The sequence below is a fragment of the Sphingomonas sp. ABOLG genome, from assembly GCF_003950435.1.
Taxonomy (GTDB): Bacteria; Pseudomonadota; Alphaproteobacteria; order Sphingomonadales; family Sphingomonadaceae; genus Sphingomonas; species Sphingomonas panaciterrae.
Genome location: NZ_QQWW01000003.1, coordinates 1 through 57,671, shown reverse-complemented (window position 1 = coordinate 57,671; position 57,671 = coordinate 1). Strand labels below are relative to the sequence as shown.

47 protein-coding genes and 2 tRNA genes (1 of these 49 running past the window's edge) are annotated in these 57,671 nt (G+C 63.9%); 24 read left to right on the top strand and 25 right to left on the bottom strand.

Annotated elements, in window-relative coordinates; all coding sequences use genetic code 11:
* The 4 genes from CA236_RS04060 to CA236_RS04045 form a co-directional block, all read right to left on the bottom strand.
* On the bottom strand, positions 1 to 592 hold the 5' portion of the coding sequence (locus CA236_RS04060; protein ID WP_125944645.1) for a hypothetical protein. The gene continues 299 nt to the left of window position 1, outside the view; the window shows 592 of its 891 coding nt (coding positions 1–592); it begins with the start codon at positions 590 to 592; its stop codon lies off the left edge, out of view.
* Positions 589 to 1,950, bottom strand: coding sequence for a GNVR domain-containing protein (locus CA236_RS04055; RefSeq protein ID WP_125944644.1), 1,362 nt, complete (start codon positions 1,948 to 1,950; stop codon positions 589 to 591). Before CA236_RS04055 ends, CA236_RS04060 begins: the two co-directional genes overlap by 4 nt.
* Positions 1,947 to 3,116, bottom strand: coding sequence for an ATP-binding protein (locus tag CA236_RS04050; RefSeq protein WP_164518846.1), 1,170 nt, complete (start codon positions 3,114 to 3,116; stop codon positions 1,947 to 1,949). The genes CA236_RS04055 and CA236_RS04050 overlap by 4 nt, the downstream gene beginning before the upstream one ends.
* Positions 3,117 to 3,376: 260 nt before the next feature.
* Positions 3,377 to 4,540 carry a hypothetical protein gene (locus CA236_RS04045; protein WP_125944642.1) on the bottom strand — a complete coding sequence of 388 codons (1,164 nt, stop codon included), beginning with the start codon at positions 4,538 to 4,540 and terminating at the stop codon, positions 3,377 to 3,379.
* Positions 4,541 to 4,711: 171 nt separating this feature from the next.
* Here CA236_RS04045 and CA236_RS04040 point away from each other — a divergent pair, with 171 nt between their 5' ends.
* From CA236_RS04040 to CA236_RS04015, 6 genes are all read left to right on the top strand, one after another.
* Positions 4,712 to 5,602, top strand: a complete 891-nt coding sequence (locus CA236_RS04040) for a glycosyltransferase family 2 protein (RefSeq protein WP_125944641.1) — start codon at positions 4,712 to 4,714, stop codon at positions 5,600 to 5,602.
* Between the two features lie 91 nt (positions 5,603 to 5,693).
* Complete coding sequence (locus CA236_RS04035; protein WP_125944640.1) at positions 5,694 to 6,872, top strand: outer membrane beta-barrel protein; 1,179 nt, start codon at positions 5,694 to 5,696, stop codon at positions 6,870 to 6,872.
* 18 nt (positions 6,873 to 6,890) lie between these two features.
* Complete coding sequence (locus CA236_RS04030) at positions 6,891 to 7,667, top strand: polysaccharide biosynthesis/export family protein (protein WP_125944639.1); 777 nt, start codon at positions 6,891 to 6,893, stop codon at positions 7,665 to 7,667.
* 133 nt (positions 7,668 to 7,800) lie between these two features.
* Positions 7,801 to 9,279, top strand: a complete 1,479-nt coding sequence (locus tag CA236_RS04025; protein ID WP_164518845.1) for a lipopolysaccharide biosynthesis protein — start codon at positions 7,801 to 7,803, stop codon at positions 9,277 to 9,279.
* Between the two features lie 56 nt (positions 9,280 to 9,335).
* On the top strand, positions 9,336 to 10,415 hold the full coding sequence (locus CA236_RS04020; RefSeq protein ID WP_164518844.1) for a cellulase family glycosylhydrolase: 1,080 nt from the start codon (positions 9,336 to 9,338) through the stop codon (positions 10,413 to 10,415).
* A gap of 14 nt (positions 10,416 to 10,429) precedes the next feature.
* Positions 10,430 to 11,578, top strand: coding sequence for a glycosyltransferase family 4 protein (locus tag CA236_RS04015; protein ID WP_164518843.1), 1,149 nt, complete (start codon positions 10,430 to 10,432; stop codon positions 11,576 to 11,578).
* Positions 11,579 to 12,902: 1,324 nt separating this feature from the next.
* On the opposite strand, the gene CA236_RS04010 is transcribed toward CA236_RS04015, so the two are convergent.
* The 4 genes from CA236_RS04010 to CA236_RS03995 form a co-directional block, all read right to left on the bottom strand.
* A complete protein-coding gene (locus tag CA236_RS04010) occupies positions 12,903 to 13,820 on the bottom strand; it encodes a glycosyltransferase (RefSeq protein ID WP_125944635.1) in 918 nt (305 codons plus the stop codon).
* A gap of 104 nt (positions 13,821 to 13,924) precedes the next feature.
* A complete protein-coding gene (locus tag CA236_RS04005; RefSeq protein ID WP_125944634.1) occupies positions 13,925 to 15,889 on the bottom strand; it encodes a M10 family metallopeptidase in 1,965 nt (654 codons plus the stop codon).
* On the bottom strand, positions 15,886 to 16,320 hold the full coding sequence (locus CA236_RS04000; protein WP_125944633.1) for a hypothetical protein: 435 nt from the start codon (positions 16,318 to 16,320) through the stop codon (positions 15,886 to 15,888). The genes CA236_RS04005 and CA236_RS04000 overlap by 4 nt, the downstream gene beginning before the upstream one ends.
* Positions 16,321 to 16,648: 328 nt before the next feature.
* A complete protein-coding gene (locus tag CA236_RS03995; protein ID WP_125944632.1) occupies positions 16,649 to 16,882 on the bottom strand; it encodes a hypothetical protein in 234 nt (77 codons plus the stop codon).
* Between the two features lie 564 nt (positions 16,883 to 17,446).
* Between CA236_RS03995 and CA236_RS03985 the strand changes: the two genes are divergently transcribed.
* Positions 17,447 to 18,244, top strand: coding sequence for a hypothetical protein (locus CA236_RS03985; protein WP_125944631.1), 798 nt, complete (start codon positions 17,447 to 17,449; stop codon positions 18,242 to 18,244).
* Between the two features lie 591 nt (positions 18,245 to 18,835).
* The gene (locus CA236_RS03975) at positions 18,836 to 19,054 is read left to right on the top strand and encodes a hypothetical protein (protein ID WP_125944629.1); all 219 of its coding nucleotides are present in this window, start codon (positions 18,836 to 18,838) and stop codon (positions 19,052 to 19,054) included.
* 331 nt (positions 19,055 to 19,385) lie between these two features.
* On the opposite strand, the gene CA236_RS03970 is transcribed toward CA236_RS03975, so the two are convergent.
* From CA236_RS03970 to murB, 8 genes are all read right to left on the bottom strand, one after another.
* Positions 19,386 to 21,311: an Ig-like domain-containing protein gene (locus CA236_RS03970; protein ID WP_125944628.1), complete on the bottom strand. Its 1,926-nt coding sequence runs from the start codon at positions 21,309 to 21,311 to the stop codon at positions 19,386 to 19,388.
* A 380-nt stretch (positions 21,312 to 21,691) separates the two neighbouring features.
* Positions 21,692 to 23,230 carry a hypothetical protein gene (locus CA236_RS03965; protein ID WP_164518841.1) on the bottom strand — a complete coding sequence of 513 codons (1,539 nt, stop codon included), beginning with the start codon at positions 23,228 to 23,230 and terminating at the stop codon, positions 21,692 to 21,694.
* Between the two features lie 50 nt (positions 23,231 to 23,280).
* Positions 23,281 to 23,547 (bottom strand): hypothetical protein, encoded by a 267-nt coding sequence (locus tag CA236_RS03960; RefSeq protein WP_125944626.1) that lies wholly within the window; start codon positions 23,545 to 23,547, stop codon positions 23,281 to 23,283.
* Between the two features lie 131 nt (positions 23,548 to 23,678).
* Positions 23,679 to 25,301: a TolC family outer membrane protein gene (locus tag CA236_RS03955; protein ID WP_125944625.1), complete on the bottom strand. Its 1,623-nt coding sequence runs from the start codon at positions 25,299 to 25,301 to the stop codon at positions 23,679 to 23,681.
* An 80-nt stretch (positions 25,302 to 25,381) separates the two neighbouring features.
* A complete protein-coding gene (locus CA236_RS03950) occupies positions 25,382 to 26,755 on the bottom strand; it encodes an HlyD family type I secretion periplasmic adaptor subunit (RefSeq protein ID WP_125944624.1) in 1,374 nt (457 codons plus the stop codon).
* On the bottom strand, positions 26,752 to 28,524 hold the full coding sequence (locus CA236_RS03945; RefSeq protein ID WP_125944623.1) for a type I secretion system permease/ATPase: 1,773 nt from the start codon (positions 28,522 to 28,524) through the stop codon (positions 26,752 to 26,754). Before CA236_RS03945 ends, CA236_RS03950 begins: the two co-directional genes overlap by 4 nt.
* A gap of 27 nt (positions 28,525 to 28,551) precedes the next feature.
* Entirely contained in the window at positions 28,552 to 29,859 is a 1,308-nt protein-coding gene (locus CA236_RS03940) for a UDP-N-acetylglucosamine 1-carboxyvinyltransferase (RefSeq protein ID WP_125944622.1), read from the bottom strand.
* A gap of 1 nt (position 29,860) precedes the next feature.
* Positions 29,861 to 30,790 (bottom strand): UDP-N-acetylmuramate dehydrogenase, encoded by a 930-nt coding sequence (gene murB / locus CA236_RS03935; protein ID WP_206430505.1) that lies wholly within the window; start codon positions 30,788 to 30,790, stop codon positions 29,861 to 29,863.
* A gap of 531 nt (positions 30,791 to 31,321) precedes the next feature.
* On the opposite strand from murB, the gene CA236_RS03930 reads away from it, so the two are divergent.
* The 3 genes from CA236_RS03930 to CA236_RS19245 all read left to right on the top strand — a co-directional run bounded on the left by CA236_RS03930 (position 31,322) and on the right by CA236_RS19245 (position 34,380).
* Entirely contained in the window at positions 31,322 to 32,623 is a 1,302-nt protein-coding gene (locus CA236_RS03930) for a UDP-glucose/GDP-mannose dehydrogenase family protein (RefSeq protein ID WP_125944620.1), read from the top strand.
* On the top strand, positions 32,623 to 33,618 hold the full coding sequence (locus CA236_RS03925; RefSeq protein ID WP_125944619.1) for an NAD-dependent epimerase/dehydratase family protein: 996 nt from the start codon (positions 32,623 to 32,625) through the stop codon (positions 33,616 to 33,618). The genes CA236_RS03930 and CA236_RS03925 overlap by 1 nt, the downstream gene beginning before the upstream one ends.
* Positions 33,619 to 33,741: 123 nt before the next feature.
* Positions 33,742 to 34,380, top strand: coding sequence for an acyltransferase (locus CA236_RS19245; RefSeq protein ID WP_277600060.1), 639 nt, complete (start codon positions 33,742 to 33,744; stop codon positions 34,378 to 34,380).
* 46 nt (positions 34,381 to 34,426) lie between these two features.
* On the opposite strand, the gene galU is transcribed toward CA236_RS19245, so the two are convergent.
* From galU to CA236_RS03905, 3 genes are all read right to left on the bottom strand, one after another.
* Positions 34,427 to 35,287, bottom strand: coding sequence for a UTP--glucose-1-phosphate uridylyltransferase GalU (gene galU / locus CA236_RS03915; protein ID WP_125944617.1), 861 nt, complete (start codon positions 35,285 to 35,287; stop codon positions 34,427 to 34,429).
* Positions 35,288 to 35,348: 61 nt separating this feature from the next.
* Positions 35,349 to 36,746, bottom strand: coding sequence for an exopolysaccharide biosynthesis polyprenyl glycosylphosphotransferase (locus tag CA236_RS03910; RefSeq protein ID WP_125944616.1), 1,398 nt, complete (start codon positions 36,744 to 36,746; stop codon positions 35,349 to 35,351).
* Between the two features lie 556 nt (positions 36,747 to 37,302).
* Positions 37,303 to 37,770 (bottom strand): hypothetical protein, encoded by a 468-nt coding sequence (locus tag CA236_RS03905; protein WP_125944615.1) that lies wholly within the window; start codon positions 37,768 to 37,770, stop codon positions 37,303 to 37,305.
* Positions 37,771 to 38,333: 563 nt separating this feature from the next.
* On the opposite strand from CA236_RS03905, the gene CA236_RS03900 reads away from it, so the two are divergent.
* Positions 38,334 to 42,002, top strand: a complete 3,669-nt coding sequence (locus CA236_RS03900) for a lamin tail domain-containing protein (protein WP_125944614.1) — start codon at positions 38,334 to 38,336, stop codon at positions 42,000 to 42,002.
* Between the two features lie 130 nt (positions 42,003 to 42,132).
* Positions 42,133 to 42,516, top strand: a complete 384-nt coding sequence (locus CA236_RS18935) for a LysR substrate-binding domain-containing protein (RefSeq protein ID WP_206430504.1) — start codon at positions 42,133 to 42,135, stop codon at positions 42,514 to 42,516.
* 559 nt (positions 42,517 to 43,075) lie between these two features.
* Here CA236_RS18935 and CA236_RS03890 read toward each other — a convergent pair.
* The 4 genes from CA236_RS03890 to CA236_RS03875 form a co-directional block, all read right to left on the bottom strand.
* Positions 43,076 to 44,941 (bottom strand): site-specific integrase, encoded by a 1,866-nt coding sequence (locus CA236_RS03890; RefSeq protein ID WP_125944613.1) that lies wholly within the window; start codon positions 44,939 to 44,941, stop codon positions 43,076 to 43,078.
* Positions 44,942 to 45,087: 146 nt separating this feature from the next.
* Positions 45,088 to 45,163: transfer RNA gene (locus CA236_RS03885), tRNA-Glu, on the bottom strand.
* A gap of 71 nt (positions 45,164 to 45,234) precedes the next feature.
* On the bottom strand, positions 45,235 to 46,608 hold the full coding sequence (locus CA236_RS03880; protein ID WP_125944612.1) for a 3-deoxy-7-phosphoheptulonate synthase class II: 1,374 nt from the start codon (positions 46,606 to 46,608) through the stop codon (positions 45,235 to 45,237).
* A 64-nt stretch (positions 46,609 to 46,672) separates the two neighbouring features.
* Positions 46,673 to 47,452: an SDR family oxidoreductase gene (locus CA236_RS03875; RefSeq protein WP_046411884.1), complete on the bottom strand. Its 780-nt coding sequence runs from the start codon at positions 47,450 to 47,452 to the stop codon at positions 46,673 to 46,675.
* Between the two features lie 119 nt (positions 47,453 to 47,571).
* Here CA236_RS03875 and CA236_RS03870 point away from each other — a divergent pair, with 119 nt between their 5' ends.
* The 3 genes from CA236_RS03870 to CA236_RS18690 all read left to right on the top strand — a co-directional run bounded on the left by CA236_RS03870 (position 47,572) and on the right by CA236_RS18690 (position 50,181).
* On the top strand, positions 47,572 to 48,048 hold the full coding sequence (locus CA236_RS03870) for a transcriptional repressor (protein ID WP_046411152.1): 477 nt from the start codon (positions 47,572 to 47,574) through the stop codon (positions 48,046 to 48,048).
* A gap of 61 nt (positions 48,049 to 48,109) precedes the next feature.
* The gene (gene dxs / locus CA236_RS03865) at positions 48,110 to 50,029 is read left to right on the top strand and encodes a 1-deoxy-D-xylulose-5-phosphate synthase (protein WP_125944611.1); all 1,920 of its coding nucleotides are present in this window, start codon (positions 48,110 to 48,112) and stop codon (positions 50,027 to 50,029) included.
* Entirely contained in the window at positions 50,026 to 50,181 is a 156-nt protein-coding gene (locus tag CA236_RS18690) for a hypothetical protein (RefSeq protein ID WP_156167287.1), read from the top strand. The genes dxs and CA236_RS18690 overlap by 4 nt, the downstream gene beginning before the upstream one ends.
* A gap of 33 nt (positions 50,182 to 50,214) precedes the next feature.
* Here the strand turns inward: CA236_RS18690 and CA236_RS03860 are convergent, their stop codons facing one another.
* Entirely contained in the window at positions 50,215 to 50,880 is a 666-nt protein-coding gene (locus CA236_RS03860; RefSeq protein WP_125944610.1) for an alpha/beta hydrolase, read from the bottom strand.
* Positions 50,881 to 51,059: 179 nt separating this feature from the next.
* Here CA236_RS03860 and CA236_RS03855 point away from each other — a divergent pair, with 179 nt between their 5' ends.
* The 5 genes from CA236_RS03855 to proC all read left to right on the top strand — a co-directional run bounded on the left by CA236_RS03855 (position 51,060) and on the right by proC (position 54,085).
* The gene (locus CA236_RS03855) at positions 51,060 to 51,794 is read left to right on the top strand and encodes a TlyA family RNA methyltransferase (RefSeq protein ID WP_125944609.1); all 735 of its coding nucleotides are present in this window, start codon (positions 51,060 to 51,062) and stop codon (positions 51,792 to 51,794) included.
* 119 nt (positions 51,795 to 51,913) lie between these two features.
* A complete protein-coding gene (locus tag CA236_RS03850) occupies positions 51,914 to 52,435 on the top strand; it encodes a TspO/MBR family protein (protein WP_125944861.1) in 522 nt (173 codons plus the stop codon).
* Between the two features lie 24 nt (positions 52,436 to 52,459).
* A complete protein-coding gene (locus tag CA236_RS03845; RefSeq protein WP_125944608.1) occupies positions 52,460 to 52,708 on the top strand; it encodes an accessory factor UbiK family protein in 249 nt (82 codons plus the stop codon).
* A gap of 65 nt (positions 52,709 to 52,773) precedes the next feature.
* Positions 52,774 to 53,280 carry a YbjN domain-containing protein gene (locus CA236_RS03840; RefSeq protein ID WP_186313967.1) on the top strand — a complete coding sequence of 169 codons (507 nt, stop codon included), beginning with the start codon at positions 52,774 to 52,776 and terminating at the stop codon, positions 53,278 to 53,280.
* A gap of 7 nt (positions 53,281 to 53,287) precedes the next feature.
* Positions 53,288 to 54,085 carry a pyrroline-5-carboxylate reductase gene (proC, locus tag CA236_RS03835; protein ID WP_125944607.1) on the top strand — a complete coding sequence of 266 codons (798 nt, stop codon included), beginning with the start codon at positions 53,288 to 53,290 and terminating at the stop codon, positions 54,083 to 54,085.
* A 50-nt stretch (positions 54,086 to 54,135) separates the two neighbouring features.
* On the opposite strand, the gene CA236_RS03830 is transcribed toward proC, so the two are convergent.
* Positions 54,136 to 54,642 (bottom strand): helix-turn-helix domain-containing protein, encoded by a 507-nt coding sequence (locus CA236_RS03830; protein ID WP_046411138.1) that lies wholly within the window; start codon positions 54,640 to 54,642, stop codon positions 54,136 to 54,138.
* A 64-nt stretch (positions 54,643 to 54,706) separates the two neighbouring features.
* Here CA236_RS03830 and CA236_RS03825 point away from each other — a divergent pair, with 64 nt between their 5' ends.
* From CA236_RS03825 to CA236_RS03815, 3 genes are all read left to right on the top strand, one after another.
* Positions 54,707 to 55,798, top strand: coding sequence for a branched-chain amino acid aminotransferase (locus CA236_RS03825; RefSeq protein WP_046411136.1), 1,092 nt, complete (start codon positions 54,707 to 54,709; stop codon positions 55,796 to 55,798).
* A 46-nt stretch (positions 55,799 to 55,844) separates the two neighbouring features.
* A tRNA-Gln gene (locus CA236_RS03820) sits at positions 55,845 to 55,919 on the top strand.
* Between the two features lie 275 nt (positions 55,920 to 56,194).
* Positions 56,195 to 57,577 (top strand): hypothetical protein, encoded by a 1,383-nt coding sequence (locus CA236_RS03815; RefSeq protein WP_164518840.1) that lies wholly within the window; start codon positions 56,195 to 56,197, stop codon positions 57,575 to 57,577.
* Positions 57,578 to 57,671 lie beyond the last annotated feature (94 nt).

Below are 57,671 nucleotides of genomic sequence, written 5' to 3'. Positions count from 1 at the left end.
CGACCACGCAGTTCTCGCGGACCGAGCCGCCGGTGAGCAGCGATGTTGCCCCTTCGTCCGCCGCGACCCCGAATAACGCATCCTGTGCCGGCGCGTCGAAATTGGCATCGACGACGATACCGGGCTTGCCCAGTTGCGCGAACAGCGTCGCCAGGTTCGCTGCGACCCCGGCGGTATCGTCGGTGCCGCAGCCTGCCAGCACCACGACCGACAATGCGTCGCGGTTGAGATCGAGTACGGTCAGCAACGACGATCGCAGCTCGCGCAGCTTGATCGACAGGGGATCGTCGGGCGCATAGGCGGCGACCACTGCCCGGTCGACCCCGGTGGCGTCGGGATCGATCAGCTGGCCTGCTTCGGCATGGCGCATCAACGCTTGTCGCATCGCGTCCGGATCGATCAGCCCGAGGTCGATGGCAGCCGTGTTGAAACTGGCGCCGGTACGGGTCTGATACTGGGCGATCCGGTCGCGATCCTCTTCACTGAGCGCGGTGGCGTCGACCAACGGTGCGTCTGCCCGGTGCGTTTTGCGTGGGATCGATCCATCGCCCGGCGTCGCAGCGGCCGGACCCGAACTTGAACGCAGCCTCATGCCATTGCTCCCGAACCCAGAAGTTTTGGCTCGCGGTTGAGGTCGGCCAGCACCGGCACGCCGGTCAGCGATACCAGCCCGCCGATCGTCCGCACCCTGGGATTGCGCCATTCAAGGAAGAATGCCGCGGCGATGCCGACGAACAGGCCGGCAAGCAGTCCCAGCAGGAACCGCAGCGCGACGTTCGGGCTGGACGGCAAAGTCGGCGCGACCGCACGGTCGAGCAAGCTGACATTGCTCAGCGGCACCTCGCTTTGCAGCCGCACTTCATTCAAACGGGCGGTAACCGCGTCATAGGCGTTGCGTGCGGTATCGACGTCACGCTGGAGCACCGCCATCTGGTCCTGAGCGCCCGACAGCCGCAAAAGACGTTCGCGCTGGGCCTTGACCAGCCCACTGAGTTCACCGGCGCGCGCCTGCGCGGCGGCATTGGCGGTCTGTACGGCGGACACGGCAACACCCACCGCCTGCGCGCGCCTGGCGCGCAGCTCGGCGATCTCGGCATTGGCCGATTCCACCATCGGATGGTTGGGGCCAAGCGACTGGCGCAACTGCTGCAATGCCGCCGACTTGCCGGCGATCTGGCTGTCCAGACCCTGTACGACCGGCGATTGCTGGGCGTCGGATGAACTGCCGATATTGCTTCCTGCCTTGGCGCGCGACTGCGCGGCATCGGCTTGGGCGACGGTCAGCTGCTGGCTGAGCGCACTGAGCTGTGCCTGTTCGATGTCGAAGCGACCGGCGCCGACCAGGCCGCGTTCCTGCTGGAACCGAGTCAGTTGCGCCTGTGCCTGTTCCAGTCGGCCGCGCGCCTCGCGGATCTGGCTTTCGAACCACTGCGAATATACCCGCGCCGGATCAATGCGGAGCTGCAGCTGAACCTGGACATAGGCCTGTGCAAAGGCGGTCGCCAGACGCGCCGCCAGTGCCGGGTCCTCGCTCTTGTAATTGACGGCCAGGACGCTGGTGTTGCGGGTCGGCAGGATCTCAAGCGGCTTGGTGATGCGCCGGCCGATCCATTCCTGGATCGGGAGTGAGCTGTTCGATGCCTGATACTGCCGGACCAGTTCGGGATTGCGGTCCATGCCCAGATTGCGAGCCACGCGCTGTGCGACATAGACGCTGCGGATGATGTCCGCCTGGGTCCCGATCAGCGCCGCCGCCTTGGTCTGACCGCCGCCGGATTTGGACGCGACCGGATCGGCTTGCTGGGTGTCGAACAACAGCGTCGCCGCGGCGGTATAGGTCCGCGGCGACGTCCAGGTCCATATTCCGACAATCGCCAACACGACCAGCGTCGTCAGGGCGATCAGACGCCAGCGGGCCCGCAGCCCCTCGACATAATCCCAGGCGTTCATTGTCCCCCCTCGCTGATGATCCGGGACTGGCCGGTCTTGGTCGCTGAACGTTTCGTGGCGCAGAAGGTCAGCAGGAATTGCGGTGCCAGTACGTCCTCGAATGCCAACCGCATTGTCTTGTCATCAAGCCGACCCAATGCTGGCGACAAAGCCTCGATCAGTTGCGGCATGATCGTCGGGTCAGTGCCCGTCGCTGCCAGCGCGCCGGCCAGATCATCGGGCGTGAATTCCAGTCGCATTGCCGCCGTCTGGGCAAAGGCCTCGATCGCGGAAAGCGGAAAGCGACCGTCGCGAACCAGCGTCGCGAACAGCGCGTCGTCGCGCATGTTGGTCTCGCGCCAGATGGCGCGCGCGCGCGCGACACCGGCCAGCACGGTATCGGTATCGGCGAAACGGCGGTCCTGTTCGATCGCACACAGACAGCTGTGCAGGCTGAGCAGCCGCATGTGATAGGGCGAACCGCACACCAGCCAGCGCAGCAGCGACAGGGCGGCGGCGTCGAACTGCAGGCCGATTGCCTGGCTCGTCGTCTGAATGAAGCGTTCGACATCTGCATCGGCGATCGGGGCAAGCCCCACTGCCAGGATGTGGCGCCGTACCGATGCATGCACGTCGATCAGGTCGCCGACATCGCCCGAAATACCGACGAAGATCAGGCGCGCGCGCGATCGCATGTCCGACAGCAGCTTGATCAGCAGGGCGATCTGCCCCTTGGTTTCCTTGTCCTCAAGCCGGTCGAATTCGTCCAGGATCAGGACGACATCATCCCGTTCGATACGCGCCAGCATCGTGGCGACCGATCGCGGGGTTGGGGCCGCGCGGATTGGCACCATTGCATTGGCGAAGTCGTCGGCACGCATCCCGAATGCCGCCGGCCCGATCTCGTCGAGATAGGGCAGCATCAATTCGCCGAAATCGCCGCCGCCGGCACAGGACAGATAGATCACCGACACCCCACGCGCATCGGCCAGATCGCCGAACACACGAACAAGCGACGTCTTGCCGCTGCCGCGCGGGCCATAGATCACGGCGTGCATGTGGGAATCGATCACCGCCCCGGTCAGGGTATCGAGTTCGCGCTGACGGCCGAACAGGTCGCGCGGATTGTCCACGGGCTGATGCGCGCCGAACAGCCGGATCGCCAGCGTGCGCGTACGGTCCGCCATCCGCACGGCACGCTCCGGTACGATCGGCGCCGGCCCGGCCGGAGCCACCGCCGGGGGGGGACGCTGCGCCGGGGCACGGGCCGCCTGCGACGCACGGCGCAACGGATCGGGCAGAGCAAGCTGGTGTGACCGGCCGGTCAACCAACCTCGCAGGTGGCCGAACCATTCACGCAGCATCATTATCTCCGACAGGCATGGAAACTGGACTGCCTTTCCCTGACGGACAGTGGTGGAACGGCGTGGATAACATGCGATATTGCCTATGGGTTAACCGCTGCACGGACAAGTCCTGCGGATCCTTCGGGCGACCGGGTGTCCGGATATTGCTCCGGATGCAGCAACCGTTCGCCAATTTCTTCCCACCGGGGAAAGGATCGTGGCCGGACCGTACCCGCAGCGGTCAGCGCCGCGGCCACGGCCCGTTCGATCGAGCCGGCGTCACCCGGGCGATAGGGGGTTCGTGACGCGACTTCGCCGACCGCGAAATCGGGGCACACCGCCGGTAGTCCCAGATATTCAAATTGAGCGAGTTTGAGACTGGTTTCCGCCAGATATTCGACGCCGGGCGCATCCAGATAAGGCGCCACCCCGATCGTCGCATGCGCGATATAGGGCAGGGTATCGCGAAAGGGCATTTCGTCGTGCACCACGACGTTGGCAGGTGCCTGAAACCGTCGGCCGCAGCCGATCACATGGAAGACGACGTCAGGAAACGCGGCGGCGGCGTGATGAAAGAAGCTTTCGTCGAACAGCATCGAACCGACCGACACCGCGTTGCGGGTGCCTGGCGCATACGGGTTGCGACCGATATCGGCAAAATCTGCCGGGTCGATGCCGAAACCGATCCGCGTCAGCCGGTTGGGCGCCCATGCGAAATCGGGCGCCATCAACCAGGACCGCATGCTGACATGATGGATCAGGCCGGCATCGGTGGCCAAGCGCTGCTGGACATAGGGATGGGCACCGACCGTCTCGAGCCGGTCGGTTGCATAATAGATGATCCGGGCGCGCGGATTGAGCCGGCGAATACGACGCAGCAGGATCGCAGCGACGCTGGCCTCGACAATGACATGGTCCGCATCGGCCAGCAGCGCATCGACCTCACGGTTGGGCCAGCGCGCATACAGACGAAACAGCGGGCCCATCAACCGGTCGGCCAGCGCGTTGCCGGTTGCGAAGGGATGCAATTGCGTCCGCCACAGATAGCAGCGAATTCCGTCGACCATTTCGGACCGGTTGGCCCGATCCCACAGGTTCAGGCGGGAATCCCCCTTGGACCGGGAAAGCCGGCTGAACCGCGTCGACAGGAAAGAAACGCCATAGCCACTGCGCGCAAGTGCATGGGCGATCTGATGAATGCTTGCCCGCTTTGCGGTACGGTAATCGTGAAAGGCAGAGATAAAGACTACATTGCCCTTGTTCATCTCGCCCCCGGTTCCATAAGGATCGTCGTCGCGGCATGGCCTTCCGGGTCGGTCTGGTCAAGTCGGTTGCAGTGCAGCATAGGGGGCTGAACCCGCTTCGATGGAACCGGCCACATCGGATGATCGATCCAGAACGGGAAGCTCCAAGTGGAAACGGATACAGCCCGAACCATGACTGACACCGCGCCGCTCATCTCCGTTATCGTGCCCACCTATGATGACGGTCCGCGACTGGCGCTGTGCCTGGACCTGCTGCTTGCGCAGTCGATCGGGTCGGACGCCGAAATCATCGTCGTCGACAATGCATCGACACAGGATATGACGGCGCTGAAGTCGTGCTATCCCATGGTCCGCTGGCTGTACGAAGCCACGCCGGGGTCCTACGCGGCACGCAATACCGGCATTGCCGCGGCACGCGGTCGCATCCTTGCCTTTACCGATTCCGACTGCCTGCCCGATGCCGATTGGCTGAAGGAGGGCGTGGCGCCGCTGCTGGGCGACAATCCGCCCAGTTTCGTTGGCGGTGCGATCGATCTGGTCACGACCCGGCCGACGGGGCTCAGTGCCGCCGAACTGTTCGACCTGGCGTCCGGGTTCCCGCAGCATCGCTTTGTCGAGCAGGTCCATTTCGCGATGACGGCCAACATGCTGACGACCGCCGACACGATGCGGGCGGTGGGGCCGTTCGCCACCACGATGAAGTCGGGCGGCGACCGTGAATGGGGCAACCGCGCCTGGGCAAAGATCGGGCCCGGCCGCTATGTCGCATCGGCGCGGGTCGGCCATCCGACCCGCTCCAGCCCGTCCGAAGTGCTCAAGCGGGTGCGCCGGGTCGCGGGCGGCGAGCGGGATCGGAAACCGGGCTGGGCCGACTGCCTGGCCTTTTGCGCTCGCCAGTTGCCGCCGCCGCGTCGCGCATTTCTTGACATCGCGGCCCTTGATCCGGCCACCGCGCCCCTTGCGGCCAAGGCGTCGGCGATGCTGTTCGCCTATCGCACCAGGCTGGCGCTGGTCCGGTACCGGCTCGCGCTGCAATTCGGCGGCGAATCCACCCGGTCATGAAACTTTGACGCTTGCCGTCGTATGAAATAATCAGCGCCGTTCACGTAGTTGCCGTTGGCTGACGGTGCGGCGTATCCGGGGGACCTGTTACATGATTCGCGGCTTGATGGTCGGAGCGGTTGTCGGCCAGGTGGCGATGGTGGGCTCTGCATATGCGCAGGAAAATCGGTTTGAATTGTCTGCGCAGCTGGTCGAAACTTATGACAGCAACATCCTGCGCCTGGGCGAACAACGGATCAGCGGCCCGACCGACAATGTGTCGATGTCGCCGCGCGTCGCGGTCGATTTCGACCGACGTTTTGGCCGCCAGCGCGCCTATGCCACCGGCTATGCCGGCTATAATTTCAACAGCAGGTTCCGTTTTCTCAACCGCGAACAACTGGCTCTCAACAGCGGCCTCGACTTGCGGTTCGGGCCACGGTGTCGCATCAACCCGACTGCATCCCTGGTCCGTTCCCAGTCCGATCTGGAGGATCTGGGCCAGGTCGTGACCAACGCCGCTACGATTCAGGACTATAACATCACGGCCTCGTGCCCCCGTCCTGCCGGTTTTTATCCGACAGTAGGTGCAGGCTACTACAGGGTCGACAATTCCGAAATCCGGCGTGAACGCGATCAGTCCATCGTCGATGCGCGGTTCGGAATTGCCTATGCCCGGCCCAGCATCGGCGATTTCGAACTGTTCGGCCAGATCGCCCGCATCCAGCGCGCGCGCCGCGACCCTACGCCTGCCGGTCTGTTGCAGGACGAAACCGATGTGCGGACGGTCGCGCTGCGTTTCAGCCGCGATGTCGGCACCCGCTTCGAAACCACGCTTCAGGTCGGCTATACCAATGTCGATCCCAGGACGGTGGACGTACCCAGCTTCTCCGGCCTGACCTATCAGGGCAGCCTGACCTATCAGCCAACGCCGCCGATAAACCTGACCCTTGGCTTTGGCCGTCAGGTCAGCGGTCGCGGCAATCTGGGTACCAGCTATTATGTATCGGACAGCGTCGAACTACGCTCGAGCGTGAAATTGAGCGCACGCACATCGGCGAACGCCGGAGTCCAGTTGTCGAAGCGCGACTTCGCCGGCGAAGACCGGGTGTTCCAGTTCGGGCCGCGTGGCCAGGACCAACAGTTGGATGCCCGCGCCGGCATCGGCTATCGCCTGGCCCGACCGATCAACCTCGACCTCTCGGGCCGCTATCGGCGGCGTGACGCAGAGAATGATTTCTATGATTATGACAGCCTCGCGGCCACGCTGACGGCGGCGATGAGCTTCTAGGCGAACGGAGACGGGACGATGAAGGCATTCGCATTGGCAGGGATCGCCCTGCTGTTGGCACCGATGGCCGGCGTACCCGGTGCGGCTGCCCAGTCGAGCTGGCAGGGGTATCAGCTCGGCGCGGAGGACCAGATCGAGGTGCAGATCCACGGGCAGGGCGGCGCAATGGTCAAGACCCGGATCAAGTCCGACGGTTCGATCACGCTGCCGCTGGTCGGCCGCGTGCGTGCCGCGGATCAGACGACACAGGCACTGGCTACCGCGATCGAGGCGCAGCTCAAGCGCGGCGGGCTGATGACCAATCCGATCGTCAACGTCGAGATCCTCGAATATGCGAGCCGCACCGTCACGATGCTGGGTGAATTCGCCAGTCCGGGGCTCGTCCCGCTCGACCGGCCGTTGACCCTGAGCGAAATCGTGGCGCGCGTCGGCGGATTGAAGCAGGGCGCTTCGGATACCGTGGTGCTGCGGCGTGCCGGCGGTACGGTGGAACGCTACAACCTTACCCTGATTGCGCGGAACGAGGCGCGTGACATCGTGTTGTTGCCCGGCGATGCGTTGTTTGCGACGTCCGCGCCGCAATATTACATCTATGGCCAGGTCGGCAACGCCGGGACCTTCGGTATCGTGCCCCAGATGACGATCCGTCAGGCGCTGGCCCGTGCCGGCGGACCAACATTGGCCGGTTCGGAGCGCAAGATCACTTTGTATCGTGCCGGCCAGGAAAGCGATGCCGATCTGTCGGCGCTGGTTCAGCCGAACGACGTATTGTTCGTCCGCGAGCGTATTTTCTGACCTTTCCGCATATCGCTATCCATGCGCGGTTCCGGCCGCGTCCGAGGACTTGTCTCTGCCGACTAGGTTCTTGCGCATGACGGATGAAAATCGCGTCGATAACGAAACCGTGGGTCGTCCTGTCGAAGGTTCGATGAAGCGCAAGCTTGCGGTGGGCGCGGGCTGGATGACGGTCCTGCAACTGTCGTCAAAGGTCGTCGAGGTCGGCTTCATCGCCGTCCTTGCCCGCATCCTGTTCCCCGATGATTTCGGCGTCATCGCCGGTGCCGCGATCTTCATCCAGCTCGCCTCGTTGCTGGTCGAAGTCGGCATCGGCGCGACGATCGTCCAGATACCGAACCTGACGCGCACTGACCTGCGCATCGGCGGGACGATCGTGTTCCTGAACGGCGTCGGCTATTTCCTGCTCGCGCAGCTGCTGGCGCCGTTCGCCGGCGACTTCATGGGCATTGCCGGTGTCGAACCCGTCATCCGGGTGCTGGCGCTGGTGTTCATCATCCAGTCGTTCGGCATCGTGTCGGAAAATGTGCTGGTCCGCGACCTGGAAGTGCGGCGCGTGATGATCGCCCAGTTGATGGCGCGGGTGATCGGCACCGGCGTGATCGGCATCGCACTGGCCTGGGCAGGCTGGGGCTATTGGACGCTGGTCGTGGCGACGCTGGCCGAAACCACGGTCAAGGCGCTGTGGCTGGTCCTGCTGGTGCGGCCACCGATGCGGCCGCTGCTCACGCGCGCCGGCGCGGCCCGGCTGATGCGGCGGGGAGCGGGATTTTCACTGTCGAAGGTCATCAACTTCTTTGCGTTGCGCGCCGACAACGCGATCGTCGGGCGAACCATGGATGCCGCCGCGCTGGGATTATACTCGCGCGCCTACAACCTGATGAACGTGCCCGCCGACCTGTACAGCCGGATCGCCGAGCGGATCGTATTTCCGGCAATGGCCAAGGTACAGGACGATCCGGCCCGGCTGCGGTCGGCATTCCTGCGCGGGCTGGAGCTCACCGCGATTTTCGGACTGCCGATATCGGCGCTCCTCGCCCTGCTGGCGCCCGAAGTGATCCTGCTGATCCTGGGTCCGCGCTGGGTCGCGGTGATCGTCCCGTTCGCGGTGCTGTGCTCGGTCACCTATCTGCGCCTCGGCACCAAGATCAGCGGATCGCTGCAGCGGGCAAAGGCGGCGACCGGGGCAATGATCACCAACCAGATCGTATATGCCGGCATGGTGATCGGCGGCTGCTTGCTCGCCTATCCGTACGGCATCGTCGCGGTGGCGGGGGCGGTCAGCGTGGCGGTCGCTGCCTTCTACCTGATCGTGAACTATAACGCCTGTCGTCTGGCCGGCGTCGGATTTGTCGATTTTGTCCGGGTGCACGCGCATGGCGCGCTACTGGCGCTTGCCTGCACGTTGGTGGCGGCACCGGTCGTCCTTGGAATGCGCGCCGCAGCATTGCCGCCAATCGCGATCCTGGTCGCGGCCGGATCGGCGGTGGCGACACTGGGGGTGATCCTGATCCTGTTGCGGCCGCGCTGGATGCTGGGGGATTTGATGATCGAACTGCTCGGCGATGCCGGGCGGTTGACGAAACGTTTCAGGCGAAAGGCCCCCCGGTGACCCTGTCGTCCGCCACCTCCCACCCGTACGCCGTCCGGAAGCGCGGATCGGGCGTGATGTTGCTGATTGCGGCATTGCTCCTGGTGGCCGCACTGGGAACGACGTGGTTGCTGTTCAACGACACGGAAGGGGAATCGCTCGGTTCGCTGATATTGGGCGATGCCGCCGGGGCGGAAGAAACCTCCCCCGCCGGCAAGGCTGCGGCCCCGCCGCGGTTCGGCGTGAACCTGTCGGGGGGAGAGGCACGCGGCACGGATGCCGTTCGGCCAAAGCTTGCCGACTTGCGGCATTATGTCGAGGAATTGCGGTTCGACCTGATCCGCTATCCTTTCAAGACCGACCGGATGACCCCCGATCGCATCGCCGAACTGCGGACGCTGACCGATTATGCGCGCAGCCGCGACGTGCCGTTCATTCTGGACAATCACAGCTATAGCTGGCGGCCGGTCGACGAACAGATTGCGTTCTGGACCGGCTTTGCCCGTCAATTTCCCGATGACGGTTCGGTCCTGCTCGACCTGAACAACGAACCCAAGGGCGTCGAATGGATGCAATGGGCCAGCGATGCCAAGCAGATTGTCGCCGGCCTGCGCCGCAACGGTATCCGGCATCCGATCCTGCTCGAATGGCCCGGCTATTCGGCGGTGACCCGGTTCGACAAGCATGAGGCCAGGGACAAACCGTGCCAGAGCGCCGGCTGTGCGCTCGACCGGACACCGGGTACGCTCGATCCGCTGGGCCGGACCTATATGAACGGGCACCGCTATTTCGACGCCAATGGGTCGGGTACTGCCGCTGCGTGCCGCCAGCGCAACGGCGCTCCGCGCGAACGCAGCGGTTTCGTCGCCTTCGCCGCGCAACTGCGCAAGCGCGGGCTGCAGGGCTATATCACCGAAGCGGCGTTCGGAAATTACGGCGGCATTCCCGAAAGCTGCAAGGCGGTGGGCAAAGAGGCGATAGCCGCGATCCGCGCCAATGCCGACGTATTGCGGGGTATCACCTGGTGGGGCGGCGGGCGGCTGTGGCCTGATCGTTATCCGTTCAAGATCGAATGCCCCAAGGCGCAGCGCGCGACCTGCCCGCCCTCTGCCTATCAGCAGATGATCAGCCCGCGGTTGCGCATTCGCGCCGATTGACCAAAGGAGGCATCATGCCGGACGCGCGACCGATCTCGGTCACTCACGTCGTACGACAATTCTACCCCGGTATTGGCGGCATGGAAGAATGCGTGCTGCAACTGGCGCGGCATCAGGTTGCCGCCGGCCACCGGGTGCGTGTCGCCACGCTCGATACAATCTTCGACGAGCGCGAAGCGCAGACGCTGCCCGCGGCCGAAACGCATGACGGCATCGAGATACGCCGCGTACCGTGGCGCGGTTCGAAACGCTATCCGCTGGCCCCCAAGGTGCTGGGGGCGCTGGGTTCCCCGGATCTCGTGCATGTCCACGGCGTCGATTTTCTGTCGGACTATCTGGCGCTGACCCGACCCATCCATGGCCGGCCGCTGGTGCTCTCCACCCATGGGGGCTTTTTCCACACCCAGTTCGCCGGCCGAGCGAAATTGCTGTATTTCAAGAGCATTACCCGCACGCTCCTGACCCGCTATACCGCCGTCGCGGCATCCAGCCAGTCCGATCTCGATCGTTTCTCACAGATCCGGCAGCGCGGTCTGGAGCTGATCGAAAATGGCGTCACAGTCGACAAATTCCGCGGGCTGGCAAACCGCGATGCCCGCACGATCCTGTATTTCGGGCGTCTGGCGCCCAACAAGGGGCTGGAGGCGCTGGTCGCGTGGTTCGCCGCGTTGCTGAACGCCGATCCCGACTGGCGATTGATCCTGGCGGGTCGGCCGATGGGTGTGCCCCTGGACGCGCTGCGCACCCAGGCCGCGGCGCTCGGCATCGCCGACCGGGTAGAGGTGATCGACACGCCCAGCGACGCCCGGATCGCCGAGCTGATCGGGCAATCGTCGGTCTATGCCTCTGCATCGACCTATGAAGGGTTCGGCCTGGCCGCGATCGAAGGAGCGTCGGCGCACCTGTATCCGCTGCTCAACGACATTCCGCCGTTTCGCCGGACGGTCGAGGGATTGGGGTTCGGACGGATCGTCGATTTCACCGATGCCGCGACGGCGCGGGATTTCGCGCAGGACTGGCCACAGGTGACCATGCCCGACGCGGCGACGATCGACGCAACCGTCACCGGCCGGTTTGGCTGGCAGGGCCATGTCGATGCATTCGAAGCGTTGTATCGCCGCGTCCTTGCCGGCCAGGACGGCAAGGACCGGCCTACTCGCTAGGCCGTTGCGATCGGGCGTCCGATCCGCCGCACCGTGGCAGCCGGTTCGGCTTCGGGTTGGGGCGAGGCGTTCCGCCCGAACTCGTTCACCCGGACAAACCCGACCAGCAACCACAGCAGCGGCGCGGTCTTCATCGAGAACGAGCCCGTACCCCCGACCAGCAGCCAGATATAGATGTACACGCTCATCGACCACAATGTTCGCCGGCACGTGACTCCATCGGGTCGAATAACCAGGGTCAGATAGATCCAATAGGCCAAAGCACCGAAAATACTCGTCGACACCATGACAAATCCATAGCCGGTATCGCCGCTCCTTGCGATCAGGTCATGGTTGCCGAACAGGATGTCACTGGCCGACAGCCCCGTCAGCGCGCGGTAGGTAGTCGCAATTCGCCCGATCAGATCGTCGCCATAGCGGACCCGCTCGAATTCAAAGACGACAAAGGTCGTTGTCAGCAACACGACGGGAATCAGCGCATTGGAATATCTTGGCAAACGCGGGAACACGAAATACCCAATGATGAATATCGGCGCGACGATCGCCGACATCCGGGCGTTATTGGTCACGACGATCGTGAAGATCGTAACCAGTGCCAGCACCCGCTCGGCCCATGACAACCGGTTCCACATCGAGGTCAGGTAGATCATCAACACGATGGCGAAGATGTTGATGTTGACCTGTTCAAGGAAGATCGAGGACGTCCGCGGTCCATCGAACAGGCCGAAGCTGAACCGCCCTTCATAGGCGATCGTGCCGAGAGCCAGACCCGTTTCCTCGTAGAATTCCTTGATCGCGTATCCGCGCGTCTTGGACAGATAGTCGGCCGGGCGGAACAGCGAAGCATAGGCCTCGGTGCTCGATATCTCGATCAGCAATACGGCCAGCGTGATTGCCGCGCACAAGGTGAAGGCAAGGCGCACCGCCTTTTCATTCGCCCGCGCGCCCAGCATGGTGAAGCTGGTGATAATCAGGACGTTGCGCAGGCCTTCGATAAACGCAAGTTCGGCAACGATCGACATCATGATCGCCAGCCCGACCGACAATCCCAGGTATAACAGCGGCAGCAGGTCGCTCCGACGTATCCCGGAATATACGGACAGGCCGAGTGCGGCAAAGATGATTGCCACTTCGGTAACGACCACGATCGAATTGTTCATCGGCACGCCGTGTGCGGCCATGAACGCGAGAATGGCGTTGTAGGTAACGCCGATGACCGGAATGGTCGAAACCAGCGATTGCGCGACTGCCTTATCCGCCGCGTCAGACATCGTGTCGGAGACGGCACCGGGTCGCATGGCCCGGGTCACGGGACGCGCGGTGTTCACCGGACCGTCCGTCCGCCCAGGCTCAAGCGGACATATTCGCCGATATCGGCCAGGCCAAGCGCCACCAGCACCGCTTCGGCCTTTAATTTGGTAGCGATCGGCGCGTCGTTCGCCAGCAGCACCTTCTTGCCCCGACGACCGGTTTCCAGGCTGTTCTTGGCCAGCGCCCGGATCAGGCGCATGCGCCCCTGCGTCCGGTCCCAATGTCCGCCGGTCAGCCGCCGCCGCTTTTCCAGCAGCGCGGCAAAGGTCGCGCGCGTCGGATGCCGCACGACCATGCCCGGTTCGTACAGCATGGCGCGTCCCGACGACCGGACCTTCATGCCCATGTGATGATCGCCGCCCGACTTTACCGTTTCGTCGAAACCGCCCGCTTCGACGATGGCGGCACGCGGGCTCAACCAGTTTGCGGTGGCACAGGTGCCCAGCGCCGCCTGATGCTGGGGAAAGGCGACCATCGCCTCATAGCATTCGGCCCACCGCCGTGCTTCGCCGCCGCTTTCGTTGAACAGGACGATGCGCCCTGCGACCACGCCCAGATTGGGTTCCGCCACGGCACGGGCCATCGCCGTCGACAGCCATTGCGGATCGGGGATGCAATCGGAATCGGTGAAGGCCAGATAGTCGCTGCTGGTCTGGGCAATGCCCAGATTGCGCGCGGCATAGGAACCCGGCTTGGTCTGCTGAAGCACCCGGACACCGGTCGCCTGCGCACGGGCCATCGTGTCGTCGGTCGATCCGTTGTCGATGACGACGATTTCGAACCGGTCCGCGGGATAGTCCTGCGCCTGAAGCGCTGCGATGCAGCGTTCGAGTTGATCGGGATTGTTCCAGACCGGCACGATGACCGTGACCAGCTTGTGTTCAGGCTGCAATGGTCCGGTGTCCCTCTGGATGATCGATGCACCGGTCATAGCAAACCCCGCCTGATTTGGCGACCATCGACAATGCCTGCCCCGTCACGAAAAAGGGCAGCCGTGGCCGGCTGCCCCTTCGTGTCGGATCTGCCGACCCGGGATCAGAAGTCGATGTCGCCCACACCGACCGCCGACCGGATTGCGCTATAGACATAATAGCGCATGCCGTTCTGTTCGATCATGCCGTCGAATTCGAGCGCGTTGGTGCCCGAAATCGCGACCGTGCCGCCGATGCCCGACAGGTCGAGGATGCCATCGTCGCCGAACCGGATGATGCCGTCGGCATTGTCGTCGGCCAGCGCCGTGGTGGTCACGATCAGGTCGCGGGCCGAGAAGGCAAGGCGGTCGGCACCCATGCCGGCGATCGAATTGGCCGTATCAAAGAAGAATATGTCGGACGCCGTCCGGCTGTTGCCTCCCCCCAGCATGTCGTCACCGAAATCGCTGACACGCACGACCTGTCCCGCCTTTGCGGTGGGGGCGATACGGGCGTCGGCATAATAGAACATGCCGTCGACTTCACCCATCAGGCGCAATCCGGCACTGCCGCTGGCACCGGTCAGGCGCACCGCGTCCCCGTCGCCGACATCGAGGCGCAGCGTCGGACCGGTCCAGGTGATGATGCCGTCGCCATTGCCGTCGCGCAGGCTCTGGTTCACCGCCAGCATGTCGCCGCGCGTCCAGTCGGTGACTTCGTCGACACCGGTCGTCCCGGCATTGCGGAACTCGAAGATGTCGCGGCCGGCGCCACCGGTCAGGCGATTGTCCGCCTGATTGCCGATCAGCCGGTCGTTGCCGCCGCCGCCGATCGCATTCTCGACCACCGTGCCATAGGCGATGGCGATATTGTCCTTGTACAGGCCCGAGCTGATGCCGAGGCCGGCGGCAAGGTTCATATAGGCGTTATAGGTCGCCTCGGTGCGTGGCGCGAGGCCCAGTTCGGCGCGGTTCGCGTTGACTTCCGCCAGCGACAGGAACGTCTCGATCCCGCCACCCGAGGATAATGCGCCTTCGTTCAGGTCGATGAGCGACGGCGTGTTCCAGCCCGAGAAGTCGAGCGTGTCGTTGCCGCCGGCATCATAGATCGCGACGATCGGCGCCTTGTTCTGGGCAAAGTCGAATTCGGCGCGGTTCGCGGTCGAATTGAACCCGTACACGGTATTGCCGGTGCGGGTGGTCGGGTCCGCGCCGTACATCCGCTGGATCGCGGCGATGTCATGGACCAGCGGCGTCGCGGCATAGCCGAAGCGCAGATTTGCCCAATCGATATGCTGCGCGCCGGTTTCATAGGCGTCGAAATAGCTCATGATCGAATATTGCAGGGAATCCTGCGCATACGCCGCATCATTGGCATAGGTGATGGGATCGGGCACGCCGTCGCCGTCGTCGTCGTCCAGCGCGTCGTAATCGCCCGGATGGCTCAATCCCAGCGCATGGCCCAGTTCGTGGACCATCGTGGTCTTGGCATAGAAGCTGTCGTCCAGCGGGGCGAAGTTGGAGCTGACAAAGCCGTCGATCCACACGTCACCGCCCAGGCGGCCGATCTCTTCGAAACCGATGGTCAGGTACGATGCGTCCAGAGTATCGCCAAACGGCAGATAGGCATAGGCCTGTGCCCCGCCGGTATCCGTGTTGCCGACGACGATATCGGCGTTGAACGACTTGGTTTCCTGGAACGAGATGGCGACGAGATCATCCCATAGTCCGATGCTTTCACGCAACAACGTCTGTTGTCCGGCATTCAGGACCGAGAACGCGGCGCTGTCGAATGCTTCGGAAAATGCCGAGGTACTGTCGATATTGACGTAATAACTGTTCGCCAGTTCCTCGTAATTCGCCCAGTAGCCAAAATTCAGGACGCCATCGTCCAGCTCGCCATAGTTGTTCAGGTACCAGCTGTAGCCGCTGCGGTTCAGGTTCGCTGCCACCTGGGCGACGTTCAGGATGATCTTGTCGTTGGCGGTGCCGCCGGCAAACGGATCCAGCGACAGGCTTTCGGGGGTTTCGCCGCCGACACCCGGCCAATCGCGTTCGACGTGCGGCTCGTTGCTATCGTGATCGCTCATCTCAAAACTTCCCCTTTTGGTAACTGCATGACGCGCCCCGGCCCCCGTCGGCTTCGCCACGGCAGGACGGCATCAAGTGCGCGATCGAAAAACTGCGGCACCGCTTCGCCGGCAGCCGCGACGAAGCGTCGCGGCAACCGGGTGCCCTGGGCATCATCCATCGGAACCGGACGATCGGCCGCCAGCGTCAGCGACAATGGCGCATCGGCCGGCCCGAACGCCGCAGTCACCCGCAGCGTGGCGGTGGTCGCCGCTTCCGGGGCGGTAGCGATGTGCACGGGCGCCCCCCGTCGCGCGCGGTCGGCCAGTTGCTCGCAAAGGCCGTTGCGATCACCGTCGCACTGCAATGCGATCGTGGTGACGCCACGCCACAGCGGCGCAGGCACAACCTGAACAGCAGCAATCGCAGAATCAACCAACAGCACAGGCATGCGGCACGGCCCTACAGACACGGTCAGAACATACATGTTAACATTATATTACCAAGCTGAAATATCGTGATGTTCGCCGTGGCTACGTCTTGCGATGGTCCCCGGCTTCCGATCGTTGCGGACCGGCAACGCGATCGGCGCTTGCAACCGGCATGAACGGGCTTGGCGGCAATATGGCGGCGGCGTACATATGCTGCGGGGCGGCATGGAGGTGCGGCGTGACGACAGGTGAGCAGACCAGGGGCAATCCGTCGTACAATGTCACGCCGCTTCAGGCATTGGCATTCGACGCCTTTGGCCGGGCCGGGTCGATCACGTCCTGCGAGCACTATGGATGCTCCACGCCCATGGCGGGCGCCATCGCGCGGTGGCGCTGATCCGTCTGGCGCAACATTTCGATCGCCCGCGCCTTCGCCGCCTGCGAAACTGGGCCGATTGCCGCCTGCGTCGCGATTTTGGCTGTTTCGTTCAATCCGGCGCCCGGATCGGTCCCGGCCTGAAACTTCCGCATCCGGTCGGGGATCGTGATCGGCGCCGGTGCCCGTATCGGCAGCAACTGCACGATATACCAGCAGGTCACAATTGGCGGCGCGCGCCGGGGCGATTACCAGGCCAGTCACTACCCATGCATCGGCGATGACGTCGTCCTTTATGCCGGCGCCAAGCTGATTGGCGACATTCGCATAGGGGATCGCGTCGATGTGGGGGCCAATGCCGTCGTGCGATCCGATATCCCGGATGACAGTATCGCAGTCGGCCTTCCCGCACGGGCGATCCATCGCACTGCGGTCGGACGCGTTAGAATCCTAGCTGAAGCCGTCTGAGGGGACCAGCGATCGGTCGCACTGCGACTCGGCGCGTTTGTGCCTCGGTCACGATCTCTCACTTAACCTGTGACGATATCACCCGGAGAACGCGCAGCTTGCATAAGACCTGCGCGTCAAACAAATATGCCGACTCTACAAACACTTGATGCGTCTGCATTCCTCAAGTCGATGAGGATTTGTTGCGGCACCCCGCCTATCCATTACTTGATTCTTCCCTAATTAAGAGTTAATAATCTATTTGGCGTACCCCGCTGTTTCTTCGGGAAAAGAATAATCATTCTTTGATCAAGGAGACTGACATGCCCTTCCGCGACAATAGCGTTCTGATATCGACTGCATCTGACGTGTTCGTTGAAGCAGACAATGCAGATGGCTCCTATGATGGTGCCGGCGGCGCGGTTGCCTTCGTCGTCGAAAACGGTTTGAGCGGCGACGACACTTTCCTGAACTTCGGAAGCGATGACTCGCTTCTTGTCGGACGCAAGATCTTCGACGGCAACGATGATGGCTTCATTGCCTTTGGCCCCAACGGCGTGCTCGACGTCGACCGGTTCGGCGGCGGGAACAGCCGTGCGGGTTCAGACCAGTTCCAGCTCGTTGGTGAAGGCGGTGACGATCTTACCGTCATCCGCTACCTGGGCGCGAAAGAAAACAGCGATCAGCACGTCTATGCCGACGCCAACACGCTGTTCAACCTGTACACCCAGTTCGGTGCAGCGAACGTTCTCGAAGGCGACGTCAGCGACGACACCATCGACATGAGCGGCGGCGCACGGGTGCTGCTGCACGACAATGGCCTGGGTCTCAACCTGGGCGGCGACACGGTCACCGGCTTCGGCGACGACGATCTGTTCGTCACCACCAGCAAGCTGTGGGACAAGACCGGCAACGGCATCATCACCTTCAGCACCAATGAAGTGCTCGACACATCGGGTGCCACTGGCCCGGATGGCAGCGATCCGTCGACCGGCCCCGGCGGCCAGGTCGATTTCAATGTCGATGCCCTGACCTATCTGGGCATGAACACGGTCAACGGCGTGGACTATTATTATTACGGCACGGCCAACTCGACCGCAGCTCTGCCTCCTCTTTCCTGAGCCTTCCGGGGAAGAACCCTGTCCTGCGACAGGGGCAGGGTTCTTTCGTCCGTTCGGCGAAATAATCCATGCCCGCACATCCCGCTATCGAAGCGATGATCCGCGTTCGCGGCGGCGCAAGCATCCGAGCCGCAACCGTTGTCCGCAAGGGTGGCCCAATCTTGTCTTTTGTTGACCTTCCCATGCAGAACAACGGCATATAGACTAACTATTAAGTATCAGCGCGCTATGCGCTTGGAATGAGGATTGATCCCCAGTGGCACCCCCATGTCGCACCGATATTGTGCGACGAGCGAAGGGCCATTCGGATCTTGGTGGATTGGGACGCGGCGGTCACCTTACCTACGGGTGGCAGGAACCGGTGCTGGGTTCTGGATATCTCCAATCGAGGCTGTCGGATTCGGGCCGAGACGCCCTCGTCCGTTGGCACCTGCGTCAACGTCCTGCTCCCGCGGTTTGACAGCGTGACAGGTTGGGTTGCCTGGCGCGCAGACGGCGAAGCCGGCATTGATTTTGCACATCCGCTGCAACCGAGCGTGCTTGAAGAGATATTACGCCGCAACGGCAGGCGCGACCTCTAGAGCTGCCCCAATGGGCATCGCCGACGCTTGGCTAGAGCGGTCTCAGTTCGATAATGCGACACCGCTCGATTGTAGCCTTCCTCCTGCGCATGCGCTGCAACTCGGGATCGCCGAGCGCCATCAAAATGCAGCTTTCCAGCCTGCGCAAATCCATCGCAGCAGCAAGTCGGGCATTGGTCGAAAGCGAATTGTGCAGATGCTCGTAAAATTGCCGAGCAACGTCGTCTGAAACCTCCAGCATAGGGATCCCCGATCCTATTGACTGTGCACACACAATAAGACGAGTTTCGTAGTGTATAACATATATCCGCGAGAAAGCGAACACAATAACTGCTGAAACAAAGTGTTTCCTGTGGTTGTGGCAGGTCACGGCAGCAAGTCCTGTCGGCGCCGAGCATGCACTGCTGCTTGCCAGAGCCATCTCCTGTCACTTGGTGATAGCTGTTGCTGCTATTCCGGCGCAACGACAACGCCCCACCTTGTTGCCAAGGCGGGGCGCGCCGTACGCCGTACGCCGTACTCGAAGATGCGACTAGCGCATCTTCGGAACTAGAAAATTTTTAGAAGCCAAGATCGCTCACATCGGTCGAGGTCGAACCGACCAGCGAGTAGACATAATAGGTCACGTCGCCGCGGACGGTCGAACCGTCATATTCGATCGTCGACACCGCCGCGCCATTGGTTCCCTTCAGCGCGATGCTGCCCAGCCCGTCGCCGAGGCTGAACAGGCCGTTGTTGCCGACGATCAGTCCGTCGTCATTGCCGTCGGTCAGCTTGGTGGTCGTCGCGATCAGATCGCGCTTGCCGAACAGGTTGATGGTGTCGCTGCCCAGATCGGCGCCCAGGTCGGTGTCGAAGAAGAACACGTTCTTCTTCTTGTCGCCCTTGTCACCGGCAAAGACGTTGTCGGCCAGGGTGCTTTCCTTGGCGCCGCGTGGGCGGACGCTGGCATCGGCATAGACCGAATTGCCCGCATCGTCGGTGCCCAGGAAGCGCAGCGCGCTCACGCCGTCGATCCGCAACATGTCGCCGATCTTGGGCGCATCGATCGACAGCACGTTGCCGCTCAGCGCGATCAGGCCATCCTTGTTGGCGTCGAACAATGCCTTTTCAAGGACGAGCACGTCGTTCTTCTCGAAGTTCACGATGCGGTCGTTGCCGGTCACGCCTTCGTCGAAATAGAAGGTGTTCGCACCCGACTTGCCGCTCAGGACCTCGCTGGCCGAGGACGACCCGTTGATCGTGCCCACGCGGTCCAGCAGGTCGGTGACGACCGGCGGAACCACAACCGGTGGAACCACGACCGGCGGCAGTACGGGCGCTGCTTCGACACTGAGCGTGACCGTCGCCGAGTCCGTCGCCTTGCCGTCCGAGGCGGTATAGGCGAAGCTGTCGGTGCCGCTGAAGCCCTTGTCGGGCGTGTATACGAACCCGCCATCGGCCGAGAAGCTGATCGTGCCGTGCGCCGGACCGGACTTCAGCAATGCGCTCAGCGCGTCGCCATCGGCGTCCTTGTCATTCGCCAGGACGTTGCCCTTGACGCTGCCGTCCTGCTTCAGCTTGAAGCTGTCGTTCACCGCGTCGGGCGCGTCGTTGGTCGGCGGCGGCGGCGGCGACGGCGGGGCAGTCGGGGTGTCGCCTGCGTTCGCATTGATCTGTGCGATCGTCGCCTTCAGATTGTCGGTCACGCCCATGTACATGGTGATCGTGGTCGACTGGCCGGCGCCCAGCGTGCCGATCCCGAAGGTCAGGTTCAGCGTCTGGTCGATCGTCTTCGTATATCCTTCGGCCTGCGGCTTGTCATAGGCTGCGGCGGCATAGGGATCGGAGTTCACGAAGCCATAGAACGACGCCACCGCCCGATCGTCGTCGGAATACAGGAAGAACGGGTTCGTCGAATTGACATACGCCGATACCAGCGCGCCGTTTTTCCCCTGGCTTTCGATGGTGTTCTTGGTGGCGTATTTGTCCGACTGGTCGGGATCGAACGAGCGCATATAGCGCAGATCGGTCATCGCCGCGCCCGACTGGTTGGTCAGCGTGACGTCGATACGGATGTACTTGGCATCGTCGGCCAGCGAGATTTTCTGGGAAATGCCCAGGTTCTCGGTGGTCTTGCCGTTCCAGGTGGCCGACGCGACGGCCTTGTTCGACGTATCGGTCAGCTTGCCGTCGACTTCCGAAAAGCCGGTCAGCAGCATGTTGCTCTGCACATAGGTGCTGCCACCGGTCTTGTAACCGATGTTGAAGCCTTCGATCGCCCGGCCTTGCAGCAGGACGTCGTTCAGGACCATCTTCTTGCCGGTGTCGAACCCGTCAAAATCGGCGATCATGCCGACCCGGTACAACCCGGTATCGACATCACTCGTCAATCCCTTTGGCGCGCCCTTGGTGGTGCCGAGCGTCCCATCGGCGTTGATGCCGATGCCAAGAAACGTGCCCTGGAGAAAAACTTCGTTATTTGCAGTCGCACTTTTGATCGCCATGGTGCCCTCGCCAGATTGTCAGATTCCCACCCGTTGGTTCAGGGCGCAGTCACATCGGATCGATGCAACAGTTCCCCCCGACGACCTGATAGGACCAGCGTCGTTCCGAAAATATCAACTCACACAGTTATTTGGCGATTAAGCCTCTTTTTGTGGAACTGATATCGAAGTGCCCCCGCAAGTTGCTTCCGCCACCTTGCCTTCTGGGGAAACCCCTTCGTTTACCATTCGCGCAAATGCCATATGTCTCGCGATGAAACGGTTCGTTCATGCGGTGGCGGACCATATGAAACAATTTTCAGGCCCTTGCCCCCCGTTGGCGCTGGAACTTTTTGAAATTTCCGGGCGTTACGAATCAGTCAGAAAGTGTCCGATGCGATTCAGTTGCGGCGCTCCCGTGTGCGTTGCGCCGTCGTTCCCGATCCAGATGCCGTCATCGTCGATCCACACGCCTTCGATCGCGTCCGCACCGTCCAGCGTATCGACCGCGACCAGGACCCATCCGCCATAATCGAGCCGGCGATAGCGATGGATGGTCCCCAGCGATGGATGGTCCCCGCCGCACCATTGGCGCCGGCAGTCACCAGCAGTTCGCCGGTCATGATGTCGCCATATCGCCGGTCGGCGATCACACACTGGTCGGCATTGGCGGGAAGGGGCGTTCCGCCGGACCTGATCGTTCCGGACCGGTCATACGCCACCAGTTCGCCGGTATCGTGCACGACCCATAGACAATCGGCGACGGGATCATGGGCGACGCCGTTGGCGGTGCCGGCCAGCGCGATCGGGGGTGCCGATACCGTCTCGCTCACCGGGTCGAACCGGACTAGGTGACTGGCCCCGCCGTCCGGTCCCGACAGCTTGACCAGCATCCACAGATGCCTGTCGCTCCGGTCCAGCGTGATCCCCTGGCATGGCTCGGCCATGTCGGCGGACAGCCCCAGGCGCGTCAGGTCGAACTCGGCTTCTATCATGGTGCGGTCGGGGGACAGCCGGGTGAACAGCAGCGGATGTCGTGTCGTCCGGCCGTTGTCGACATACCATCTGCCCGCCAGATCGCGGGCCAGTCCGGTGACCGCCATGCCGCGTTCGGTGGCGATCGGGGCGGATCCGTCGGGCAACGTCGACCACTCCGTCACCGCGCGCGTGGTCGCGACCACCGCGGGCAGGGGCGCTACGCCCAGTGCGTCCATATAGCGTCGCACCGCCTGATGCAGGACGGCGTGCTGCGCGGCGGTCAGCGTGTCCCCGGCGACAAATGCACAGAATTGCCCGTCGACCGCCACGGCGTTTGCCCGTCCGATCCCGACCTGGACCGACGCGGGGTTCGATGCCGATGCGTTGGTGTTCTCGCCCTTCAACACGCCATCGATGAAATGCCGCAGCGTTCCCGACCCCGGCCGGTCGACGACGACAAGGCCATAGCCGGTGGTGACGGTTCCGCCGGTCACCACCGCACTCCCGTTCAGCCGGCCTGCGCTAACATCGCTGCTGGCGCGCGGGTTCAGCGAGATCGTGGTTCCGGTGATCGTCCCGACCGGGGATGCCGGATTGCGGTCGGACTTGCGGCCCCATATGCCAAGCATCGCCGAGCTGCGCTGGAACTGCACCGCGGCGGCGGGCACGAAGCCGGGATCGATCCAGTCGTCATGGCCGTCCACCCAATAGCCGCGATCGACGATGTGGCGCGGCGCGCCGCCGCCAAATCCGGCATCGCCACCGCCTTTCCAGTCGAGCAGCGCCGCCTGCGGGCTGTGCGCGGCGAACAGCAACAACCGGTCGATCCGGCTCCATATCCCCGCATCGACAGATGCCGCGACCAGCGCGTCGATCACGCTTGCCCGCTGCGGCGGCGCCGGCGGCGTCATCCGCGCCAGCAGGGCGGCGGTCTCGGCCCGGACCGCGGGCGCCGGGGCCACAGCCACCGGCGGCCGGGGCCGCGAAAGGCCCCCCAGTGCGAACCCCAGCATCAGCAAAACGCGACCAGCGCGGATGCGGTCGTACCGGTCAGCCGGACATGGCTGATCCGGACGGGCAGGATGGTCCCTGCGGGCACGTTTGCGAACCGGACATCCGCATCGTCGTCCACCGCCCGCAATACCACGTCGCCGGTATCGCCGACATACAGCGCCTTGGGCGTGCGTGGCAGCGTCTGCTGGTCATGCGGCACGACGGCCATCATCCTGCGGGCAGGCGCTGTCGGGCTGTCGGAATGCTGTGCGAACGGGTCTGACATGGAACCTCCTGAACCATCGTGAATCGATGTTCCCGGTATGTTTCACATCGTTCGCGTGTAGGAAAGTTCCTGCGCGCCAGGCTCCGCCTGCGTCATCCACACCGCCGCCGACCGGCGGTGTGGATACCGAGTCAGTCGGGCGATTGCAGCTGCGACGGCGCCGGCTGCTTCTGATCGGGCAGCGCGGGCCGGGCAGGGGTCACCGGCAGCGCGCGGCCAAGCGGACGGGCCGGTGGCTGCGGCGTCGGCGTACGCAACATGGCGTTCGGGGTTTCGGGCAGGACCGGCGCATCGCGCGGATCGTCCGGCGCCCGCGCCAGGCGATCGATCGGCCCGACAAAGGGCTGGAACGGATCGATCTGCTGCCGCTTGCGCCGCTCCAGATTGGCTTCCATGTCATAGCTTGCCACCGCCGGGCTCAGCGTCGCGGCCTGCAACCGGCCCAGATAGGTCAGCAGATTGGCCTGCGAGGCATAGCGCTGATATTCCGCATTCGCGACGATGACCTGTGCGTTCAACAGGCGCTGTTCGGAATCGATCACCTCGAAATTCGACCGGAACCCTTCCTGGAAACTGCGCCGCACGCCTTCCAGCGCCTGGGCCGCCGTTTCAACGGTTGCTTGTCCGATCGCGACCTGTTCCGCCGACGAGATCGACTGGTTCCACGCATTCTGGACCTGGGACAGGACCCCGCGCCGGCTTGCCTCGACGGTGAATTGCAGCGCCTGCTGCGTCGCCAGCGCCTGGCGGACACGCGAATCGATCACGCCACCGGTCAGCAGCGGGATGGTAAGGGTGGCGCCCGCCGACGCACCGCGGCGCAGGTTGTTGAACCCGATGCCGTTGGGATCGGTGATTCCGATCGACGCATCCGCCGACAGGATCGGGTTGCGTTCGGCGCGTTCGGCGGCGATCTGCGCGCGGCCGGACCGTTCGTTCAGGATCGCCTGCCACAATGTCGGGCTTTCCGCTTCGGCAACTCGAAACGCCATGTCGATCGACCCCGGAATGCCGGGCAGCGGCGGCGGCGGGGTCAGCGCGCCCGGATTACGGCCGACGACTGCGGCGAACCGCGCCCGGCTGCGTTCCAGGTTCGTTTCGGCCTGGGCCAGCTGCGTGCGGATGATGCCGAGTTGTGCTTGGGCCTGGGCAATGTCGATCCGGGTCAGGTCACCGCCGCGCTCGCGCGCCTGCGCCTGATCGACCTGTCGCTGGTACGACTGGATCGACCGCTGCTGGATTTCCACCAGACGCTGGTCGCGCAACACCGAGACATAGGAATCGACAACTTCGAACAGGATGAAGTTCTCGACCTCGCGCAACCGCTCGCGACCCGACAGCACGCCGGCTTCCGCGGCCGAGACCCGTGCGGCGGTACGGCCTCCGTTGAACAGGATCTGCGACGCGGTCAGCGACGCGCCACTGTTGCGCGCGCGGTTGGTGACCAGTTCGTCGAAGAACACGTCGCGCGTGACCTGTTCCTGGTACCGCACGCTGCCGACGACACTGGACTGCAACCGATAGGGGGCGCTGGCCTGGATGACCGTCTCGTCCAGAGAGCGGAGCTGCGCTCGCTGCGCATCCAGCTGCGGGTTGTTGCGATAGGCATCGACCAGCGCCTGGGCAAGCGTATCGGTGACCCCGGTCACCGCCTGTGCGGGACTAGGTGCCGGTGCCACCGGCACAACCGGAACCACCTGCGCGGTGACCGGCGCCGCGACCGCGCCTGCCAGCAGCCAGAAACGCATCATCATGGTTAATTCCCCCCACCGCCCGTGTTCGGGCTGCCCATTCCTACCGTTCTTTCAGTTTGTCCGACAGGCGTATCGCCGGGTCAACGCTCGTGCATCGACCGGCGGAACGTCTCCATCAGCGGATCGAACATATACTGCAGCGCGGTGCGCTGACGAAGCTTCACCAGCACGCTGACCGGTACGCCGGGGCGGATGCCCAGATCGGCCCCGCGAACCTGACGCAGCATGGCGATCTGTCGCTGCGGCACGACAATCTCGGCAGTGAAATAGCGCTGTCCAGATTGCTCGTCGCTCAAGCTGTCGGCCGACACGTTGCGGATCGATCCCAGCAGGATCGGCAGGTCGCGTTCGTGCAGTGACAGGAACTTCACCTCGGCCGTGCGGCCTTCATACACGCCATCGATGTCGCCGGGGGCGAAATTCGCCTTGATGACCAGCGGCGCGGCATCGGGCACGATGTCGAGGATCGGCTGTCCCGCCTGGACCACACCGCCGCGGGAATAGATCTTGAGGTCGACGACCCGCCCCGACACCGGCGCCCGAATGACGGTCCGCTCCAGCTGTTCCTTGGCCGCCAGCCAGCGCGGCATCACCTCGTTCAGCTGGAACTGGGTGTCGCGCAGCGCGGTTGCCGCATCCTCGGTATAGCGGCGGGTGCTCGACACCGCAGATTCGCGGGCCTGTCCCGCCTGTTCGCGCGCCGCGGCGGCACGGGCCGCATAATCGGCATCGGCGCCTTCCAGCTGCTGGATCGACCGTTCGAGCGAACGCACGGTATTGCGCGAGACATAGCCCTCGTCGGCCAGCTTGCGCGTGGCGACCAGCTGTTCCTGCAACGACTGCCGCTGCTGAAGACTGGCACGCGCCTGCGCCGAATAGCCGCCGACCTGTTGCGCGGCTTCCGCCTCCTGCTGGCGGATGACGGCGCGGTTCGATGCCAGTGCGCCCTGCCGTGCGGAACGCTGGGCATTCTGAAGCCGCATCGAGCGTTCGACCAGTTCGCGGTCGGCGCCGGTCGCCGACGCGAAACTGGCCGGCCACTGGATCGCGCCGCCCCGGATTTCCGCTTCCAGGCGAGCACGCTGTGCCTGAAGGTCGATGACGCTGGCGGCAAGGGCGCGTTCGGTCGCCTCGACCTCCGCACCCTCAAGGCGGATGAGCACCTGACCGCCTTTCACCGCCATGCCTTCGCGGACGTCGATCGCCGCAATGATGCCACCGTCGCGGTGCTGCACCGTCTGCCGGTTGCCGGACACGGTGACGCGCCCCTCGCCGGCTGCCGCCGAATCGAGCCGAGCAAACGCTGCCCATCCGATCAGGACCACAAAGAACAGGACTGCGATGACAATGCCCACCGTCAACGCCCGGTTGGGCGAATCGTCCAGGACCAGTTCGGGATTGTTGGCCGGCGCGGTCGCCAAGACCTGCTGCCGCGTGACGATTTCTCCGCTCACGAATTGCCTCCCTGCGCGCGCGGCTGTTCGCCGGTATTGCCGCGCGGACCCAGTTGTCCGGGTTCCTTGGTTTCCTCGACCGCGGGCGCGGGTCGTATCACGTTCGCCCGGTCGTCATATACCTGGATCGCGCCATCGCGCAGCAGCATGACCTTGTCCACCGCCTGGAGCAGGCCGGTGCGGTGCGTGGACACGATCACGGTGGCGCCTCTGGCCTTCAGCTCCTGAAGCGTCGCGATCAGCCGGGTTTCGCCATTGATGTCGAGATGGGCGTTGGGTTCGTCGAGATAGAAGATCGCCGGCGATCCGAACAGCGCCCGTGCCAGCGCGACCAGCTGCCGCTGACCCGACGACAGGCCGCCACCCTCGCGCACGGCAAGCCGCGTGTCATACCCCTTTTCGAAGCGCAGGATCACCTCATGCGCGCCCGCCAGCTTGGCGGCGGCCAGCACTTCCTTGTCCAGCGCCTCGCCGCCCCCTTCGGTCAGCGCGCGAAAGCGCGAGATGTTGGCATGGACGCTGGCCGGAAACAGGGTGGGAGTCTGTGGCATATACCCGACATGCCGGCCCAGTTCGTCGGGATTCCAGTCGTTCAGCCGCGCACCGTCGACGCGGACCTCGCCCTCGTCAGGTACCAGCGCGCCCGCCAGCGTACGCAGCAGCGTCGACTTGCCGGCGCCGCTCGGCCCGACCAGGGCGACGATGTTGCCCGGTTCGATCACGAAACTCAGATTGTCGAGCAGCACCCGGTCCGATCCCGGCACGCGTACCGTGACGCCCTCCACCTCGATCCGGCCGCGCGGCGCGGGCAGGGTGGTGCGCGTGGCAGTGACGTCGGGCAGGTGACAGAACTGGTCCAGATTCTTGTACGCGGTCTGCGCGGCCATGACGTTCTTCATGGCGTTCAGGATCTGCTCGACCGGTTGCAGCGCCCGGCCCAGGATCAGCGACGCCGCAAAGATCGCACCGGCCGAGATTTCCTGGTTGATCGCCAGATAGGCGCCCAGTGCCAGCGCCATGGATTGCAGGAACAGCCGCAGGAACTTGGTCGCCGCCAGGAAGCTGCCGGAACTGCCGGCGATGTCGGACTGACGTTGGGCAAGGTCGGCGCGTTCGGCCAGGTGGCGCACGACCACCGCCTCTCGCATGCCCAGCGCGCGCGCCACTTCGGAAGCCTGGATCGAATAATCCTGCGACCGGTACGCATGACTGGTGCGGTTGGCGACGTCGGCGACCGATTTCTTGATCGACCAGTCGCTGCCCACCGCCAGTGCGATCAGCAGCAGCGAGCTCATCAGCGCCAGCATGCCGATCCACGGATGCAGCAGCCACGAAATGATGATGTAGATCGGCGCCCACGGCGCATCGAACAGGGCGATGATCGCCGGACCGGTCAACGTGCCGCGCAGCGTGTCGAAATCACGCATCGCCTGCGCGCGTTGCGCCGGGCTGGCACCGCCGGTGCCGACGATGCGGTGCAGGATGTTGGACGCCGCCATTTTCTCCAGGCGGATGCTGGCGCGCATCAGCAACCGGATACGCACCGTGTCGAGCAGCGCGAACACGATCAGCGTCACCGCCAGGATCAGCGACAGCACCAGCAGCGTCGGCACGCCGCGCGTCGGCACCACGCGGTCATAGACCTGCAGCATGAAGATCGACGGGGCGAGGTACAGCAGGTTGATGAGACCCGAAAAGATCCCCACCGCCCAGAAGTGGCGCCGGCACGCCCTCAGCGCATTCCGCAGCGGATTTTGTTCAACCTGCATTATATCCCCCCGAACCCGTCGTCCGGCCTATTGATCGAAATAGGTCATGCCGGCGTTAAGCCCGCGCGCCTTTTCGAGAAATTTATCATAGCCGCGTTCGATCTGCCATGAATCGGCGATCCGCGTGTCGCCATCGGCGCGCAGGCCCAGCAACGCAAGTGCCGCTCCCGCACGCAGGTCGAGGGCGCGTACTTCGGCGCCGCGCAGCGACTGGGTACCGTGGATATGCGCCGTGCCTTCGCGCACGAAGCTTTCGACGCCCATCTTCGCGAATTCTTCCAGATAGGCATAGCGGCCGGCAAAGCGCAGGTCGACGATCCGCGATTCACCATGCGCGCACGCGCCCAGTGCCGCGAACAGCGGCTGCATGTCGGAATTGATGCCCGGATACGGCCCGGTGCTGATTTCCACCGGATAGGGGCGGCCCGAGCGCACGATCGCGGTCGATCCCTCGCGGAAGATCCTGGCGCCGCTCTCGCGCAGGAAGATCAGCGGCACTTCCAGGTCGTCGAACGGAAAGTCGCAGATCTCGACGTCGCCGCCGGTGATTACCGATCCGACCAGCCAAGTCATCGCTTCCATATTGTCGGGCATGACCCGCCGGCTGACCCCGTTCAGGTTTTCAGCGCCGGTGATCTCGATGCTTTCCTGGCCATGCACGGTGATCGTCGCGCCCATCGCGCGCAGGAAGTCGCACAGGTCGAGAATTTCCGGCCGGATGTGCGGATTCCACAACCGCGTCGTGCCGCGCGCCAGCGATGCCGCCATCAGCGCGTTCTCGGTCGCGCCGGTGGACCGCAGCGGCAGGACGATGTCGGCGCCGCGCAACCCGTCGGGGGCTTCGGCGTACAACCGGCCGTCCTTGCCGTACACGCGCGCGCCGAGCCGGGTCAGCACCAGTTCGTGCAGGTCATATCCGCGACCGCCAAGGTCGCAGCCACCGGGCAGGGGCACGCTGCCGGCACCGGTCCGCGCGACGAGTGCGCCCAGGATCAGCAGCGTGTTGCGGATCGATCGCCCGTCCCACACCAGTTCGGCCGGCGGGGTGGAGACCTCTTCGATCGTCAGCGTGCCGGCATCGACGGTGCAGCGCTTGCCCAGCACCTCCAGCATGCCGACATGCACCTGCGCGTCGAGCAGGCCGTCGGGGTAATTGTCTAGGACGATGCGCTCGCTGGTCAGCAGCGATGCCGCCAGCAGGCGCAGCACGCTGTTCTTCGCCCCGCTGACGGTGACCATCCCCTCCAGGCGCGACGGGCGCACGGACAGGATGCGGTGGGGATCGCGATCCTCGGCCCGGGTGGTGTCGTGGGCGGCAATGGCGGTCGCGTTCATTTCAGTTTCCTTGATACCGGGCGACATCGATCAGGTCGGCGACTTCATGGGCCGGGCGCATCGTCCCGTCGGGGGCCAGATGGCGGACTTCGGCATCCATGCGGATGCCCGACAATTCGGCCACCCGGTCGCGAGCAATGCGGATCAGCGCGAGCACATCGGATGCGCGCGCACTGCCATTATTGACTATGAAATTTGCATGATCCGGCGAAAATTGCGCCCCACCAACCGCTTCGCCCTTCAGTCCGGCGCGCTCGATCGCCATGCCGGGGGGACCGATCAGGTCGTAAAGCTTGGGATCGCTGACGAACACCGACCCGCAATTGGCGCGGACGCGCGGAAATTTTTCGCGGCGCGCGCGCAGGATCGAGCGCGCCTCGCGGTGCATCGCCGCGCGGTCGCCGGGGGCAAAGCGCAACCGCACCGACGTCACGACCAGATCGCCTGCCTGCAACCGCGATGCGCGGTAGCTGTAGGCCAGCGCGGCATGGTCAAGCCGATGCGTCTGGCCGTGGCGATCGAAGGCGTCGACATGGACGACATTCTCGCCGATCCCGCGCCGCTGGCTGCCGCCGTTCATCGTTACCAGTCCGCCCAGCGTGCCGGGAATGCCGATGGCATGGACCGCGCCCGACAGGCCGGCATCGATCACCCTTCGCACGAAGGTCGGCACCCACAGCCCGGCCCCGGCATCGACGACGCCGTCGTCGTGCACGACGAACCCGTCCAGCGCGCGCCCGATCCGCACGACGACGCCGCGAAACCCGTCATCGTCGAACAACAGGTTGGATCCGTCGCCGATGATGACGCGCGGCACGCCCAGTGTGTCGATCGTCGCCAGCACGCGACCAAGCGACGCAGCATCGCGCGGCGTGACGACAAAATCGGCCGGACCGCCGATCCGCCAGCGGCCCAGGGTCGCCAGCGGCACATCGGCCCTGACCTGGCCAGACCCCGCCGCTGCCGCCAGATCAGCGCCTACCGTAGAGCGAGATTCGTGCCACCGGGCATCCGATGTTGCAGAATGGATCGATTTCATCTTGTATCCGCACATCCTGACTTCAACGCCAGCCTGACATACCTGTCCTGCGCGCGGCCCGTTCCCTCTGTCCCGACGTGGAGCATGGTCACCATGCGGTAGGGACGCAACATAGAGGGCAGGGTCCATTGGGTCCAGATACTCAATCGGCGATGCCTGTCGGCATATCGTACATGATGTTCCAACCGGCTCGTTTTAGCACATTCGGCCTTAAACCGTTCCGCCTCATCCCGGTGGTTGTTTACCATGCCGAGTGCCAAAATACTCGGCCACATGGCGGATATTGTGCAGGGAAGAATGGTATGGACCGGCACAGTCGATCCGGCTGCCGTTCGGCACGGGCGTTATTTTGCCGCTGGAAGCGCCAAACATCTGCGTTTAAAGCGTGCTGCGCTGCAAGATATTATAGCGAAGGGATTGTGAATGCGCATCCGGATGGTGGGATCAGGGTATGTCGGGCTGGTGTCCGGGGCGTGCTTCGCGGATTTCGGGCATGACGTCATCTGCGTCGACAAGGACCAGTCCAAGATCGACGCGCTGCTCGACGGACGCATGCCGATCTATGAGCCGGGCCTTGACGAACTTGTCGCGCGCAACGTGGCGGCCGGCCGGCTGCGCTTCAGCACCGACCTTGGCGACAGCGTAAAGGATGCCGAAGCCATCTTCATCGCGGTGGGTACGCCGTCGCGACGCGGCGATGGCCATGCCGATCTCAGCTATGTCTATGCCGCTGCCAAGGAAATCGCCGGCGCGATCACCGGCTTCACGGTGATCGTCGACAAGTCGACCGTGCCCGTGGGCACCGGCGACGAAGTCGAGCGGATCGTTCGCGAAGCCAACCCGGACGCCGATTTCGCGGTCGTATCGAACCCCGAATTCCTGCGCGAAGGTGCGGCGATCGACGATTTCAAGCGGCCCGACCGCGTCGTTGTCGGTGGCGACGATGAACGCGCGATGGAAGTCATGCGCCAGATCTATCGCCCGCTGACCCTCAACCGTTCGCTGGTCATCGAGATGAGCCGCCGTGCGGCCGAGCTGACCAAATATGCCGGCAACGCGTTCCTTGCGACCAAGATCACGTTCATCAACGAAATCGCCGACCTTTGCGAAAAGGTGGGCGCCGACGTTCAGGACGTGGCGCGCGGCATCGGGCTGGACAACCGCATCGGATCGAAGTTCCTGCATGCCGGACCGGGCTATGGCGGGTCGTGCTTCCCCAAGGATACGCTGGCGCTGCTCAAGACCGCGCAGGACCATGACGCCCCGCAGCGTATCGTCGAGGCCGTCGTGGCAGTGAACGACAACCGCAAGCGGGCGATGGGTCGCAAGGTCATCAGCGCGATGGGCGGCGACGTGCGCGGCAAGACCGTCGCGGTCCTGGGCCTGACCTTCAAGCCCAATACCGACGATATGCGCGACAGCCCGGCGATCGCCGTGATCCAGACGCTGCAGGATGCCGGCGCCACTATCCGTGCATTCGATCCCGAAGGCACGGAACAGGCCAAGAAGGTGCTCGACAACGTCGTATATTGCGACGGCCCGTACGAAGCGCTCGAAGGGTCTGACGCGGTGGCGATCGTCACCGAATGGGATGCGTTCCGCGCGCTCGACCTTGATCGGGTCAAGTCGCTGCTCAGCGCGCCGGTCATGGTCGACATGCGCAATATCTATCCGCGCGACATGATCGAAAAGGCCGGCTTCACTTATCACGCGGTGGGACGCTGATGCCGACGCCGATACTCGTCACGGGGGCGGCAGGTTTCATCGGCCACGCCGTCTCCCACTGCCTGATCGAACGCGGCGAGACGGTGATCGGCGTCGACAACCTGAACGACTATTATGACCCGGCGCTCAAGGATGCGCGGCTGTCGACCTTCAACGGCCGGCGCGAATTCATCTTTGAGCGCCTGGACATCGCCGATGCACAGGGGATTGCCGACCTGGTCGGACGACACGGCATCACCCGTGCCGTCCACCTGGCGGCACAGGCGGGGGTGCGCTACAGCATCGACAACCCCTTTGCCTATCAACGCTCGAACCTCGACGGGCATCTCTCGATCCTCGAGGCGTGTCGCCATGCGCCGGGGTTCCAACATCTGGTCTATGCCTCGTCCAGCTCGGTCTATGGCGACAAGCCGATGGGCGGCGCCGGCTTTACCGAGGACGAACGCGTCGACCGGCCGGTCTCGCTCTATGCCGCGACCAAGCGCGCCTGCGAACTGATGAGCCAGTCCTATGCGCATCTCTATGCGCTGCCGCAGACCGGGCTGCGCTTCTTTACCGTCTATGGTCCCTGGGGCCGGCCCGACATGGCCTATTTCGGCTTTACCCAGAAGATTTTGCGCGGCGACCCGATCGAAGTCTATGGCGAAGGCCGCATGGCGCGCGACTTCACCTATATCGACGACATCGTCGATGGCATCGTCGGCGCCCTCGACAATCCGCCGCCCGCGCATGAGAATCGCCTGCTCAACATCGGCGACAGCTGCCCCGTCGGGCTGATGGAGATGATCGAGACGCTCGAACGCGCGATCGGCCGCGACGCGGTCAAGATCATGCGCCCGATGCAGCCCGGCGACGTCACCGCCACCTATGCCGATGTGTCGAAGCTGCACGCGCTGACCGGCTACAAGCCGCGGGTAATGCTCGAGGAAGGCCTTGGCCGATTCGCCGACTGGTATCGCGATTTTTATGGCCCGAAGGATACCATCACTCGATAATCCGACGGTCGATGGCAACGGGGGATTAATATTCCTCGGTGTATGACTGCCAAAGAATTCGTGGCCAAATTTGCCACGCACCATCGGCCTCACGGTTTGAGGCACAGGGAGTTCGGTGGCGGAATGAGCGACAGTTCCGACAAGCTGGTCCCATCGCCCAGTGCTCTGCGCCGCATCACGGCATTGGCACCGATGGCCACGTTGCTGGCCCGCGCACGATACCGCCGGTCGATCCTGATCTATCGGCAGGCGCATCTGGTTGCCGCCTCTGAAGCGATCGAAGGGTCGGGGCGCCTGTCGATCGGAAAGCGATGGGAAGGGCAGGTGGCAAAACCGACCGAGCTCGTCGTGCGCCCTGGCGGTCGGTTGCGAGTGGACGGCAATTTCGTTCTGCACCGTGGCGGCAGCATCAGGATCGGCCCGCGCGGGTGCCTTACGCTGGGCAGCGGGTATATCGCAGATGATTTTCATATCGAATGCCACAACACTGTCAGCATCGGCGACGACGTGGCGATCGCACGTTGCGTGTCGATCATGGATACCGATCACCACGAACTGACCGGCGCACGCAGCCGCGAGGGGGCGGTACTGATCGGCGACCATGTATGGATCGGCGCCAATGTCACGATCGTCAAGGGCGTGACGATCAGCGAGGGGGCGGTAGTTGCCGCGGGATCCGTGGTGACGCGCGATGTGGCCGTCGGCGCATTGGTCGCCGGTGTTCCTGCCCGCTTTGTCCGCAACGTCGCGTGGCGGATGTAACGCGGCGTCCGCCGGGCGTTTGACGACGCCCGGCGGTCCCGTTCGATCAGCGCGGCAGTGCGTCGATGAACGCCTGTACCGGCCCCTTCAAGTCGTCGCGCGCCAGCCCAAGCGCGATGTTGGCCGTCAGCCAGCCTGCCTTGTCGCCGCAATCGTAACGCTGGCCGTCGAAGGTGAAGCCGTGGAACGGCTGCGTGCCGATCAGCTTGGCCATCGCGTCGGTCAGCTGGATTTCGCCGCCGGCACCTGGTTCCTGGCTGTCGAGGATCGCCATGACTTCGGGCTGCAGGATGTAGCGGCCCGGAATCATCAGGTTCGACGGCGCCTTGCCCTTGGGCTTTTCGACCAGCGCCTTGACTTCGGTCAGCGGGCCGTCGGTCGCGCCGGGGGAGATAATGCCGTATTTATCGGTTTCACTGTCGGGCACTTCCAGCGCGCCGATGACATTGCCGCCGACCTTGTCATACGCCTCGACCATCTGGCGCATGAAGCCGCCGACCATCAGTTCGTCGGGCAACAGCACCGCGAAGGGTTCGTCGCCGACGATTTCGCGCGCGCACCACACTGCATGGCCAAGGCCCAGTGGCTCCTGCTGTCGGACATAGACCGGTGAGCCGGGCTTTTGCCGGATGCCCTCGATCACCGCCATCGACTTACCGCGAGCCTTCATCGTCGCTTCGAGTTCGAACGAGATGTCGAAATGATCCTCCAGCGCGCCCTTGCCGCGGCCGGTGACGAAGATGATCTGCTCGATGCCGGCTTCCAGCGCCTCCTCGACCGCATATTGGATCAGCGGCTTGTCGACGACCGTCAGCATTTCCTTAGGCATCGCCTTGGTCGCCGGCAGAAAACGGGTGCCCAGCCCGGCAACGGGAAATACGGCCTTGCGTACCGGTTTGATCGTCATTCAAAAGATTCCCTGATCGTGGAGGGGGTAGGGGGATCTGCCCTGCGGCATCCCCGCCTGATCAATATGCGTTGCGGTGCAGCAACACCTTGAAGGTCAGCAGCACGATCTTGATATCGCGCCAGATCGACCAATGCTCTAGATATTCGAGATCGGCCTGAAGCCGGTTGCGCAGGTCGTCCTCGAACGGCGTCGCGCCGCGATAGCCGCGTACCTGGGCAAGCCCGGTCAGGCCAGGCTTGACCGAATGGCGCTGCCAATAGCGGCCATCGACTTCCCAGAACAGCTTTTCAGCGGCACGTGACCCCAGCGCATGGGGGCGCGGACCGACGATGCTCATGTCCCCCTTGAGGACGTTTATGATCTGGGGGAGTTCGTCCAGACTGGTCTTGCGGATCAAGCGGCCTACCCGGGTGATGCGATCATCCTCCCGCGACGCCGATCGGTGACCGGCGCCGTCGCTGCCTTCAACGAACATGCTGCGAAATTTCCAGATGCGGAACATTTCGTTCCTGCACCCGATCCGCACCTGCTTGAACAGGATTGGCCCGGGGCTGTCCAGTTTCACCATCAACGCGATCAGCACCAGCACCGGGAACAGCACCAGTACCGCGGTACCGGACGCGGCAACATCAAACACCCGCTTGATGAAGCGTTCGGCCAAGCCAAGGGGGCCGACCGCGACGATGACCGTCGAGGTATGCTCGTGTATCGAGACACCCAGCGGTGCGAGCCGATCCAGTTCAGGGACGAATATCTCGCTTTGTACATTCGTGCTTTTGAGCGCGCTGGCCCACGCCACCCGTTTTTCCGGTGCACAGGCGATAACGACACGGTCGGCGCTGGCGATGATCCGTGCAAGCCGGTCGTACATGATCGGATCATGTATCTCTGGATCGAACCGATCCTGGATTGCCACAGTGGCCGAGAATTTGCCGGCCGGCAGTGGCGACATCGTATCATGTAATAGCATGACATTGAACGGATTGCCGCCGATGAAATGCCGCAGGTTGGATACGTATCCGTACCGTGCCCCTATTATGAGGACGAAGGTTGCGGCTGCACCGAACAGTATCACCCCTCGCGAGAGGTCCTCGCTCGCCTGAAAGGCAAATGCGACCAGAATGACGGTGCACACCGCCAGCAACAACGCCTTACACCCTCGCGATGCAGCACGGCGGGGACGCCTTAGGCAATCGCTGTTGTAGGCGCGTGCACCGAAGGCGGTAAAGAAATAGACCGGGACCAGCGCGATGATGGTCAGTGCCCATCGGGTTTCCCCGAGCATCAAGGTGCGTCCATATCCCGCAGCGGAGAACCCCAGCACGAGGCACAGCGCGTCAACCAGCAGAAGACCGCCAAATGCGCGATACCGCAGCGCCGCAGCCGAAATCGTCGCCCGTTCCCCCTGCTGCCGCCTGTCTCGACTATGGAACGCGTCCAAGCCCATATTGGTCATTCACCCCGGTCACGGCCTGTAGCTGATAGCTATACCGCTGCCTGTTAAAGGATAACAAATTTTCCGCAGCGCGGCATGAATCATATGTGGCCCCCTGTCAGGACATTGCTGGTGAAACAAGCCGGGCCGGTTGCGAACCCGATATCACGTGCCATATTTTGGCCGATCCATCATGAAGGCTTCTCCACCGCGCAATCTGATCGATTACGCACGAACCGGGGTAAGGGCTTTGCCGCCCAATCGCCGTGACTGGTCGCACTTTATTCGTTGGCCTGCCATTTTCGGATATTCGGAAAGGTCGCAGATAGCGCGGTAACGAAACACGTTCGCCAGTGTCGCTATGATCGTTCGGTGGCGTCGTGAAACATGTGGCATGCGCTTGGTCGAACCCAATGGCGTTCGACACCCAAACCCGGTTGACTGGACAAAAATTCGCGGCTTTCGTCGCTCGATGCCCGGACTTTCCCGATCACTCGAAAGTCGCCGGAAAAGAGCAAAATTCACGGTCGGCAGTCGAGCCGCGTGCCGTGCGTTTGCAACAGCGGAACCGCCCGTATCAGAGCATGGCGAACGCCACGCCAATCGCGCTCCAGCACGATATCGTCGTTCCGAAAAGTATGAGCAGGCGGACACGCGGCGTCAGCTTGCCGGTTGAAGCCGGCGAAACCGGGGGCGTCACCCCGGACGGAAATGGCAGGACATTGTGCGAACCGAACGCAGCCGTCACCGAACCAGGCTGGAGCGGGCAATCAAACACGCAGCCGAATTGACCTGGTTCACACCATAATACTGTCGCTGTGATGCGCCCCACATTGGCAATGCCGACCTCTACCGGCATTCCCGGACCGACATTGCAATCGCCCTGTATCCCGCACCCCTCGCGGGTCAGATCAAGGATCAACACTTCGCTCGGCGGCAGATGGTCGCCGATCCGCAGCACGCCGCGTCGTCCCAATACCATGCGTTCGATATCACGAGCATCGGCATCGGCGGTGCGGGGCAAGCTATAGGCCGGTACCCTCATGCAACTGCATCCCGTACCGGCGTGGCGCCGACGGTTTCGGATTCCCGCACGTCAAGGTAGCCGGGACAGAACGAAACGCTAGCCAACACTTCTGGATCAACGGGCATGACGGTTCCCTGAAAGTCTGGAAAACCTGTACCGGCGCGGCGATTAGGGCCGATTTAAATGACACGGTTAGCAGCACCTTAATCTTTGGGTTCGGGCGGTTACGTCGCACCTTGCCGCAACCATCCGGTCCACCCTGTCCCGAAGACCGCAACGCCATCACACCCCGACTTGCCCGGTGGCCACATCGTAAAACGCAAGGGGCACCCGCATATCCACAGCCACCCCATATTTATCACCAACTTTGTTTTAAAGTCTTGTTGTCACTAAATTGAAACTATACCGATCTATATTTTGCCGTTCAACTAAACGGATGGCGCACTCTAGCCAATTTTGCTGTCCTGGCTTGGTATAAATATTCAATTTAATCTTTATTATGTTTTAACTATACCCTATGGCCGCACAGAATTGATCGGGGCGCTTCTTGTGAAGCCTTCCGCGAAGATGCTTGTCTGCTGATGGGGAATAAGCTGATGGATCTGTCCAATTACGTCCGCGTCGGTCGCTACGATCTGCCGGAGCCGACCCGCACGACCGCCCCTGCCGGCAATCTCCTTGGGCAGGAAGCGTCGGGCGTGACGTATAACTGGGACACCGACACCCTGTTCATCATCGGCGACGGCGGCCGGTCGATTACCGAAGTCAGCAAGACCGGCACCTTGGTCAGCACGATGACCCTGGGAGCCGGCGACAGCCCGCAGGGGACCGCGTTCTACGATCCCGAAGGCATCACCTATATCGGCGGCGGCCAGTTCGTGTTCACCGAAGAGCGCGATCGCAATGCCGTGCTGATCTCATACGAGGCCGGCGCGACGAAAGGTCGCGCGGACGCGCAGGTCGCGAACATCGGCACGTTCGTGAACACTATCGGGCTGGAAGGGCTTACCTTCGATCCGCTGACCGGCGGCTTCATCTTCGTCAAGGAATCCGGCCCGATCGGCGTGTTCCGGACGACGATCGACTTTGGTGCCAACATCGTCAGCAACGGATCGGCTACGACCGCAAATTCGGCCAACCTGTTCGATCCCGCCCTGCTTGGCCTGTCCGATGTGGCGGACGTGTTTGCGCTCTCGAACCTTCCATCGTTCGCCGGCACGCCCGAAGAAGACAATCTGCTGATCATCAGCCAGGAAGAGGGCAAGATCCTGAAGGTCGATCGCGACGGCAACATCCTGGGCGAATTGTTGATCCAGACCGATGCCGGCAACCCGCTGGGCGTGGCCGATCAACAGCATGAAGGCATCACCGTCGATCGCAACGGACTGATCTATATCGTCAATGAAAATGGCGGCGGCGATGCCGACCACCCGCAGATGTGGGTCTATGCACCCGCCGATTATCCCAACGCCGCGCCGACCGGTATCACGCTTGGCAACGCGCTGACGGCGATCGAGGAGAACACGGGCACGTCGTCGCGCGTCAAGGTCGCCGACATCGTGATCGCCGACGACGGCATCGGGGTGAACACGCTCAGCCTGTCCGGCGCCGACGCCGGGTCGTTCGAAGTCGATTCGACCGGCCTGTATCTCAAGGCCGGCACCGTGCTCGATTACGAGACGAAGACCGGGTACGACGTGACCGTATCGGTCGACGACGCGAACGTCGGCGACACCCCGGACGCCAGCGTCGACTATGTGCTCGACGTCACCGATATCGCCAACGAAACCACGGCACCGACGCTGTTCATCTCGGAGGTCGCTCCGTGGTCCAGCGGCAACAGCGCCGTCGCCGCCGACTGGTTCGAAGTCACCAATAACGGCCGCACCGCGATCGACGTCACGGGCTGGCGGATGGACGACAGCTCCGCGCAGTTCGGCAATTCGCGCGCGCTGACCGGGATCACCTCGATCGGTGCGGGCGAGTCCGTGATCTTCTTCGAAACCAGCGATCTGGAAGCGACCAAGGCGGCGTTCATCGCCAACTGGTTCGGCGGCACCGCGCCCGATGGCGTACAGTTCGGCGCCTATACCGGCTCCGGCGTCGGCCTCAGCACCGGCGGCGATCAGGTCAACCTGTACAATTCGACCGGGGAATTGCAGGCGAGCGTCAGCTTCGGCGCCTCGCCCGCCGACAATCCCTATGCGACGTTCAACAACGCGGGCGCGGTCAACAACGCCGAGATCACGACCCTGAGCGAAGCCGGCACCAACGGCGCCGCCGCCGTAACCAATGGCGCGGTGACCGAAATCGGATCGCCCGGCACCGTCGGCCGGCTGTTCGTGTCCGAAGTGGCACCATGGGCCAGCGGCGACAGCCCGGTCGGCGCGGACTGGTTCGAAGTCACCAACACCACCGGCCTTGCCATCGACCTGGCGGGATGGAAGGTCGACGACGCGTCGCAGTCGCCGATCGCCGCCGTCGCGCTGAACGGCGTCGGCAGCATCGGTGCCGGCGAGTCCGTGATCTTCGTCAATGGCGGCGCTGGCGAGGTTCAGGCGTTTGTCGACACCTGGTTCGGCGGCACGCTTCCCGCCGGTATCGAGATCGGCACCTATGACGGTTCGGGCATCGGCCTGAGCACGGGCGGCGATCAGGTCAACCTGTACGACGCTGGCAATACCCTGCGCGCCAGTGTCGTGTTCGGTGCGTCCACCGGGCTGCCATCGCTCGCCACCTTCGACAATTCGGCCGGACTGAACGGCAATGTAAGCCAGCTCAGCACCATCGGCGTGAACGGCGCCTATCAGGTGGTGACCGCGGACGGCACCGAAACCGGATCACCCGGCACGATCCAGACCGTGGTCGACGACAATAATGCCGCGCCGACCGCGATCACGCTCGCCAACGCAATCACCACGATCGACGAGAATAGCGGCACGATCGAACGGGTGAAGCTCGCCGATGTCGTGGTTACCGACGATGGCCGGGGTGGTAACGCGCTGGCCTTCACCGGCAGTGATGCGGCCTTTTTCGAAGTCGACGCGACCGGCCTGTATCTCAAGGCCGGCACGACCCTCGATTTCGAAACCCGGGCAAGCTACGCGGTCAGCGTCACCGTCGATGATCCGACGGTGGGCGGCACGCCCGATGCCAGCGTCGATTTCGTGCTCGGCGTCAACGACATCGTCGATGAAGGCACCGGCCCCGCGATCCGCATCACCGAAGTCGCACCATGGGCCAGCGGCGACAGCCCGGTCGGGTTCGACTGGTTCGAGATCACCAATTTCTCGGACGCCGCCGTCGATGTCGCTGGCTGGCGCGTTGATGACAGTTCGAACAGCTTCGCATCGTCGGTTGCGCTGAACGGCGTCGGCAGCGTGGCGGCCGGGCAATCGGTCCTCTTCCTCAATACCGCCGATCTGGCACAGGGCAGCGCCGCCTTCATCGACACCTGGTTCGGCGGACAGGCGCCGCAGGGCATTGTCTTTGGCAGCTATGACGGTTCGGGTATCGGCCTGAGCACGGGCGGCGACGCCATCAACCTGTTCAACGCCGCCGGCGACGTCATGGCCAATGTCGCCTTTGGCGTGGCGACCGGCGCACCGGCGCTGGCGACCTTCGACAATGCCGATGGCCTGAACAATGTGTTGCTGACGAACCTGGCGGTTGCCGGTCAGGATGGCGCGTTCCGCATCGACAATGGCGGGGGCAACACCGAAACCGGCTCGCCGGGCTATATCGCCCGGTCGCTGATTACCGGCGACGATGGCAACAACACGCTCACCGGCACCGTCCTCGACGACACCCTGCTGGGCGGCGCGGGCAACGACATGCTGTCGGGCCTTGGCGGCAATGACTGGATCGTCGGCGGTGCCGGGTCCGACACGCTGCGCGGCGGCGAAGGCAGTGACGCCTTCTTCTTTGCGCAAGCCGACAATGGTGCATCGACCGCGCGCGCCGTCAGGAAGACCGTCGACCGCATCGTCGATTTCTCGTCCGAAGACGTCCTTGTCACCGATGTCGCGCTGTTCGACAGCAACAGCAATGACGTGATCACCTTTGGCAGCAATCGGGTGCTCGACCTGACCGGCGGCGGACAGGTGAATATCACCGGTGCGGCGGGCAAGCGGGTTACCGCGGTCGAGTTCGACGGCATCTGGCGCGACGAAGCGACCGGGATCGATCATTACGTCTACAGCCTGGTCGGCTCTGCGGCCGGTGTGTCGACGCTGGATATGTTCGGCTAAAGCGTATCGGCAGCTATTTGCGGGAATTCAAGCGTGCGGACGCTGGGCAGTTACACCGCCGCCGCGCAGACGCTGTCGATCTTGCCCTCGGCGGTAAGTAAGAGCGTCCAGCGGCTTGAGAAGCAGCTCGGTGACTGCGGAAGGCCGCGAGCTCCACGATCGAGCGGTCCGGCTGCTGCGCGACGCGGAGGAGATCGGGCAGGTGGCGGCGTCAACGCGTTCGGAGCCGTCGGGCAGTTTGCGGATCGCGGCCTCACTGCCAATTGGGGTGCGTGTGATCGCGCCGGCGCTCCCTGCGTTCCGTCGCCAATACCCGAAGCTGTCAATCGGTCCGCGGCTGAGCGACCGCTTCGTGAACATCGTTGACGAGGGCATCGACATCGCCGTTCGTATCGGCGACCTTGCGGACTCGCGGCTCTTGTCGCGCAAGCTGGCGCCGGTGCAGCTCTGCTGCTTCGCCTTACCTCGCCGAGCGCGGGGTACCGACGCACCCGGACGACCTCGCAAATCATGATACAGTTACTCTTCGTTACCAGAGCACGGGACAGCCGCTACGCTGGCCGTTTCGGATCGGGGGCAAGGTGGTCGAGGTCGTTCCACCCTCTACGCTGACCGTGGACGTCAGCGATGCCCTTGTTGCCATACTCGCCGCCGTGCCGGCATGGGCATGGGCGCTACCTTCGTCACGGCGCCATACGTCAAGCGAGGAGAACTGGTCCCGGTGCTAGAGGACTTCGCGGTGGAGCGAAATAATATCATTGCGCTCTAGCCAGAGAGCCGCCGGGTCAACCCAGCGGTGCGCGCGGCGCTCGGTATGCTGGAGGAAGCGTTCACGAGCCGCAGTTAGTAGCCGGCTGCCAAGCTATGGCGGTGTCAGCTCTGCCCTCACCCGAGATGAATGAGTGACCGGCATGGGAAAGCGACGAAGCTCATCTGAACCGCCGCTTGTGGGTCATCGATGTCGGCTGGGGTGATTGGCCGAAGTGCAGGTTGCTACATGGCTCTTGCATGCAATTATCGGCGAATGACGTCTAAGCTTGTCGGATTCGTCCCATCTTTGTGACGAATTGCAGTTAGCTGTGCTTCTTGATTATTCGAAACCGCTGCAGCCGCTTATGTGCACACAGTACGACATCGTCCCACGGAACGCTTCGGAATTCGAGGCGATCAAGATCGGCTTTCAACGTTTCAGTCGGCGATCCTTGACCGTAACGGCCACCGACCGATACCGGAGCATGGCCGGTAAGCTGGTCGAGGCTTTGATTGTCGATCTTGAGCCGCCGCCCTTCACGCTTCATCGTATGACGGGTCGAATAGAACGACTTGTCCGGTTCATGGATGCCGAGCTTGCGCAAAGCATCGTTGATCCGGCGCGACAGATACTTGTAGCGGTCGCCGTATTTGTCAGCCTCGAGATCGTCGAACAGCCATTCTGCAACACAGTCACGCTGCAAGCGCGCGAATTCTGCGAAGCCTGCTTCCAACAAGATCCAGTGGATTGGGACGTCGCGAACTGAGCTGCGCGTCTTCTGCCGTCGGGGGCGGGTCTCGCTGGTCGAAGCAGCGGTAGGACGGATCCGGCGATCGCGGCGGAACCGCATGACCCATTCGCCATCGTCCTGAACGATTTCGGTGGGTTTCAGTTTGCAATGTTCGCCTGGGCGCGATCCGTGGAACGGTGCCAGGAACAGGACCCAGAACATCGTGTCGTCGCAGGCGTCCGGGTCGGTCATCAATGGCGAGGCGTAAATCCTGCGCATGTCCTCGTCAGAGAAGTGATCGCGCTCGTCACCTTCCCAAGCCGCACCCTCGACCGAGATGCCTTGCGCCGGATTGCTGGAAATCCACCCGGCGTCTTTGGCCACGCTCAAGATCGCTCGGAGCGCAGTCAATTGCTTTCCCACGGTCGGCGGGGATAGCGTTGGCAAGGCTTTCGCGTGCGCCAGGGCGATCTGCTCAGTGAGCGGCAAGGCGCTGACAGCCTTCTTCGGGCGGAACGGCAATTGCTCGACCAAGGAGATGAAAGTCCGCACCATCGCGGGCGTAATTGCTTCGATCGCGCTGGTGCTGCTGAGTTCCTCGAAACGTGCAATTGCCTTGGCGAACTCGTCGGCTGTTTTATCCTTGCCCGTAATCCGCTTGCGCCGGCGCCAGAGATCGAAAGCTTCCGAAAGCGTGTGATGGCTGTTCGGGACTAGGGCGGAGGTCGTTGCAAAAAGTGCCGGCGACGCCTCGGTTGAAGTTGGGACGGGTGAGTTGGTGGTCGGCGGAATGACAACGGGGCGCAGTGCTTCGCGGATACCAACCGGCCAAGATGCGAACGTGTGCTCCGCCAATCGGCTCAGGTAGGCGTGCGCAATGCGGTCATAGCTGGCCTTGGTGGACAGATCGATGGCCGGGACCAAATACGGCAGATAGCTGATGGCAAAGTGGAGCGGCTCGTAAACGCCGCGTGCCAGCAACTCGCGTGCGAGTTCCTGATAGACGATGCCGCTGGTCGCAGCGTTGCTTTCGAGGATTTCAGCGCGAAGTTGAAACCGCCTGCGTTCCTCATCGTCATCGATCGACGGGATTTCCGGTGGCTCCGGGTCTAGCAGGCTCGTCCAGACTTCGCCGAGATGCTGCCGTTCCACGGCCTGGGCATGGGCGTTGCTCCACGACGACCGGACGATCGACGCTAGTTTCTGCAATTCACTGGCTACCGCAAGATCCATCGATCGGGAAAAGCTGGCCAGCTTGTTCAAAGCCTCATCGACCAGCACATCAGCGGACTGCTGGGCTTGCTGCGTCAAGAGCATTCGCAGCCGAATCACCTCGCCCTTGTAATGCGAGCTCCAAGCAGCGCGCCGCTGTGCGGCAAGGTTGGGTTCGGCTGTGCTAAGCGAGTGCTGCCACGACGTCTTGCCGGCAAGGTGACGAATGTCCTTCGGGACGTCCATCCGGAACCATGCGTTTCGCGAGGTTGCACGCTTGTGTGAATGACTCATTCTACGCCCCATTCGTAGCACCCTTTCGTAGCATCGGGCGCCTAATGAAGCATTGATTTTTGCCGTTTTCCGTCGAACTCCGCGACTTAGCGACGAAGTGGTGACCCCTACGGGACTCGAACCCGTGTTTTCGCCGTGAGAGGGCGACGTCCTAGACCGCTAGACGAAGGGGCCGTGCAAGCGGGAGCGGCGCCTCTACGGGGGTCGCGGCGGGTCGTCAACCCACCGCGACATCCTTTTTCATTTCAGGCGGCTGCCTTGCGGCGCTCCGCCATCTCCGCGTTAAGCATTTCGGCGAGCAGGAAGGCCATCTCCAGGCTCTGCCCCGCGTTGAGGCGCGGGTCGCAATGCGTGTGGTAGCGGTCAGCCAGCGTCTGTTCGGTGACGTCGACGGCGCCGCCAGTGCATTCGGTGACGTTCTGCCCGGTCATTTCGGCGTGGATGCCGCCGGCGTGCGTCCCCTCTGCGCGGTGAACCGCGAAGAAGCCGCGGACCTCGGCCAGGATCCGCTCGAACGGGCGGGTCTTGTAGCCGTTCGCTGCCTTCACGACGTTGCCGTGCATCGGATCGCAGCTCCAGACCACCGGATGCCCTTCGCGCGTGACGGCGCGCAGCAGCTTGGGGAAGGCCGCCTCGATCTTGTCATGGCCGTAGCGGGTGATCAGCGTCATGCGGCCGGGGATGCGGCCGGGATTGAGCGTGTCGAGCAGGCGCAGCAGCACGTCGGGCTCCAACGTCGGTCCGCACTTCACGCCGATCGGATTGCCGATCCCGCGGAGGAACTCGACGTGCGCCGAGCCCTCGAACCGGGTGCGATCGCCGATCCACAGGAAGTGCGCGGACGTATCGTACCAGTCGCCGGTTAGCGAATCCTGCCGGGTCATCGCCTCCTCATAAGGAAGCAGCAGCGCCTCATGGCTGGTGTAGAAGCTTGTCTGCGCGAGCTGGGGCACGGTTTCGGGATCGATGCCGCACGCCGCCATGAAATCGAGCGCCTCGCCGATGCGATCGGCGGTTTCGGCATATTTCGCCGCCCACGGGCTGCGACCCATGTAATCCAGTGTCCAGCGATGCACCTGCGCGAGATTGGCGTAACCGCCCTGCGCGAAGGCGCGCAGCAGGTTCAGCGTCGCGGCGGACTGGGCATAGCCCTGCACCATGCGCTTCGGATCAGGGGTGCGAGATTCCGGGGTGAAGCCGATGTCGTTGACGTTGTCGCCGCGATAGCTGGGCAATTCGACGCCATCGATCGTTTCCGTCGGGGCGGAGCGCGGCTTCGCAAACTGGCCGGCCATGCGGCCGAGCTTCACCACCGGCAGCTTCGAGGCATAGGTGAGGACCACCGCCATCTGTAGGATGACGCGGAACGTGTCGCGGATGTTGTTGGGATGAAACTCGGCGAAGCTTTCCGCGCAATCGCCGCCCTGCAGCAGGAAGGCGTCGCCGGCCGCGACACGCGCGAGCTCAGCGGTCAGATTGCGCGCTTCGCCGGCAAAGACGAGCGGGGGGAAGCTGCGCAGCGTATCGGTCGCGGCGGTCAGCGCGGACTGATCGGGGTAGTCGGGGATTTGGCGAGCCTCGTGAGAGGTCCAGCTATGAGGGGCCCAATTGGAGGCCATGGCAATTTTCCTTTCGGCGCGCGGCCATGCAAGAAAATGTCGCAGCGCGCAAACAAGCTGTACTTTATAGCACGCCCGGGTAGGCGCCGCCATCGATCAGGAGGCTCTGCCCGGTGATAAAGCCGGCGCGATCCGAGCATAAAAAGGCGCAGGCTGCGCCAAATTCGGCCGGATCGCCGAACCTCTTGGCCGGGATGCGATCGCGGCTGCGCGCCTCTGCCGTCTCGACATCGATCGACTGCGATCTGGCGGCGAAGTTCATGACGGCGGGCAAGCGGCGGGTGGCGAACAGGCCGGGGAGGAGGAAGTTGATCGTGACATTGGCGCTCGCCACTTCGCGCGCGACGCCGGCGAGGAAGCCGGTCAGCCCGATGCGCGCGCCGCTGGAAAGATCAAGGCCGCCGGCGGGCGCCTTCACTGACCCGGAGGTGATGCACACGATGCGGCCGAAGCGCCGTTCGATCATCCCGTCGACGACCTGTTGAACGAGGCGGATGGGCGTGACCATATTGGCATCGAGCCCGGCGTGGATCGCAGCCTCGTCAAGATCGCGGAAACCGCGCGGGGGCGGGCCGCCGTTGTTGTTGACGAGAATGTCTGGCCGACCGGCGGCGGCGACCAGATCGGCCTGCACCGCCGGATCACCGATGTCGCCGGCGATGGCGATCACCTCCACGCCGGCATCCTGCCGCAGCTTCGCGGCTGCTTGCTCGACCGCATCGGCATCGCGGCCGTTGATGACGAGACGGCAGCCGGCGCGGGCAAGTTCCTGCGCGCAGGCGAAGCCCAGCCCTTGGCTGGACGCGCAGACGATGGCGGTTTTGCCGGACAGGCCAAGATCCATGAACATTCTCCCGATCGAGGCCGGATCATAGGGGAGAGAGGCAGGCGGCGTCACCATCGCAAGGGCGCGGGCGGTATCGCGTGCTTGCTGCGCGGTGCACGCCTGCCTAAATCCAGATCATGGCGCATGCTCATCACGATCATCACGAACCGCAGGGTGCAGACCTGGCCGAGGCAGCCCAGGCAACGTTGGAACGTGCCGGGGAGCAATGGACCGCGATGCGCGCCAGCGTGTTTGGCGCGCTGGCCGGGTTCGATAAGCCGGCGAGCGCCTATGATATCGCCGACGCCGTTTCCAAGGCGGAGGGGCGGCGCGTTGCCGCCAACAGCGTGTACCGCATCCTGGATCTGTTCGTCGGAACGAACCTGGCCCGCAAGGTGGAGAGCGCCAACGCCTATGTCGCCAATGCGCACCCCGATTGCCTGCATGACTGCATTTTCCTGGTGTGCGATTCGTGCGGGCAGACGACTCATCTTGACGATGACCGCCTGACCGGCGGGGTCCGCGACGCGGCCTCTGCCGCTGGCTTTTCACCGGTGCGCCCGGTGATCGAGGTGCGCGGCCGCTGCGCCGCCTGCGCCGGTACCGCCCGATGATCGACGTGGCAGGAATCCGTACCATTCGACACGATCCAACCGCTGGGGTAAGCGCCGCACGATGACCGATCTGCCTCAGACGCCGTTGCTCGATACCGTTTCGACGCCGGCCGACCTTCGAAAGTTGGCCCCTGAACAGCTTCGCCAACTTGCCGACGAACTGCGGGCCGAGACGATCTCCGCGGTTGGCTCCACGGGCGGGCACCTTGGTTCGGGGCTGGGCGTGGTCGAGCTGACGACCGCGATCCACTATGTGTTCGATACGCCGCGCGACCGCCTGATCTGGGACGTCGGGCACCAATGCTATCCGCACAAGATCCTGACCGGGCGGCGTGACCGTATCCGCACGCTGCGGCAGGGCGGCGGCCTTTCCGGCTTCACCAAGCGCAGCGAGAGCGAATACGATCCGTTCGGCGCGGCGCACAGTTCCACCTCGATCTCGGCCGCGCTTGGCTTTGCCATCGCCAACAAGCTGGCCGACCAGCCGGGCAAGGCGATCGCGGTGATCGGCGACGGCGCGATGTCCGCCGGCATGGCCTATGAGGCGATGAACAACGCCGAGGCCGCAGGCAACCGGCTGGTCGTGATCCTGAACGACAATGACATGTCGATCGCGCCGCCGGTCGGCGGGCTGTCGGCCTATTTGTCGCGCATCGTTTCCAGCCGCGAATTCCTGTCGGTGCGCGAGTTGATGAAGAAGCTGGCGCGGCGTCTGCCGCGGCCGTTTCACAATGCAGCGCGCAAGACCGACGAATTCGCCCGCGGCATGACGATGGGCGGCACGCTGTTCGAGGAGCTGGGCTTTTACTACGTCGGCCCGATCGACGGGCATAATCTGGAACACCTCATCCCGGTGCTCGAGAATGTGCGCGACGCGGAGGAAGGCCCGATCCTGGTCCATGTCGTGACGAAGAAGGGCAAGGGCTATGCCCCGGCCGAGGCGGCATCCGACAAATATCACGGTGTGCAGAAGTTCGACGTGGTGACTGGCGCGCAGGCGAAGGCGCCGCCGGGGCCGCCGGCCTATCAGAACGTGTTCGGCGACGCGCTGGCCAATGAGGCGGATCGCGACCCGCGGGTCTGCGCGATCACCGCGGCCATGCCGTCGGGCACTGGGGTCGATCGCTTCGCGCAGCGCCATCCCGACCGCGCGTTCGACGTCGGCATAGCCGAACAGCATGGCGTGACCTTCGCCGCTGGCCTTGCGGCGCAGGGCATGCGCCCGTTCTGCGCGATCTATTCGACGTTCCTGCAGCGCGCCTATGACCAGGTGGTCCATGACGTTGCGATCCAGAACCTGCCGGTTCGCTTTGCCATCGACCGTGCCGGGCTGGTCGGTGCCGATGGCGCGACCCATGCCGGATCGTTCGACATCACCTATCTGGCGAGCTTGCCCAATTTCGTGGTGATGGCTGCGGCGGACGAGGCCGAGCTGGTCCATATGGTCCATACCTGTGTCGAGCATGATTCCGGCCCGATCGCGGTGCGATATCCGCGCGGCAACGGCACCGGCGTGCCGCTGCCCGAGACCCCCGAACTGCTGGAGATCGGCAAGGGCCGCATCGTGCGCGAGGGCAAGACGGTGGCGATCCTGTCGCTCGGCACCCGGTTGGCCGAGGCGCTGAAGGCGGCGGACCAGCTGGAGGCCAAGGGCCTGTCGACGACGGTCGCCGATCTTCGCTTTGCCAAGCCGCTGGACGAGGCGATGATCCGTCGCCTGCTGTCCAGCCACGAAGTTGCCGTGACAATCGAGGAAGGATCGGTCGGCGGGCTGGGCGCGCATGTCCTGACCATGGCATCCGACGAGGGGCTGATCGACGGCGGGCTGAAGCTGCGCACGCTGCGCCTGCCGGACGTCTTCCAGGATCAGGATACGCCGCAGGCGCAATATGCCGCGGCCGGGCTTGATGCCGAAGGGGTCGTCGGAACCGTGCTGAAGGCGCTGCGCTGGAACGAAACCGGCGCCGCTGTGGGCGCGTGAGCGGCTGGACCAAGGTCATCCTCGCCACTGCCATATTGGTGGTGGCGATGGCGGGCTTCAATCTCGCGCTGTGGCGCCGCCTGAAGGAAGCGCGGCGGATCGCGGCGTTGCGCGCCGAACAGGAAAGCGACGAGGCGCTGCCACCTTCCTGATCGCGTCGTGGCCGGTGGCCTCGACCATCTGCCTCAGTTGCGTGCCTCATGCGCAGTGTAATCATGCGGGCGGGCGAGGATCGCGCGGGCATCGCCGGGCGCCCTGACTTCGCCATGCGGCCCGCCGGCGGCCTCTATCACTCGGTCGAGCAGGGCCTGACCCTCGGGCCACCAGCCAAGTCCGCTGGCCGCGTTGAGATGGCCTTGTGCGCCAGCATCGACGAAGTAACTGCCCCAATCCGCCGCCAGGCTGTGCGCACGCTCGATCGAGACCCAGGGATCGTCGGTGCTCGCAACCAGGATCGAGGGGAAGGGCAGGGGGATTCGGGGTGCGGGGGCGAAGGTGTTCAGCTCCGCCGGTGCGCCCTCGCGATCCACGTCGGCAGGCGCGACGAGCAGGGCGCCCGCCACTGGCCATCCATAGGGTTGCGGGCTGAGCGACGCCCACCAGGCGATAGCCTGGCATCCCAGGCTATGCCCGACCAGGATGACGGGGGCCTGCGCGCTGGAGATTGCCTGGTCGAGCTTCGTCACCCAGGCGTTGCGATGCGGGGTATCCCACATGCCGAGATCGACACGGTGCGTGTCGAGGCGGCCTTGTTCCCAAAGAGTCTGCCAATGCGCCGGACCCGAATTGCCGAGGCCGGGAACCGTAAGGACGGTTGGCGGCCGCGCGATGCTGGACGAAAAATGGCCCATGATGGTGCTCCTGTCCGTCGGGGCGAGGCCGCGGTGCCAGTGCTCTAGGGGGACGCCCGGCATCGCGACCTCGACCTCTTTCTATATCCTATCAAATCCATGGGCAATGACTCAGTTCCGCCACAAGGTCGGATCGAGCAGCGCTTGCGACGAAGCGATCGGGGGGCGATAGGGCCGGCATGGCAAAGTCTCGCGTAGATCAGATGCTCGTCGATCGCGGCCTCGCCGAATCGCGCACCCGTGCGCAGGCGCTGATCATGGCCGGGCTGGTCTATGTCGGTGATCGCAAGGTGGAGAAGCCGGGGCAAAGCTTCGCAGAGGATGTGACGCTCGACGTGCGCGGCCGGGACCATCCCTGGGTATCGCGCGGCGGCATCAAGCTGGCGCATGGGCTTGACCATTTCGGCTGGGACGTGACGGGCGCGGTCGCCATCGATGTGGGATCATCCACCGGCGGCTTCACCGACGTGCTGCTGAGTCGCGGTGCGGCGCGCGTGTATGCGGTCGACAGCGGCACCAACCAGCTTGCCTGGAAGCTGCGGCAGGACCCGCGCGTGATCGTTCATGAACAGACCAGCGCGCGCATCCTGACCGATGCACATATTCCCGAGCCGGTCGACCTGATCGTGTGCGACGCGAGCTTCATCGGCATTGCCAAGGTGCTGGAGGTGTCGCTGCGCTTCGCCAAGCCCGCCGCCCGCGCGCTGACGCTGGTGAAGCCGCAGTTCGAGGCGGGCCGCGAGGAAGTGGGGAAGGGCGGCGTGGTGCGCGACCCGACCGTTCACCGGCGCGTCTGCGACGAGGTGGCGGCCTGGTTCGAAACGCAGGGGTGGCGTGTCGAAGGCGTGAGCGAAAGTCCGATCACCGGGCCGGAAGGGAATGTGGAGTTCCTGCTCGCGGCTGTCCGCAATTGAGGCACTTGCGCGATTGATGATGATCGTGCGCGGTTTACGATCGCTGCGGGCCATGGTTAGGCGACGCAAAACGCCGCGGAGGAAATGTGGGGGCATTAGCGTCCAAGAGCCAGTTGCGCATGTCGTTCGTGCGATGGGCGCTCGTATGTGTCCCGCTGATCATGCTGCTGGGCTTTCTGTCGGGGCGCAGTGTCCCTTCGGGTGATCAGAACCTGTGGTATCAGGCGCTGGAGAAACCGGCGGTGACGCCGCCGGGCTGGGTGTTCCCGGTCGCCTGGACGACGCTCTATATTCTGCTCGGACTTGCGCTTGCTGCGATCCTGAACGCGCGCGGGGCACGGCGACGGGCGGCTGCGGTGGGGCTGTTCGCGGCTCAATTTGCGCTGAACCTTGCCTGGACTCCGCTGTTCTTTGGTGCGCATCGGGTTGGCGCCGCGTTGCTGGTGATCACGGTGATGCTGCTGCTGGCGATCGCCACCACCGTTGCCTTTGCCCGGATCCGCAAGGCGGCGGCGTGGATGATGGTCCCCTATCTGGTGTGGCTGAGCTTTGCCGCGGTGCTGACGTGGCGGATCGATCAGCTCAACCCCGACGCGGAAACCCTTGTGCCGAGCGCCCGAACCTCCCAAGTCATTGGTTGATTCTCTACCGAAAGGCTTTGGCACATGCAGTCCGAAAACCGGCTGTTCGATGATCTGGCGAAATTGGTGAACGGCGCGGCCGGGACGTTGGTGGGTGTAGGGCGCGAGGCGCAGTCCGGCGCGCGGGAGCGAGCGCGCGAGTGGATCGGCGGCCTGGACTTCGTCAGCCGTGACGAGTTCGAGGCGGTGAAGGCGATGGCGGTTGCGGCACGTGACGAGGCCGATGCGCTTCGCGCGCGACTGGATGCACTGGAAGCGCGCCAGAACGGCTGATCTATCCACAACTGTCTGCGGCGCGTGCTTTGCGTTGCGGGGCTAACCCGTGCGATAAGATGGTGATGCTCGACGAAGCCGATCACGATCACGAACCCGAAGCCCCGCTGGACATGCTCGAAAACTATTTCTCGGCGCATGGCTGGTCGTACGACCGCCATGACGACGAGATCAGCGCGAGCGTGAAGGGCAGCTGGACCGAATATGAGCTTCGCGCCCTGTGGCGCGAAGAAGATGGCGTGTTGCAGTTCCTGGCGTTTCCGGACGTGAAGGTCGCGGAACATGCGCGCGCAGCGGTGTACGAGACGATCGGCCTCGCCAATGAACAGCTGTGGCTGGGCCATTTCGAGATGTGGTCGTCCAGCGGGATCCTGCTGTACCGCCATGCCGCGGTGGTCGATCAGACCGAGGAGGAGGCGACGCTGTCGCTCAACGCGGCGCAAGTGTTGGTGGAAACCGCGATCGACGAATGCGAGCGCTTCTATCCGGTGTTCCAGTTCGTCCTGTGGGGCGGGAAATCGCCGCGCGACGCCATTGCGGCGGCGCTGATCGAAACGCAGGGCGAGGCCTGAGCCGGTCATGAGCCTTCCCAGTTCCTTGTGGTTGATCGGTTGCGGCAACATGGGTGGCGCGATGCTGCGCGGCTGGATCGCGCAGGGCTTGCCGCCATCCGCGATCACCGTTGTCGATCCTGGCGCGCCTGACGTACCGGCGGGGGTACGGATTCTCGCCGCGCCGCCGCAGGAGTCTGCGCCGGAGGTGATCGTGCTCGCCGTCAAGCCGCAGCTGCTGGACTCGGTCGCCCCGTCGATCGCGAGCATCCGCCCCGCGATCCTCCTGTCCATCCTGGCGGGCGTTGAGGAATCGGCGCTGGCGGCGCGCATCGCGGCGGGCACGATCGTGCGTGCCATGCCCAACCTGCCGGTGGCGATTGGCAAGGGAGTGACGGCGCTTCATGCGACGTTCACCGACCAGCCGGTTCGAGACACCGCGGAGGCGCTGATCCGTCCGCTCGGTCAGGTCGAATGGATCGCCGACGAGGCGCTTTTTGACGCGGTCACTGCCCTTTCGGGTTGCGGTCCGGGGTTCGTGTTCCGGTTCATCGACGCGCTGGCCTCGGCGGGCGAGCGACTGGGCCTGCCGCGCGAGCAGGCCGCGCGCCTCGCGCTCGCCACAGTCGAAGGGTCAGCAGCGATGGCGGCGGGCGCGGACGTCAGCCCGGCGGTGCTTGCCGATCGGGTGGCGAGTCCCGGCGGGTCGACGCGCGAGGGGCTCAATGTCCTCGATCGTGACGCGGCGCTCAATCACCTGCTGGAAGCGACGCTGAGCGCGAGCTTCGAACGGAACCGGGAATTGGCCGCGGCGGCGCGCGGCTGATCTGACGAGCCGACATCCACCGGCCGCTGTTCGGCGGCCGGGGCGACGGCTCAGCCGCGCAGTGCGTCGATCCGGGGACGCTCTTCTTCGGGGATCAACCCTTGCAGGACCGCCCAGAACCCGCCCACGGCACCCTGGCCAGCCTCCAGATAGGCGGCAGCGAGCCGTTCGCGCAGCGCGTCGTACAGCCCGGCCTCGAACGCTTCACCTTCCTTGGTGAGGCGCAGGAGTCGTTGGCGGCGGTCCCGCTCGCCAGGCCGCGCCTCGACATAGCCACGCTCGGTCAATTCGCTCAGCACGCGGCCGAGCGACTGTTTGGTGATCCCCAGCAGCGCGAGCAGATCGGAGACCGCCATGTCGGGCTTCCGGGCGATGAAGTAGAGCGCGCGATGGTGCGCCCGTCCGAGGCCGTGACGCGCCAGGCCGCGATCGATCGACCGCGTGATATGGGCGCTTCCGAAGTACAGCAGCTCGATACCGCGGCGAATTTCAGGCTCGCGCAGGAAGAGCGGAGAGGCGGAGGACGTCGGGGCAGCCATGTTGACCGGCATTGCCATCGGGCCTACCCGACCGCAACCCCGTCAACGGCGCGGTTGTTGCGCCTGCCAGGAGCTTTTTTCCGTGCCGACGCCTGCGCAATTCGCCTTTGAACCCAATTCCTCGCCGATCCCGGCGTCCGAACGCACCGCCCAGATCAGCGACCCGGCGTTTGGCCGCGTCTTCACCGATCATATGGCGGTGGTGCGCTGGAGCGAAGCGAAAGGGTGGCATGATGCGAAGATCACCGCACGCACCACGCTGTCGGTCGATCCGGCAACCGCGGTGCTTCATTATGCGCAGGAGATCTTCGAAGGGCTGAAGGCCTATCGTCATGATGACGGGTCCTTCGCGCTGTTCCGTCCCGCCGCCAATGCCGCGCGGTTCCGCGATTCCGCCCGCCGCATGGCGATGCCCGAGCTGCCCGACGATCTGTTCATCGGTTCGATCGAGGCGTTGGTAAAGACCGATGCCGACTGGTTCCCGGCGGTGGAGGGCGGGTCGCTGTACCTGCGGCCGTTCATGATCGCGAGCGAGGTGTTCCTGGGCGTGAAGCCGGCCGGGGAGTATCTGTACATGGTGCTGGCGTCGGCCGCCGGATCCTATTGGAAGGGCGGCGTCCGGCCGATCTCGCTGTGGGTGAGCCATGATTATTCGCGTGCCGCACCTGGCGGCACCGGCGCTGCCAAGTGCGGCGGAAATTACGCCACCAGCCTCGTCGCGCAGCAGGAGGCAATCCGCCGCGGATGCGACCAGGTGGTGTTCCTCGATGCGACGGAACGCCGCTGGATCGAGGAACTGGGCGGCATGAACATCTTCTTCGTGTTCGACGACGGCTCGATCCAGACGCCGCCGCTGACGGGAACGATCCTGCCGGGCATCACGCGCAACTCGATTCTCCAGCTTGCCCGTGACGCGGGGCTCACCGTACGTGAGGAGCTGTATTCGATCGATCAATGGCGTGCGGATGCGGACAGCGGGCGGCTGGTCGAAAGCTTCGCCTGCGGTACCGCGGCCGTCGTGACCCCGATCGGGCAGGTCTCCGGGCCCGATTATGCGTTCACCATCGGCTCGGGCGGCACGGGGCAGATTACGCAGCGGTTCCTCGACAGCCTGACCGCCATCCAGCGCGGCCGCGCGCCTGATCCGCACAATTGGCTGCATCCGATCGCCTAAGGCCATTGCACTTCGCGCGCGCCCGTTATAGGCGCCCGCGTTCTGCTGGGGCGTCGCCAAGTGGTAAGGCACCGGTTTTTGGTACCGGCATTCGCAGGTTCGAATCCTGCCGCCCCAGCCAATTTGCACTTAAGGACTTGATCTCGCTGGCTTCTTGCTTGTGAGACGGAACGATTGTGCCATCGACTGTGCCAATCGTCTGTCCGGAAGGTCGGATGCTCTGTGGCCTCGGTCCAGCATGTCTATCGGCGCGGCGCCATTTTCTGGTGGCGGCGCTGTCTCCCTTTGTTCTCATCTCGGAAACTTGATATACGTTTATCCCTGCGCACGGCCGATCGGCAGGAGGCACGGGAAAGAGGCGCCGCGCTGACCGCCGCGACGCGGGAGGTGGTAAGGATGGTGGAGGACCGCGTAAGGGCGGCGGACGCGCGCCCGACCGAAGACGAGCTCCAGGCAATGGCCAGGCAGGCGTACGCGGAGAAGCTGGCGCAGTTCTGCGATGATCAAAGAGCTTACCCGCATCATGCGGTCGATCATGAGCGCGCCAACCGAACGTGGGCCGATTATTACGACCGGCTCGTCCGCAACGGCGGCCATGCAGCAATGCTGGATGGTGAGGAACAGGCGTGGCGGATGATGGGCTGGGACGCGCAGCGGGTCGCCAATCTGCGCGTCGCGATCGCGCACGTCGAAGAGGGAAATCCGCCGATCTCACGGCGCTTCGTCGATCATTACCTTCGCGAATTCGGATACGAGCCGCATAATGGCCTGCGCCGCATGGTCGAGCGGGCACTCCATCCGGCCTATCGCGACGCCTGTCTTGAGGCCGAGCGACGCCGGCGGGGCGCGATCGAGCCGGCTTCGGCATCGCCTTACGCGGAGCCTGCTCAAGCCAGTGCGACCGCGACGGCCGTAGACCGATCATCGGCCGACCAGGGGGCGTATTTCAGCGACTTTATCGAGGCGGCGATCGCCGCCTTGGTCGCCAATGAACGATGGGATGGGAAATCGGGACGTCAGGCGCGCAGTACCATCGCCCTGTTCGAACTGCTGATCGGTCGCAAGAAGCTGGGGGCTTATCATCAGGATGACCTGACCGCGTTCATGAAAAAGCTCCGGTTCGTGCCCAAGCAGTACGACATGACGAGGGCCGAAAGTCGTAAAAGCATCCTCAACCATGTGGCAGCGGGGGAGGCGGCGGCGGAGAAGGCTGATGGCAAACCTATTGCCGGCGAACGGTCAAACCGGACACGGAACCGACACCTTTCGAGCCTTGCCGCGATCGTTCGCTGGGGCATTACCAACAAGAAGGGCAAGCCTGACATCACGTTCGACAAGCAGTTCGCGATCGTATCCAAGCGCAAGCGCGCTCGATCGGAACGTCCGGCAACCTCCAAGGACGATGTGGCAGCGCTCTTCGCCATGCCGACGTGGACGGGCTCGCAGCCTCATCGTGGCGGTACTGGCGCAGCCGTCTTGAGAGCACGCGTTACGCCTGGAGATGCGATCGTCCATGATGCGTTCTATTGGGTGCCACTTCTCCTCTACTATACCGGTGCCCGGCGGGAGGAAATCTGTAAGTTATGCCCGGGTGACGTGAAGCTGGCTCCCATTCCGCATATCTTCATCGACTTTACGGATTTTGGTCGCATCAAGAACGACCAATCGGTTCGCCCTGTGCCATTGCATCGCGAATTGGTTCGTCTGGGTTTCCTTCAGTTCGTTGAGGAATGCCGAAAGCGGGGATGTTCCCCGTCAGCGCCAATGGCACAGATTTGAGGTTGTGAATTAAGGAGTGTTGGGGCTTCGTCGTAGTGACGAAGGAACGAAGATGAAGCCCCAACACTCCTTGAAAAAATCGCCTGCCAAGGCC

Excerpts from the sequence above, each read along its gene's own strand:
- CA236_RS04055 (WP_125944644.1), bottom strand. The coding sequence starts at position 1,950 with ATGAACGCCTGGGATTATGTCGAGGGGCTGCGGGCCCGCTGGCGTCTG.
- CA236_RS04050 (WP_164518846.1), bottom strand. The coding sequence starts at position 3,116 with ATGGCGGACCGTACGCGCACGCTGGCGATCCGGCTGTTCGGCGCGCAT.
- CA236_RS04045 (WP_125944642.1), bottom strand. The coding sequence starts at position 4,540 with ATGAACAAGGGCAATGTAGTCTTTATCTCTGCCTTTCACGATTACCGT.
- CA236_RS04040 (WP_125944641.1), top strand. The coding sequence starts at position 4,712 with ATGACTGACACCGCGCCGCTCATCTCCGTTATCGTGCCCACCTATGAT.
- CA236_RS04035 (WP_125944640.1), top strand. The coding sequence starts at position 5,694 with ATGATTCGCGGCTTGATGGTCGGAGCGGTTGTCGGCCAGGTGGCGATG.
- CA236_RS04030 (WP_125944639.1), top strand. The coding sequence starts at position 6,891 with ATGAAGGCATTCGCATTGGCAGGGATCGCCCTGCTGTTGGCACCGATG.
- CA236_RS04025 (WP_164518845.1), top strand. The coding sequence starts at position 7,801 with ATGAAGCGCAAGCTTGCGGTGGGCGCGGGCTGGATGACGGTCCTGCAA.
- CA236_RS04020 (WP_164518844.1), top strand. The coding sequence starts at position 9,336 with ATGTTGCTGATTGCGGCATTGCTCCTGGTGGCCGCACTGGGAACGACG.
- CA236_RS04015 (WP_164518843.1), top strand. The coding sequence starts at position 10,430 with ATGCCGGACGCGCGACCGATCTCGGTCACTCACGTCGTACGACAATTC.
- CA236_RS04010 (WP_125944635.1), bottom strand. The coding sequence starts at position 13,820 with ATGACCGGTGCATCGATCATCCAGAGGGACACCGGACCATTGCAGCCT.
- CA236_RS04005 (WP_125944634.1), bottom strand. The coding sequence starts at position 15,889 with ATGAGCGATCACGATAGCAACGAGCCGCACGTCGAACGCGATTGGCCG.
- CA236_RS04000 (WP_125944633.1), bottom strand. The coding sequence starts at position 16,320 with ATGCCTGTGCTGTTGGTTGATTCTGCGATTGCTGCTGTTCAGGTTGTG.
- CA236_RS03985 (WP_125944631.1), top strand. The coding sequence starts at position 17,447 with ATGCCCTTCCGCGACAATAGCGTTCTGATATCGACTGCATCTGACGTG.
- CA236_RS03975 (WP_125944629.1), top strand. The coding sequence starts at position 18,836 with ATGGGCATCGCCGACGCTTGGCTAGAGCGGTCTCAGTTCGATAATGCG.
- CA236_RS03970 (WP_125944628.1), bottom strand. The coding sequence starts at position 21,311 with ATGGCGATCAAAAGTGCGACTGCAAATAACGAAGTTTTTCTCCAGGGC.
- CA236_RS03960 (WP_125944626.1), bottom strand. The coding sequence starts at position 23,547 with ATGTCAGACCCGTTCGCACAGCATTCCGACAGCCCGACAGCGCCTGCC.
- CA236_RS03955 (WP_125944625.1), bottom strand. The coding sequence starts at position 25,301 with ATGATGATGCGTTTCTGGCTGCTGGCAGGCGCGGTCGCGGCGCCGGTC.
- CA236_RS03945 (WP_125944623.1), bottom strand. The coding sequence starts at position 28,524 with ATGCAGGTTGAACAAAATCCGCTGCGGAATGCGCTGAGGGCGTGCCGG.
- CA236_RS03940 (WP_125944622.1), bottom strand. The coding sequence starts at position 29,859 with ATGAACGCGACCGCCATTGCCGCCCACGACACCACCCGGGCCGAGGAT.
- CA236_RS03930 (WP_125944620.1), top strand. The coding sequence starts at position 31,322 with ATGCGCATCCGGATGGTGGGATCAGGGTATGTCGGGCTGGTGTCCGGG.
- CA236_RS03925 (WP_125944619.1), top strand. The coding sequence starts at position 32,623 with ATGCCGACGCCGATACTCGTCACGGGGGCGGCAGGTTTCATCGGCCAC.
- CA236_RS19245 (WP_277600060.1), top strand. The coding sequence starts at position 33,742 with ATGAGCGACAGTTCCGACAAGCTGGTCCCATCGCCCAGTGCTCTGCGC.
- galU (WP_125944617.1), bottom strand. The coding sequence starts at position 35,287 with ATGACGATCAAACCGGTACGCAAGGCCGTATTTCCCGTTGCCGGGCTG.
- CA236_RS03910 (WP_125944616.1), bottom strand. The coding sequence starts at position 36,746 with ATGACCAATATGGGCTTGGACGCGTTCCATAGTCGAGACAGGCGGCAG.
- CA236_RS03905 (WP_125944615.1), bottom strand. The coding sequence starts at position 37,770 with ATGAGGGTACCGGCCTATAGCTTGCCCCGCACCGCCGATGCCGATGCT.
- CA236_RS03900 (WP_125944614.1), top strand. The coding sequence starts at position 38,334 with ATGGGGAATAAGCTGATGGATCTGTCCAATTACGTCCGCGTCGGTCGC.
- CA236_RS03890 (WP_125944613.1), bottom strand. The coding sequence starts at position 44,941 with ATGGACGTCCCGAAGGACATTCGTCACCTTGCCGGCAAGACGTCGTGG.
- CA236_RS03880 (WP_125944612.1), bottom strand. The coding sequence starts at position 46,608 with ATGGCCTCCAATTGGGCCCCTCATAGCTGGACCTCTCACGAGGCTCGC.
- CA236_RS03875 (WP_046411884.1), bottom strand. The coding sequence starts at position 47,452 with ATGGATCTTGGCCTGTCCGGCAAAACCGCCATCGTCTGCGCGTCCAGC.
- CA236_RS03870 (WP_046411152.1), top strand. The coding sequence starts at position 47,572 with ATGGCGCATGCTCATCACGATCATCACGAACCGCAGGGTGCAGACCTG.
- dxs (WP_125944611.1), top strand. The coding sequence starts at position 48,110 with ATGACCGATCTGCCTCAGACGCCGTTGCTCGATACCGTTTCGACGCCG.
- CA236_RS03860 (WP_125944610.1), bottom strand. The coding sequence starts at position 50,880 with ATGGGCCATTTTTCGTCCAGCATCGCGCGGCCGCCAACCGTCCTTACG.
- CA236_RS03855 (WP_125944609.1), top strand. The coding sequence starts at position 51,060 with ATGGCAAAGTCTCGCGTAGATCAGATGCTCGTCGATCGCGGCCTCGCC.
- CA236_RS03850 (WP_125944861.1), top strand. The coding sequence starts at position 51,914 with ATGTCGTTCGTGCGATGGGCGCTCGTATGTGTCCCGCTGATCATGCTG.
- CA236_RS03845 (WP_125944608.1), top strand. The coding sequence starts at position 52,460 with ATGCAGTCCGAAAACCGGCTGTTCGATGATCTGGCGAAATTGGTGAAC.
- CA236_RS03840 (WP_186313967.1), top strand. The coding sequence starts at position 52,774 with ATGCTCGACGAAGCCGATCACGATCACGAACCCGAAGCCCCGCTGGAC.
- proC (WP_125944607.1), top strand. The coding sequence starts at position 53,288 with ATGAGCCTTCCCAGTTCCTTGTGGTTGATCGGTTGCGGCAACATGGGT.
- CA236_RS03830 (WP_046411138.1), bottom strand. The coding sequence starts at position 54,642 with ATGGCAATGCCGGTCAACATGGCTGCCCCGACGTCCTCCGCCTCTCCG.
- CA236_RS03815 (WP_164518840.1), top strand. The coding sequence starts at position 56,195 with ATGGTGGAGGACCGCGTAAGGGCGGCGGACGCGCGCCCGACCGAAGAC.